The organism is Veillonella sp. CAG:933 (assembly GCF_000431435.1).
GTDB lineage: Bacteria > Bacillota > Negativicutes > Veillonellales > Veillonellaceae > Veillonella_A.
Map to the genome: position 1 here is coordinate 1 of NZ_HF986262.1, position 57,671 is coordinate 57,671.

General features: G+C 43.1%; 50 protein-coding genes and 1 tRNA gene. 5 read left to right on the top strand and 46 right to left on the bottom strand.

Annotated features, from left to right (window positions below; translation table 11 throughout):
- Positions 1 to 80: 80 nt before the first annotated feature.
- From QZL64_RS13600 to QZL64_RS13615, 4 genes are all read right to left on the bottom strand, one after another.
- Positions 81 to 497 carry a DoxX family protein gene (locus QZL64_RS13600; RefSeq protein WP_021842491.1) on the bottom strand — a complete coding sequence of 139 codons (417 nt, stop codon included), beginning with the start codon at positions 495 to 497 and terminating at the stop codon, positions 81 to 83.
- A gap of 607 nt (positions 498 to 1,104) precedes the next feature.
- On the bottom strand, positions 1,105 to 2,082 hold the full coding sequence (locus QZL64_RS13605; RefSeq protein WP_021842492.1) for an aldo/keto reductase: 978 nt from the start codon (positions 2,080 to 2,082) through the stop codon (positions 1,105 to 1,107).
- A gap of 243 nt (positions 2,083 to 2,325) precedes the next feature.
- The gene (locus QZL64_RS13610; RefSeq protein WP_021842493.1) at positions 2,326 to 3,492 is read right to left on the bottom strand and encodes an alpha/beta hydrolase; all 1,167 of its coding nucleotides are present in this window, start codon (positions 3,490 to 3,492) and stop codon (positions 2,326 to 2,328) included.
- A 306-nt stretch (positions 3,493 to 3,798) separates the two neighbouring features.
- On the bottom strand, positions 3,799 to 4,473 hold the full coding sequence (locus QZL64_RS13615; protein ID WP_021842494.1) for a YjbE family putative metal transport protein: 675 nt from the start codon (positions 4,471 to 4,473) through the stop codon (positions 3,799 to 3,801).
- 390 nt (positions 4,474 to 4,863) lie between these two features.
- Between QZL64_RS13615 and QZL64_RS13620 the strand changes: the two genes are divergently transcribed.
- Positions 4,864 to 6,225: an MATE family efflux transporter gene (locus QZL64_RS13620; protein WP_021842495.1), complete on the top strand. Its 1,362-nt coding sequence runs from the start codon at positions 4,864 to 4,866 to the stop codon at positions 6,223 to 6,225.
- Positions 6,226 to 6,395: 170 nt separating this feature from the next.
- Here QZL64_RS13620 and QZL64_RS13625 read toward each other — a convergent pair whose 3' ends face one another.
- Positions 6,396 to 7,040, bottom strand: a complete 645-nt coding sequence (locus QZL64_RS13625; RefSeq protein ID WP_021842496.1) for a hypothetical protein — start codon at positions 7,038 to 7,040, stop codon at positions 6,396 to 6,398.
- Between the two features lie 321 nt (positions 7,041 to 7,361).
- Here QZL64_RS13625 and QZL64_RS13630 point away from each other — a divergent pair.
- A tRNA-Leu gene (locus QZL64_RS13630) sits at positions 7,362 to 7,445 on the top strand.
- Positions 7,446 to 7,641: 196 nt separating this feature from the next.
- Positions 7,642 to 7,716, top strand: a complete 75-nt coding sequence (locus tag QZL64_RS14605; RefSeq protein ID WP_226974596.1) for a putative holin-like toxin — start codon at positions 7,642 to 7,644, stop codon at positions 7,714 to 7,716.
- A gap of 259 nt (positions 7,717 to 7,975) precedes the next feature.
- Here the strand turns inward: QZL64_RS14605 and QZL64_RS13635 are convergent, their stop codons facing one another.
- On the bottom strand, positions 7,976 to 8,503 hold the full coding sequence (locus QZL64_RS13635) for a flavin reductase (RefSeq protein ID WP_021842497.1): 528 nt from the start codon (positions 8,501 to 8,503) through the stop codon (positions 7,976 to 7,978).
- A gap of 461 nt (positions 8,504 to 8,964) precedes the next feature.
- On the opposite strand from QZL64_RS13635, the gene QZL64_RS14610 reads away from it, so the two are divergent.
- Complete coding sequence (locus tag QZL64_RS14610) at positions 8,965 to 9,033, top strand: putative holin-like toxin (RefSeq protein ID WP_226974403.1); 69 nt, start codon at positions 8,965 to 8,967, stop codon at positions 9,031 to 9,033.
- A 147-nt stretch (positions 9,034 to 9,180) separates the two neighbouring features.
- Here the strand turns inward: QZL64_RS14610 and surE are convergent, their stop codons facing one another.
- The 8 genes from surE to recG form a co-directional block, all read right to left on the bottom strand.
- On the bottom strand, positions 9,181 to 9,948 hold the full coding sequence (gene surE, locus QZL64_RS13640; protein ID WP_021842498.1) for a 5'/3'-nucleotidase SurE: 768 nt from the start codon (positions 9,946 to 9,948) through the stop codon (positions 9,181 to 9,183).
- Positions 9,949 to 10,183: 235 nt separating this feature from the next.
- Positions 10,184 to 11,449: a glycosyltransferase family 2 protein gene (locus tag QZL64_RS13645; protein WP_021842499.1), complete on the bottom strand. Its 1,266-nt coding sequence runs from the start codon at positions 11,447 to 11,449 to the stop codon at positions 10,184 to 10,186.
- A 14-nt stretch (positions 11,450 to 11,463) separates the two neighbouring features.
- On the bottom strand, positions 11,464 to 12,135 hold the full coding sequence (gene pssA / locus QZL64_RS13650; protein WP_021842500.1) for a CDP-diacylglycerol--serine O-phosphatidyltransferase: 672 nt from the start codon (positions 12,133 to 12,135) through the stop codon (positions 11,464 to 11,466).
- Positions 12,128 to 12,772, bottom strand: a complete 645-nt coding sequence (locus tag QZL64_RS13655; RefSeq protein WP_021842501.1) for a phosphatidylserine decarboxylase family protein — start codon at positions 12,770 to 12,772, stop codon at positions 12,128 to 12,130. The genes pssA and QZL64_RS13655 overlap by 8 nt, the downstream gene beginning before the upstream one ends.
- A gap of 14 nt (positions 12,773 to 12,786) precedes the next feature.
- The gene (locus QZL64_RS13660) at positions 12,787 to 13,512 is read right to left on the bottom strand and encodes a WecB/TagA/CpsF family glycosyltransferase (RefSeq protein ID WP_021842502.1); all 726 of its coding nucleotides are present in this window, start codon (positions 13,510 to 13,512) and stop codon (positions 12,787 to 12,789) included.
- 19 nt (positions 13,513 to 13,531) lie between these two features.
- Positions 13,532 to 14,986, bottom strand: coding sequence for an IMP dehydrogenase (gene guaB / locus QZL64_RS13665; protein ID WP_021842503.1), 1,455 nt, complete (start codon positions 14,984 to 14,986; stop codon positions 13,532 to 13,534).
- A 61-nt stretch (positions 14,987 to 15,047) separates the two neighbouring features.
- Positions 15,048 to 15,233, bottom strand: a complete 186-nt coding sequence (locus QZL64_RS13670; protein WP_021842504.1) for a 4-oxalocrotonate tautomerase — start codon at positions 15,231 to 15,233, stop codon at positions 15,048 to 15,050.
- A 185-nt stretch (positions 15,234 to 15,418) separates the two neighbouring features.
- Positions 15,419 to 17,536: an ATP-dependent DNA helicase RecG gene (gene recG, locus QZL64_RS13675; RefSeq protein WP_021842505.1), complete on the bottom strand. Its 2,118-nt coding sequence runs from the start codon at positions 17,534 to 17,536 to the stop codon at positions 15,419 to 15,421.
- 217 nt (positions 17,537 to 17,753) lie between these two features.
- On the opposite strand from recG, the gene rpmB reads away from it, so the two are divergent.
- Positions 17,754 to 17,942, top strand: a complete 189-nt coding sequence (gene rpmB, locus QZL64_RS13680) for a 50S ribosomal protein L28 (RefSeq protein WP_006556543.1) — start codon at positions 17,754 to 17,756, stop codon at positions 17,940 to 17,942.
- A gap of 500 nt (positions 17,943 to 18,442) precedes the next feature.
- Here the strand turns inward: rpmB and QZL64_RS13685 are convergent, their stop codons facing one another.
- The 32 genes from QZL64_RS13685 to QZL64_RS13840 all read right to left on the bottom strand — a co-directional run bounded on the left by QZL64_RS13685 (position 18,443) and on the right by QZL64_RS13840 (position 57,653).
- The gene (locus QZL64_RS13685) at positions 18,443 to 19,450 is read right to left on the bottom strand and encodes a deoxyguanosinetriphosphate triphosphohydrolase (RefSeq protein ID WP_226974137.1); all 1,008 of its coding nucleotides are present in this window, start codon (positions 19,448 to 19,450) and stop codon (positions 18,443 to 18,445) included.
- 152 nt (positions 19,451 to 19,602) lie between these two features.
- A complete protein-coding gene (locus tag QZL64_RS13690) occupies positions 19,603 to 20,430 on the bottom strand; it encodes a pyruvate, water dikinase regulatory protein (protein WP_021842507.1) in 828 nt (275 codons plus the stop codon).
- A gap of 76 nt (positions 20,431 to 20,506) precedes the next feature.
- Positions 20,507 to 21,136, bottom strand: a complete 630-nt coding sequence (locus tag QZL64_RS13695) for a CBS domain-containing protein (protein ID WP_021842508.1) — start codon at positions 21,134 to 21,136, stop codon at positions 20,507 to 20,509.
- A 75-nt stretch (positions 21,137 to 21,211) separates the two neighbouring features.
- Positions 21,212 to 23,596, bottom strand: coding sequence for a phosphoenolpyruvate synthase (ppsA, locus tag QZL64_RS13700; RefSeq protein WP_021842509.1), 2,385 nt, complete (start codon positions 23,594 to 23,596; stop codon positions 21,212 to 21,214).
- Between the two features lie 326 nt (positions 23,597 to 23,922).
- Positions 23,923 to 25,131 (bottom strand): tyrosine--tRNA ligase, encoded by a 1,209-nt coding sequence (gene tyrS / locus QZL64_RS13705; RefSeq protein ID WP_021842510.1) that lies wholly within the window; start codon positions 25,129 to 25,131, stop codon positions 23,923 to 23,925.
- Between the two features lie 54 nt (positions 25,132 to 25,185).
- Positions 25,186 to 27,315, bottom strand: coding sequence for a transglycosylase domain-containing protein (locus tag QZL64_RS13710; RefSeq protein ID WP_021842511.1), 2,130 nt, complete (start codon positions 27,313 to 27,315; stop codon positions 25,186 to 25,188).
- An 81-nt stretch (positions 27,316 to 27,396) separates the two neighbouring features.
- Entirely contained in the window at positions 27,397 to 29,772 is a 2,376-nt protein-coding gene (locus tag QZL64_RS13715; protein ID WP_021842512.1) for an endonuclease MutS2, read from the bottom strand.
- A 145-nt stretch (positions 29,773 to 29,917) separates the two neighbouring features.
- Positions 29,918 to 32,191 (bottom strand): DUF3656 domain-containing U32 family peptidase, encoded by a 2,274-nt coding sequence (locus QZL64_RS13720; RefSeq protein ID WP_021842513.1) that lies wholly within the window; start codon positions 32,189 to 32,191, stop codon positions 29,918 to 29,920.
- Positions 32,192 to 32,432: 241 nt separating this feature from the next.
- Positions 32,433 to 34,877 (bottom strand): phenylalanine--tRNA ligase subunit beta, encoded by a 2,445-nt coding sequence (pheT, locus tag QZL64_RS13725; RefSeq protein ID WP_021842514.1) that lies wholly within the window; start codon positions 34,875 to 34,877, stop codon positions 32,433 to 32,435.
- Between the two features lie 11 nt (positions 34,878 to 34,888).
- Positions 34,889 to 35,911, bottom strand: a complete 1,023-nt coding sequence (pheS, locus tag QZL64_RS13730; protein WP_021842515.1) for a phenylalanine--tRNA ligase subunit alpha — start codon at positions 35,909 to 35,911, stop codon at positions 34,889 to 34,891.
- Between the two features lie 449 nt (positions 35,912 to 36,360).
- Positions 36,361 to 36,813, bottom strand: coding sequence for a PaaI family thioesterase (locus QZL64_RS13735; RefSeq protein WP_021842516.1), 453 nt, complete (start codon positions 36,811 to 36,813; stop codon positions 36,361 to 36,363).
- Between the two features lie 100 nt (positions 36,814 to 36,913).
- Positions 36,914 to 38,128, bottom strand: coding sequence for an ABC transporter permease (locus tag QZL64_RS13740; RefSeq protein WP_021842517.1), 1,215 nt, complete (start codon positions 38,126 to 38,128; stop codon positions 36,914 to 36,916).
- Complete coding sequence (locus QZL64_RS13745; protein ID WP_021842518.1) at positions 38,121 to 38,963, bottom strand: ABC transporter ATP-binding protein; 843 nt, start codon at positions 38,961 to 38,963, stop codon at positions 38,121 to 38,123. The genes QZL64_RS13740 and QZL64_RS13745 overlap by 8 nt, the downstream gene beginning before the upstream one ends.
- 11 nt (positions 38,964 to 38,974) lie before the next feature.
- Positions 38,975 to 40,051: an efflux RND transporter periplasmic adaptor subunit gene (locus QZL64_RS13750; RefSeq protein WP_021842519.1), complete on the bottom strand. Its 1,077-nt coding sequence runs from the start codon at positions 40,049 to 40,051 to the stop codon at positions 38,975 to 38,977.
- 155 nt (positions 40,052 to 40,206) lie between these two features.
- Positions 40,207 to 41,166, bottom strand: a complete 960-nt coding sequence (pfkA, locus tag QZL64_RS13755; protein ID WP_021842520.1) for a 6-phosphofructokinase — start codon at positions 41,164 to 41,166, stop codon at positions 40,207 to 40,209.
- Positions 41,132 to 41,719 carry a shikimate kinase gene (locus QZL64_RS13760; protein WP_021842521.1) on the bottom strand — a complete coding sequence of 196 codons (588 nt, stop codon included), beginning with the start codon at positions 41,717 to 41,719 and terminating at the stop codon, positions 41,132 to 41,134. The genes pfkA and QZL64_RS13760 overlap by 35 nt, the downstream gene beginning before the upstream one ends.
- 221 nt (positions 41,720 to 41,940) lie before the next feature.
- Positions 41,941 to 42,351, bottom strand: a complete 411-nt coding sequence (locus QZL64_RS13765) for a hypothetical protein (RefSeq protein ID WP_156705368.1) — start codon at positions 42,349 to 42,351, stop codon at positions 41,941 to 41,943.
- 4 nt (positions 42,352 to 42,355) lie between these two features.
- Positions 42,356 to 42,826 (bottom strand): hypothetical protein, encoded by a 471-nt coding sequence (locus tag QZL64_RS13770; RefSeq protein WP_156705366.1) that lies wholly within the window; start codon positions 42,824 to 42,826, stop codon positions 42,356 to 42,358.
- 131 nt (positions 42,827 to 42,957) lie between these two features.
- Complete coding sequence (locus QZL64_RS13775; RefSeq protein ID WP_021842523.1) at positions 42,958 to 43,830, bottom strand: hypothetical protein; 873 nt, start codon at positions 43,828 to 43,830, stop codon at positions 42,958 to 42,960.
- 29 nt (positions 43,831 to 43,859) lie between these two features.
- Positions 43,860 to 44,237, bottom strand: a complete 378-nt coding sequence (locus tag QZL64_RS13780; protein ID WP_021842524.1) for a hypothetical protein — start codon at positions 44,235 to 44,237, stop codon at positions 43,860 to 43,862.
- Between the two features lie 103 nt (positions 44,238 to 44,340).
- Entirely contained in the window at positions 44,341 to 44,940 is a 600-nt protein-coding gene (locus QZL64_RS13785) for a hypothetical protein (protein ID WP_021842525.1), read from the bottom strand.
- Positions 44,867 to 45,196 (bottom strand): hypothetical protein, encoded by a 330-nt coding sequence (locus tag QZL64_RS13790; protein WP_156705364.1) that lies wholly within the window; start codon positions 45,194 to 45,196, stop codon positions 44,867 to 44,869. Before QZL64_RS13790 ends, QZL64_RS13785 begins: the two co-directional genes overlap by 74 nt.
- Before the next feature lie 34 nt (positions 45,197 to 45,230).
- Positions 45,231 to 45,752, bottom strand: a complete 522-nt coding sequence (locus tag QZL64_RS13795) for a hypothetical protein (RefSeq protein ID WP_156705362.1) — start codon at positions 45,750 to 45,752, stop codon at positions 45,231 to 45,233.
- Positions 45,737 to 46,354 (bottom strand): prepilin peptidase, encoded by a 618-nt coding sequence (locus tag QZL64_RS13800; RefSeq protein WP_021842527.1) that lies wholly within the window; start codon positions 46,352 to 46,354, stop codon positions 45,737 to 45,739. Before QZL64_RS13800 ends, QZL64_RS13795 begins: the two co-directional genes overlap by 16 nt.
- Before the next feature lie 136 nt (positions 46,355 to 46,490).
- Positions 46,491 to 46,919 carry a competence type IV pilus major pilin ComGC gene (locus tag QZL64_RS13805; protein ID WP_021842528.1) on the bottom strand — a complete coding sequence of 143 codons (429 nt, stop codon included), beginning with the start codon at positions 46,917 to 46,919 and terminating at the stop codon, positions 46,491 to 46,493.
- A gap of 28 nt (positions 46,920 to 46,947) precedes the next feature.
- On the bottom strand, positions 46,948 to 48,132 hold the full coding sequence (locus QZL64_RS13810) for a type II secretion system F family protein (protein WP_021842529.1): 1,185 nt from the start codon (positions 48,130 to 48,132) through the stop codon (positions 46,948 to 46,950).
- The gene (locus tag QZL64_RS13815; protein WP_021842530.1) at positions 48,119 to 49,228 is read right to left on the bottom strand and encodes a type IV pilus twitching motility protein PilT; all 1,110 of its coding nucleotides are present in this window, start codon (positions 49,226 to 49,228) and stop codon (positions 48,119 to 48,121) included. The genes QZL64_RS13810 and QZL64_RS13815 overlap by 14 nt, the downstream gene beginning before the upstream one ends.
- Positions 49,229 to 49,248: 20 nt before the next feature.
- Complete coding sequence (locus QZL64_RS13820; protein ID WP_021842531.1) at positions 49,249 to 50,274, bottom strand: GspE/PulE family protein; 1,026 nt, start codon at positions 50,272 to 50,274, stop codon at positions 49,249 to 49,251.
- A 290-nt stretch (positions 50,275 to 50,564) separates the two neighbouring features.
- The gene (hutI, locus tag QZL64_RS13825) at positions 50,565 to 51,809 is read right to left on the bottom strand and encodes an imidazolonepropionase (RefSeq protein WP_021842532.1); all 1,245 of its coding nucleotides are present in this window, start codon (positions 51,807 to 51,809) and stop codon (positions 50,565 to 50,567) included.
- A gap of 120 nt (positions 51,810 to 51,929) precedes the next feature.
- The gene (locus QZL64_RS13830; protein ID WP_021842533.1) at positions 51,930 to 53,978 is read right to left on the bottom strand and encodes a urocanate hydratase; all 2,049 of its coding nucleotides are present in this window, start codon (positions 53,976 to 53,978) and stop codon (positions 51,930 to 51,932) included.
- Positions 53,979 to 54,388: 410 nt separating this feature from the next.
- On the bottom strand, positions 54,389 to 56,671 hold the full coding sequence (locus QZL64_RS13835) for a bifunctional dihydroorotate dehydrogenase B NAD binding subunit/NADPH-dependent glutamate synthase (RefSeq protein ID WP_021842534.1): 2,283 nt from the start codon (positions 56,669 to 56,671) through the stop codon (positions 54,389 to 54,391).
- Between the two features lie 361 nt (positions 56,672 to 57,032).
- The gene (locus tag QZL64_RS13840) at positions 57,033 to 57,653 is read right to left on the bottom strand and encodes a cyclodeaminase/cyclohydrolase family protein (protein ID WP_021842535.1); all 621 of its coding nucleotides are present in this window, start codon (positions 57,651 to 57,653) and stop codon (positions 57,033 to 57,035) included.
- Between the last annotated feature and the right edge of the window lie 18 nt (positions 57,654 to 57,671).

Sequence of the window (57,671 nt, forward strand, 5' to 3'; positions counted from 1 at the left end):
TTTATGTGTTCAATTTCATTGTACAATTAACCTATTAATTACAATATTAAATTTCAAGGCTTAACACAATCGCTCAATTCTTATTTATGAGCAATTTTGTAGTCAAAGCTGAAACGGCCAGGACCGGCGATGAAAAGCATAATAGCGCCGAACATCATCTGAGACGGATAGTCCCATTTTAAGAAGCCATTACCCAATTCCAATACAGTAGCCACGAATAAAGTACCTACAATCAGTAAGGCACCTAAACGAGTACCAAGGCCTAATAAAACTAACAAGCCGCCGATTAATTCAGCACTGGCTGCCATGATACCTAACATGTAATAGCCACCGGTAATACCAAATACGCCTAACATGCTACCTACAGCAGTCAACACTTGTTCGCCGCCGGCAAATTTGAAATAGCCGTGTGCCATCATCGATAAACCAAAAACAATACGATAAAATAATAAGCCTTGATCTTGGTAACGGAATAAGTTTTTCAATAAAATGTCCATGTTTGTCACTCTCTTTCGTTTTGTTGAAACATTATCTAAACACATGTACCGCCCAAAAATCTAATACGGTACCTTTAACACAACAACACTAACCGCTTAATACCGCGATTAATACTGATTCGTTTTAACTAGTAATAACTATGATTACATGTACATTATATAGCGCTTTTCCGACCTTGTCAACAACTATATTTAAATTTCTCTATATTTCATTATAAGAACTAATTTCAATTAGATTGCCACCATAATCTCGCAAGTATACACTCTGCATAGCGCCTTAATTTTCATAATTATCCCCCGCCTTCGTTCTACACCAATTTTTCTACGTATTTTATAAACTGTTTCGTCACCGGTGATGCCTCGCTTCTATAAATCCTTCAATTAATAGAATTATAGGTGACATGCAACACGTTTTGTGCTAAACCTATGTCCATATTTTTATTCTCTATGTGAAAAGAGTAGTCATGTTGTACTGTACTTAGCCCTCCTCTCTCAAGAAAGGCCCGGTCAATCAACGTGACTACTCTTTTTTATAGGTTGTACCCGCTCAATAATACGAGGTTTGTCGCTCTAATACGAGCCTTTTCATGTCCTCACCTAAGAGTTTTTAACGGGCACCCATAACCTTATGAGGTACATACGGTTCTTCCAAATACGCCACATCTTCGTCGCTTAACTTGACGTCGATAGCGGCCACCGCATCATCAATATATTTTTCCTTAGTCGGCCCAATAATCGGTGCTACTACGCCCTTATGCCATTGCCAAGCCAAAGCAATGCCGGTACGCGTTGTACCGTAACGCTCAGCCAATTCACCGACACGATCAACGATAATTTTATCCGTATCCTTCGTGCTATCGTACTTGCCTTTAGCAAATTTATCGAGTTCCGCTCTCGTCGTAGTAGCCGTCCAGTCACGACTGAGGCGACCGGCTGCCAACGGGCTATATGGCGTTAAGCCAACGCCCATATCCTTACACAAAGGAATCATTTCACGTTCTTCTTCACGATATAACAAATTATAGTGATTCTGCATGGCTACAAACGGCACCCAACCATGACGCTCCGCCGTATATTGTGCCTTTTGGAACTGCCATGCATACATGGCACTGGCGCCCAAATAACGAACTTTGCCATCGGTCACCAAATCATTAAGAGCGCGCATCGTTTCTTCAATCGGCGTGTTATAGTCCCAACGATGAATGTACAAAATATCCACATAATCAAGGCCTAAACGGCGTAAACTTTGTTCTACTTCATACATAATTTCTTTGCGAGACAAACCACCGCCATTCGGACGGTTACGCATTTCCACAAATACTTTAGTCGAAATTACCACATCTTCGCGATGCATAAAATCCTTAACGGCACGGCCCAAAATCTCTTCACTCACGCCATTACTATAGCAATTCGCCGTATCAAAGAAGTTAATTCCCTGATTAACCGCATGTTTGATGACTTTACGGGCTTCCGGTTCTTCCAAAACCCAACAAAACTGTTCACTTACCGGTGCGCCATAACTCATACAACCCAATGCCAATTTAGAAACATCAAGACCGGTGCGGCCTAATTTTACGTATTCCATAGTATCTCCTTACCGGTACGGCCCCGATTAGTATACAACCATTAAGATTCCACTAATCAGCAATACCTTCATATTAACTACGAAAATTTATTTCCTGTTTTTATTATAGCAAGCAAAATAAGCGTTGCCTATAATTTTATAAAAAAGCCTGCAAAACTACAGGCCTTTTTATCAATTAACCATATTTATATAAATTTATTTGCCAAGACCTTTGGATTTCAGCCATTGTTCTGCCAAATCTGCTTATTTAACGTTCTTCTTAATCCATTTTTCCACGTGAGCCTCTACTTCATCACTGTTTTTATCTTGGAAAATGAAGTGTTCATTACCGTAAATACCTTCTTTTGGCAAGTCAATAACCGTTACATTACCACCGTTAGCATTCATTTCTTCAGCAAATTTCTTGGCATTATCACGACGACCTTGCCAAAAAGCTGTAGCAGAAATAGCAGGATCGCCATTGTCGATGTAATCACCATAGTAGAACACTACCGGAATTTTCTTTTCATCAATCGCTTTGTACGCATCACTGCCGGCTGCCGGAGGATTACCCGGTTCAATTGCAATAATACCGGCTATATTATTGGTATACGTTGCAGCGAGCCAGCCCGGACCGCCACCTTGAGAATGAGTCACTACAATTGGTTTTTCACCGGTTTTGGTGGTTACTTCATCCACCGTAGTAGCCAACGCTTTACCTACTACAACAGGATCAAAATCAAATCCCGTATCGGTTTTCATAAAGGTATCCGGCGTCATTTGTCTGAAGAATTGATCAACCGAAGCATCATCATTCGGGAATTGGGAACCTTCATACACGACGGATTTATTGTTTTCCCAGCGACCAATACGGAATTGTGTGTACCAGCGTTGATCCAATGTTTTATTCGTAATAATACCCGGTACCGAGGTAGTACCCGCTTCACCGCGACGAGGTTGGTCTACTAAGAATACGCTATGCCCTTCACGAAGGAAATAGTCGGACCAGCCCGGACGTCCATTCGGTGTTGTCATCCAGCCCATGCGGGACTGACCATAGCCGTGCAAGAAAATCATCGGTGCTTCATCGGCTTTTACCGGAATCTGATACATCACATTCGCATGGTCCGCATGTAATGTCTGACCTGCTCCCGTTGCTTCCCAAAGATCTTCCGGATTGAATGTGCCTTCACTTTGTAACACCACACCGCCTACCGAAAAAATACCTTGTTCCGCAATTTGTAATGGCTTACGCTGCTTCATAGCCTTATTGGTAATTAATGCCGATGATTGGGTATTCGCTGTAATAGTCGTTGGCGGATTGGCTGCCACTTCATCAGCTGCCGATACAACCATATTAACAGCCATCGTGGAAGAAAGAAGTGCAGATGCTACAAATAAACGAAGTGCTGTTTTTTTAATCGTATTCATGGATAGTCCTCCTAAGGTAAAAATTAATGGTAAAAAATATCAGTTTATTTAATTTTTCGATTACTTACTACCCTTTTAGTATATCGAAAATCTTCTCTAAAAGTACAATAGCACTTCTCAATACATGTATGCGTCTTGTTTATACTAAAGCGTTCCATTACTTAATATGCATTCTATGAACCTACATTAATTCTGTAATGATATAAAAAGAGGTCTTAATGAACGATTTCATTGCCGCAACTAAGCTACTAAGTCGTACATTAAGACCTTTAATTTTGTATTCTTTATTCAGTTATTAGCTTATTCTTAGTTATCAGCTTTTTTCGCTGTCAATTTACGTTGAATCAAAGCAGCACCAACGACTAAAATAATACAAGCGATTTTGAACGGTAAACTAATCGGGTCAATTAAATCGAATGTATACTGGTCAACGTGAATCATTTCACCGCCGATCCAGCCTAAAATACCGCCACCGAAGAAGAGAATAACAGGGTATTTTTCAATCAACTTGATGAACATCGTACTACCCCAGATAATAATCGGTACAGTGATTAAAATACCAACAAGTACAAGCATCATGTTGCCTTCGGCTGCACCAACAACGCCGATAACGTTATCGATACCCATGATACCGTCTGCAATTACAATGGTAATAATGGCATCGCGCAAATTGCTCTTTGCCTCAATATTATGAGACGATTCATTGGCGGCCATCAATTTATAGCCAATCCAAAGTAATAATACACCACCTACTAAGCGTAACCCCGGGATATTATTAATCGCTTCCACAAAAAGAAACGCCATAATTAAGCGTAAAGCAATCGCCCCGAATGTGCCCCAGAAAATAGCCAGCTTACGATGCTTCTCCTGTAAGTTTTTGGCGGCCATACCAATAACAATCGCATTGTCGCCGGCCAATAAAATGTCGATGACAATAATTTTTGCAATTGCCAATAATCCTGCAGCTGAAAACAGTTCCAAAATCATACCTCCGTCAAATTAATCAATGTATCGTAATATATCAATATACTATAGATATTATATCGAAATATCGTCACCTTGTCGATAGAAATCTGAAAATTTTTATAGCCTACTTTTTAATAAAAATCGCTTAACTCTAGCAATCCTTCCATATCACAATACATACACGGCTAACGATATTTCGACAATATCGCTTCCCGCCTAACAACTTTTCAATCTTCTGATGCTATGTTACAATAAAGTTATAATAATATTGACATGATGAACACATTTCGAGTAATATGTTGTGATTAATACATTGCGAATCAGATATTACGCTTTTCTTGTGATTATTTTAAAATCTCCGATGCTTAGTTGGAGACTTTTTTATTGTATAGATAAGGAGTTCGTATGCATCCTACCTTTAAAATTTTTGAAAAAATCCTGCTGTTTTTGCGGTTAGCGGGCCCTATCGTATTAACACAGTTCTCGCTAATTGCGGGCTCATTTGTAGCCATCTTACTATCCGGTCAATACAGCACCCTGCATCTCGCCGGGGTATCTGTAGGCTATAATATTTGGACGGCTTGCTTCTTCGGTGCCATGGGTATTTTACTTGGAATTTCACCTATTATTGCGCAACTCTTAGGTGCTGAAAAAAAGGATACTATCCCCACCATTATTACGCACGGTCTCTATTTGGCCATCATTCTGGGAAGTCTATTGATTATTGCCGGTGTCCTTGCCCTCAAACCGCTTTTGACACTCATTAATCTGGCGCCCGATGCCCAAGTTATAACCATCGATTACATGATAGCCATTGCCTTCGGGATTATTCCGCTCATGGGCAGTACAGTGTTGCGAAATTCGGTAGACGCTCACGGCTTTACCCACTATTCGATGATGATTATGGTATCCAGTTTTGTCCTCAATGTAATTCTGAACTATGCCTTGATTCTTGGCCATTTTGGCTTGCCCGCCTTTGGCGGCGTCGGTGCCGGCATTGCTACAGCCATCAGCTGTTGGTACAACTTTTTAGCCTATATTATTATTTTACTTTTTAATAAAAACTTCAAACACTATAAGGTCTTTAGGCAATGGCCCGCTTTTCAAAGTCCCTATGTAATTGAACAGTTAACCTTGGGCGTTCCTATCGGTATTGCCATATTCTGTGAAATGAGTATTTTCAGCTTAGCCGGACTCTTAATGGCTTACTATGGCACGGAAATCATTGCCGCCCATCAGGCAGCTATTAGCTTTACTAACTTATTCTACGGGTTTCCGCTCAGTATCAGTATTGCTTCTACCATTACCGTTGGCTATGAAGTGGGTGCCCAACGATTCCGCGACGCCAAACAATACGCCTATATCGCCCGTGGCATCGCCATTATCATCGCCATTCTAATCTGTATGTACAGCTTTACCCACTTGGAACAAATTGCCGGCTTCTATACGAATGATCCTCATATGACCGGTCTAATCAGCAGTTTCTTAGCCTATGCGGTCTTCTTTACTGTTATCGATGCCTTCGGCACACCGCTTCAAGGTATATTGCGCGGTTACAAAGACGTGCGAATTATCTCTATCATAGCCCTAAGTTGCTATTGGGGCGTGAGTACGCCGATAGCAGCGCTCTTTACTTTTGGGTTCGACTTTGGTCCTTACGGCATCTGGATGGGCCTCTTAGGCGGCCTTACCGCTGCGTCCATTGCCTATACAGTCCGCGTTTGGTATATTCAACATCGCCGCTACGCTAAAGAGCTGGAAGCATAAATTGCTTTTGATTGTACTGAAAAATATATTCGTAACTCATGAAAACTAGAAACACAGGGTTGCTTACTCAATGATAAGCGCCCTGTGTTTTTTGCTATCTATTAATTTTGAAAAACATCTTTCGGTTATCGCATCCTACAAGTCATTTACTTTTACTTTTACTTTTACTTTTACTTTAACTTAACTTGAAACGCTCGAACCGGCAAACGGTCTTTGCCACTAACGGTCCCAATAATAGGTAAACGATCGGCGAGCGGTGTCATGGCAATCGGTTTGGTTAGGCCCAGTAACTCATTAAAACGATCAATTAACACTTGTTTCTGAGCTATCAACTCTTTTTGGGCTTCACCGGTCATAGCCACGCCCTCTTCATAGACATAGTAAAGTTGAATCGACTCGCCCGTAAGTACGAAATACGTCGCTTTAAGAAAAACCGATTGCGTCAATATGGCCAATAAACGTTCTAATTCGGCAACACTCTGTACCGGCACGGTAATCGTCAATGCATGTAACACGCCACCATTGCGACCGGTCAAGTTTTGACCATAGTACGAAATCGGCGCCATAACGGCTTCGGAGTCCGGATCTAAATTCAGAATTTCATTCAATTCATCACTAATCGCCGAATGGCCTGTTGGCTTACCGGATGCGTCTTTAGTGACTAAAATACCATTTGGCTTACCTTCAGAGCCCCCCTCTTTTTCGAGTATGCCTTCAGGGAAGATTTTTCGATAAAATGTCTTAGCATCTATTTCCTGATAGTTCTCACTCTCTATATATTGCAGCAAAGCTTCATATAATTGACTCATATCCATATTATGTCTCCTTTATTAAGTTTAATTCTCAATATAATTGTCGTACTGGATTATTACCAAATAAAGGCTAACTTTAGCCGATTATATAACGTCAGTAAAATAAGACATTTAAACCCCTTCTTAATTATCATCAGAGTAATTATTCCGGAACATGTTCTATATGTAATTATACAAAATTATCATTACAATTTGAAGCTGAAACTATTTCACCGTTTGCCCAATTTCTCCAACGCTAAATTTACTAACTAAGCATAATGTGCTTTAACAGCGCGTTTATTTGACATGAAACATCAAAAGTAATACAATAAGTACATATTTCATGCGGTTGTGGCGGAATGGCAGACGCGCTGTCTTCAGGCGGCAGTGCCTTCGGGTGTGCGGGTTCGACTCCCGCCAACCGCACCACAAAAATGCTATTTCTATGATATTGGGTGATGATTGCCCGCTCATAGAAATAGCATTTTTTATTTATATAATCTTTCAACTTTTCCTCAAGAACATACTTTCGATTATATCTTTAATTATAGATATAAAAGGAGTATACTAATAATCAAGAGCCGTTATAGTGCGACTAGGTCATCTCTGTTAAGGAGGTGAGATCATGAGTGTATTCGAAGCATTATCCTTGATGATAGCTTTTGCTACTCTAGTGGTCTTAATTCTACATGAAAAATGACCTAATCGTTAAGTAACGACTAGGCCATTTCTCAATTTGTAATCTTACCCAGAGATGAGCCTAGCGCTACGAAACACTATGACGGCTCGTCTTATGTATATATCTTAACGCAATAATATATAAGCGTCAAGTAAACTAATACTCATCCTCAACAGTAAGGCATATAATAGTGCACATACTTTTAGGGATATATTCATTACAAACCCATTTATTGCAATATTTAGTACTAAATTAGCACATGATTTAATCAGGTAATAATTTATTTTATATCTGTTACAGAACCAATAATTTGGTAATGAGGTTGCCATCCGCCTTTAAAATCAGGATAAGTTTGTGGCAAAGATGCATAGTAATCCTGTACATCCTGCGACAAATCTTCTTTAGTAAACTGATGCAAATACAGTTTGCGACATAATAGTGTCAGTTCAGCTTCTTCAAAAGTTACGCCATCACCAGAAGCAACCGGAGTCAGCCCTGCGCCTTTAGCTTTATCGCCATCACGCCCCGAATGAGATCCCATATAGCCTAAAGCTTTACGAAATTTCGGGTCAAAAAAGCTAACCGTAAAAAAGTCATTCCGCTTTAAAAATTCACTGGTATAGCGGGCCGGATGAATATATACCGTTGCCACTTTATGACTCTGTCCGGGATTCCCCCAAATATTGCCCAAACTCCCCCAACTAACAGTACAACTATTATAGTCCTCTATAGAACCGGCCGTTACCAACGCCCAATTTTTTTCAAACAACTCCATTAACTTGTTTGTATCTTCTTTTAATACTGACATTTAAAACATCCTTTCATGCCATACATCAGCCATAGTCTAATAGCCTATGTATAGCCTTGTATCTACATTTCTAAATTTCTATATATGTTATTATATACTAATAAAATAGCATTGGCAAGTATGTACTTGTTAGATAGACACTACCTTTTCCTCTTTTCTTCCTGTCTTCTTAGCACCTTTTTAGCACATTTTAATACCTATTTTACTTTTATTATAGACTATCTTCCCATTCTTGACACCTTATAATAATTCACGTATAGTTAAAATATTAGGAGAAGTCAACCCATCATGTCGCCTTTGAGCGATTGGGGTTGGCTTCTTTTTTATTTAATATAATCTTTCAACTTTTCCTCAAGAACATATTTTCGACTTTTTCTTTAATTATAGAGATAAAAGGAGTATACTAATAATCAAGAGCCGTTATAGTGCGACTAGGTCATCTCTGTTAAGGAGGTGAGATCATGAGTGTATTCGAAGCTTTATCCTTGATGATAGCTTTCGCTACCTTAGTGGTCTTGATTCTTAAATGAAAAATGACCTAATACGTTTGTAACGACTAGGCCATTTCTCAATTTGCTAATTTCACTAGAGATGAGCCTAGCGTTACCACACACTATGACGGCTCGTCTTGTATATATCTTAACGCAATAATATATAAGCGTCAAGTAAAGCAATACTCACTTCTTAATCGTTCCCAAAATCTCACGCATTTGGGCTGTACCTTCGTCATCCTGTTGTTTCCAAGTAAGAGCCACCACCGTCACCTTACCTTCTTTGATAGAAGCTACGTCAGTCGGCGTTTCTTCCGGTTCAAAAGATAAGTTACCGCCAATCCAATAATATTTACGGCCTTTACGGTCTTCACGAGGATCGATAATATCGTAATACATCTGCATGCCTTGGTCGAGGATTTCACAATTATCCCAACCTACGGGACCTTCTTTGGCAAAATTCATATTCAACAGCCCCTTAAATTGCTGTTTTTCAAATACTTCACCTATGAATTCACGAATGAACGGCATAATTTCGGCACTCCGTTTTTTACTGTAGCGTTCAACGGATACGGCTAAGGCCGGCACCTTATAGAACATGGCTTCCATGGCTGCACTTACCGTGCCGGAATAAAGAGCATCGGATCCCAAGTTAAAACCGTTATTTACACCGGATACTACCATGTCCGGCATGTCATTTTTCAAAAAGTGAGACAACGCAAATTTCATGCAATCTGTCGGCGTTCCCGTTACGGCAAAGCGTCTCGGATTGTCTTCCTCGTCTGAAAAACGGCGCAACCGTACCGGCATCTGAATGGTAATGGCATGTGATTTGGCACTCTGTTCCACTTCCGGTGCAATCACCGTTACGCGGTGCTCTTTGGCAAGTTCCGCGCCTAAATCTAATATCCCGTTGGCCCATACGCCGTCATCATTTGTTAATAAAATGTGCATAGTCTTTTATAGATCCTTTCTTTTCACCATAAAACAGGCTACTCACTTCCTAAGATAATAGCCATCTATCTATTATTATATAGAGATTTTTAATACAAGTCCACCAAAAAGCATGAACATTGACAGCAACGAATGTATCTAACTTCTATATTGTAACAATATATCAGTAAATAATTTCTTCTATATATCCTATATGCAAAAAAGTGCCTACGCTACTAGGCACTTTTTAACAGTTTTATTTCTTTATCGATTTATCCGCATCACCCATGCGCGTCAATTTCACTTCACCAAGCGAAACGCCGCGTGTATGCTGGGTATGGGCCCACACTTTATCATGGCGATTCAAATAACCAAGGAAGGTTACCGGAACCCAACTGTACATGAAAAGCGGGTACACCAAATAATAGAGCCAAACTTTAGGCGGTACTTTAATGGTGGCCAATACGATGAGTGGGAACAAATACTGCCCGATACCGATGATGGTCCACACCGTAACCGGTAAAATCTGGTAAATAATATTCGTATAAATCGGCACGTACGCATTAATATAGGTCATAATCAGATAGAACGTAGATACCAATAAGAAATACGGCTGACTAATCTGAATAATACCGTCTAAAATACGTAAGTTCCCCTGCTTAATCCCTTCAACAAACAGTTTCGGAATATAGCGTTCGCCACAATCAAAATGCCCTTGTGCCCAACGCTTACGCTGCCGCCATGATTGCATAAAGGTCAACGGTTTTTCATCATACACGATAGCATCATGAGCCCACGTTGTTTTCACCCCATGAATCAAAAGCTTCATGGAAAATTCCATGTCTTCGGTCAAACAATTACAATCCCATCCATAGGTCTTAATAATGTCCGTACGGATACACATACCCGTACCACCGAGCGCGGTCGACAAGCCAAGGTTATATTTAGCTAAATGCCACATGTGATTCACTTGCCAGAAAGCAATCGCAAATGTGCCTGCCACCCACGTATCTGTTGGGTTCTTTGCATTTAAATAGCCTTGAATAACCGGCTCTCCCAATTCTAAGTGGTAATTCATTTCAGCTAAGAAATGAGGATGTACCAGATTATCAGCGTCAAAAATTACGAAGGCATCATACTCGCGGTCCATTTCGTAGATGCGGTTAAACATCCAGCCCATGGCATAGCCCTTACCTACCTCTTCTTTATTTTCACGCTCATGCACAATCGCACCGGCATTGCGAGCTATTTCAGCTGTCTTGTCGGTACAATTATCAGCTACTACAAAAATATCGTACAGCTCTTTCGGATAGTCAAGAATCTTCAAATTCTCTACCAATTGACCGACAACGGCCTCTTCATTATGAGCACATACAATAATGGCAAATGAGTTCTTAGGCGTATAATTCTTTTTTTCTTTCCTTCGCCACATGCCCGCTACGGCCAACACGAAATAATAAAGCGTATAGAATACGATTATTACCTGTAGCGGAATCATGAGAAGGTCAAGAATATAATCCATTTACGTCCTTCACCTCACCGTTTTACAAGATTAATAGTTGTGTTACAAATACCAAATACGGCGTACAGGGCAAAGATAAGAACCGGCCATGAATGCCAATCCCACACTAAAGCTAACACGCCAAGAATCGCAACAATAATTAAAGCCAATGTATTTACCGGATCGGCCCCCTTGCCTTTAAAATCCGGATGATGCACGCGACTTACCATTAAATAGCCGACTACCACCATTAAAACCATCAAAAGCCATTCCGGTAAACGAATGCCGGATAAAACATAGGTTGCGGCCATACAGCCGGCAGCCGGAATAGGCAAACCTAAGAAGTAACCATGTACTTCATCGGTCATAATGTTAAAACGAGCTAAACGGAAAGCACCGAATACGGAGAAAGCTAACAAAGGCACATAGCCAAGCCAGCCGGTATGACTCAATTGATACATGTATAACATGTAAGCCGGTGCAACCCCGAAACCAACCACATCCGCCAAGGAGTCTAATTCACGCCCCATTGGTCCGGATACGCCCAGCGCGCGAGCTACACGGCCGTCACAGCCGTCAGACAATAAGGATAATAACACACAAATTGCTGCTAACGTAAATTCACCTTGGGCCGCGAAAGTTATGCCTACGACGCCAAAGGATAGATTAGCAGCCGTAAACAAATTTGGAAATATAGACTTATCCATTTTTTTGCAGCCTCCCGATAATCGATTCTCCGCCACGTACATAATCGCCTTTTTTAACAGTAATCTCTACTGATTTAGGCACGAAAACTTCTGTACAAGATCCGAATTTAATCATCCCGTACAGTTCTCCTTTGGCCAGATTCTTACCTAAATCTGTCCACGATATAATACGTCGCGCTAATAATCCTGCGATTTGAGTAACTAAAATTTCAATTTTACCATTGTCAATGCCAATGGAGTGACGTTCGTTTTCAAAACCGACCGAATCTTTATAGGCCGGCAAAAATCCGCCACATGTATATTGTCGGAACGTAATTTTCCCTTCCATCGGCGCGCGATTTACATGCACATCAAACACAGAAAGAAAAATCGTTACCTTCTTACATTCAGTATTTAAGAATAAATCTTCATACACTTCACTTACTTCCATTACCTTACCGTCAGCCGGTGATACCAGCACGTCCGGATCATTTGGAATTACCCGTTTCGGATTTCTAAAAAAGAAGGTAAAAAAGCAAGCCAGTATAAATGGTATTATCGCCACATACGGGGAGATAAAATATCCCACCAGAAATGCTATAAGAAAAGTTACACCGATAAAAGGGTAACCATCTTTAACAATAAACCCTGTGGGCATCTTGCACCACCTCTCTATTTTTTTGATTGCTTCACCGCCCACATAAACTTAGGTAACGCCATCATTCGGCCGATGCGTTGCGGTTGATTGAGCAATCGATATAACCATTCTAAACGATTTCGTTGCATCCATTCGGGCGCTCTTTTTACATGGCCCGCCATAACATCAAAGGAACCGCCCAAGCCGATAGCGACTACTTTATCTAAATGAGACAGTTTGGAAGTAATCCATTTTTCCTGTTTGGGCACACCTAAGGCCACCAGGACAAGTTTAGCTCCACCATCTTCAATGGCTTTTATAATTTCAACTTCTTCTTGCTCATCAAAAAAGCCGGAGTGGATACCGACTACCTGTAAAGGACCAATGCGAGCCTCCATATTCTTTACAGCTTGCTCCGCTATACCGGGGGCTGCGCCGAAAAAATACACAGGCGTTTTATGTTGTGCTGCTTCTTGCAATAAGGCTACCGCCAAATCACAACCGGCCACACGTTCGGGAATGTGCTGCCCCAATTGCTCGGCAGCCCATAGCACGCCGGCCCCGTCGGGGACGGCCATATCTGCTTGTTTTAAAATTTGGTGCAATTCTTTATCGTGACGGGCGCGCATAACCATTTCAGCGTTAACCGTGACTACAGTATGTAGCCCCGGCTCAGAATATAAATTCTGTACACGCTGAACTGCTTCTTTCATGGTTATGACATCAACCGGCACATCGAGAATGCTCAATTGATTTCGCAAAACAAATACACCTCAATAATCAGCCGCTATAGTTAGGAGCTTCAACCGTGATGCTAACATCATGCGGATGGCTTTCTTTAAGACCTGCGGCAGTAATTTGGATAAACTGAGTATCATTAATCATTTCTTGGATATTATGACAACCACAATATCCCATGCTGGCACGTAAACCGCCTACCATTTGGAAAATAGTATCAGCTAACATACCTTTGTAAGGCACACGACCTTCAATGCCTTCCGGAACTAATTTCTTAGCTTCCGACTGGAAGTAACGGTCTTTACTACCCAATTTCATAGCACCTAAACTACCCATGCCGCGGTATACTTTATAGCTACGACCTTGATAAATAACCGTTTCGCCGGGACTTTCGTCCGTACCGGCCAAGATGTTACCCATCATAACAACATTGCCGCCCGCTGCAATGGCTTTGGCAATATCTCCGGAGTATTTAATCCCGCCATCGGCGATGATTGGAATATTGTAACGACGACCTACAGATGCACATTCGTAAACAGCTGTAATCTGTGGCACACCGATACCGGCAATAACACGAGTCGTACAAATAGAGCCCGGTCCGATACCTACTTTAACAGCGTCAGCACCGGCTTCAATTAATGCTTCCGTACCGGCTGCAGTTGCTACGTTACCGGCAATTACAGGCATAAACGGGAATGTTTTCTTTATTTCTTTAAGCGTACGCAATACGCCGGCAGAATGACCGTGAGCCGTATCAACAATGATTACGTCCGCTTTAGCAGCTACCAAAGCTTCCATGCGGTCATATAAATCCTTACTTACACCAACGGCTGCGCCTACGAGTAAACGACCGCTGCTGTCTTTAGCCGAATTAGGATATTTCGTTGCTTTTTCAATATCCTTAATGGTAATTAAACCTTTTAAATAGCCGTTGTCATCAACTAAAGGTAATTTTTCAATACGATGGCGACGCAAAATAGCTTTGGCTTCTTCCAAAGAAGTACCTACCGGTGCGGTTACCAAATTTTCCTTCGTCATAACTTCACCGATTGGTTTATTTAATTCATTTTCAAAACGCATATCACGGTTCGTAATGATACCGACTAATTTGCCGTCAACAGTCACAGGTACACCTGAAATTGCGTATTTACGCATTAATTCTTCCGCATCAGCTAATAAGTTCTGTGGGCTCAAGTAAATCGGATCAACGATGATACCATGTTCTGAGCGCTTTACTTTGTCCACCTCATGAGCTTGTTCCTCAATGGACATATTTTTGTGAATAACACCCATCCCGCCTTCACGCGCCATAGCAATAGCCATTCGGGATTCCGTAACTGTATCCATACCGGAACTAATCATTGGAATATTGAGCTTAATATCACGAGTCAGGTTTGTAGTGATGTCTACTTCATGCGGTAACACATCCGAAGCCGCCGGAACTAATAAAACGTCATCAAATGTTAATCCGCGTAAACCAAACTTATCTTCTCTCATGGTAACTTCCTTTCTCCTTAATTTCTGTTTCCTTAGCAAGACATATTTTTAAATACTTGTCTTATTTCTCAGAGCGCATAACGCCGGCTTCCATAAAGTTATCTTTTTTCATATCAGTGAAAATAACTTTAACAGCTTCTTTTGGTACGCCCACAATGTCTACCGTTGCGTTGGTAATAGCTTCGCCCAATTTTTTCTTCTGTTCAAAGGTACGACCTTCAACAAGCTCCACATGAATAATTGGCATTCTTCTCAACCTCCATCATCGTAAAACGAGTTTGTACAATATAGAAACGACTTTATCTATACTAGACTTTTCTATCATATTATTATACTTTAAAAGACCTATTCTGTACATGCTTAAATACAGCTTTTTCTCAAATTCAATCGTCTTATTGCTAATTGAAAAGCAAAATCAAATTTCACACTGAATCAGCTGTACAAAATTCGTTGGAAACTTTCCCCAAATCGTCGTAACAGCTCAGGTTTCATCAATTTTACCGCCTCATCAAAGCCTAGCTTCGCAAGCCAAGCTTTAGCGTCCTGACGTGCCGCTATCAGTAAATCAATATCTTTTAAAATATTGGCAATTCGTAAATCCGGCAGCCCCGATTGAGCGAGTCCGAATAATTGACCGGAACCGCGCAGCAATAAATCCTGCTCCGCCACTACAAAACCGTCTTGCGTACTCGTCATAACGGCCAACCGTTGTTTGCTGTCTTCACTGTGACTGTCGCTCACAAGGATGCAATAGGATTGCGTACTGCCACGGCCAACGCGTCCTCGGAGCTGATGAAGTTGCGACAGACCAAACCGTTCAGCCCCTTCTACGCACATAATCGTTGCATTAGGCACATTAACGCCCACCTCGATAACTGTGGTAGATACCAAGAGCTTTATGGTTCCCTTGTAATAAGCATCCATGATCGCTTCTTTATCGGCGGCGCTCATGCGACCGTGTACAAGGCCTACGCCAAACTTGCGATTATATTTTTCAGCCAACTCTTCATAGAGCTGCTCAGCCGCTACCAAGTCCAGTTTTTCAGACTCTTCCACAAGGGGACACACCACATACACCTGATGACCGGCGGTCATTTCTTTTTCAAAAAAACGATGCAATCGTTCTTTATAGGTTGAGTCCACCGCATAGGTCAAAACGGGCTTTCGACCCGGTGGCATTTCTTTAATGAGGCTTACTTCCAAGTCCCCATAAATAGATAGCGTCATGGTGCGCGGAATGGGCGTCGCCGTCATAACGAGCATATGCGGATGATGGCCTTTACGCTGCAACGTCGCTCGTTGTTCCACGCCAAAACGGTGCTGCTCATCAATAATAACGAGGGCCAATTTTTTAAACGTCACCGAATCCTGAATGAGCGCATGCGTGCCGATAACGATATCAATCGTGCCATCTGCGAGGCCTTCATAGATAACCTGACGCTCCGCCGGCTTCGTGGAACCCGTTAAGAGCGCCATTTTTACCTGTCCAAGACCGGCTGTTTGCCCCTGATCCGTACCTGCCGGTGCTGACGGATTCAGACCTGACGGGGCCACCGGATTCAGACCGGCCATCAACTCCGTCAGCCCTTCATAGTGCTGCTGTGCCAAGATTTCCGTCGGTGCCATTAACGCGCCTTGGTAGCCATTCTCTACTGCTTTTAATAAGGACAACGCCCCCACTACCGTTTTGCCGGAGCCTACATCACCTTGCAACAGCCGCCGCATCGGTCGTTCATCTTCCATATCGGCGGCAATCTCATTAAAAGCCTTTTGCTGATCACCGGTTAAAGCAAATGGCAAGGCTTTTAAAAAAGCCGGCACCAAATCACCGTCAGGCTGCATCTTAATGCCCAGTTCCGCCTGCTCCCGTTCCCGCAATAACAATAGCCCCGCCTGCATGATGAACAGCTCTTCATAAGCCAGTTGCTTGCGGGCTAAACCGTAACGCTCCACCGTGAGCGGATTGTGCATCTCTTTAAACGCTTCATAGCGCGTCATAAAATTATGTTCTTTCGTTATGTCCGTTGGCAATAACTCCGGCAAACTGTCATTGGCAGTAAACCAATTACTAATGGCATGACGTATAACAAACTGACTTACGCCGTCCACAAGGGGATACACCGGCACAATCCCGGCCTCCGCCACTTGCCCTTCCCGCAAAATCTCAATATGGGGCGTATTCATCTGCAACGAACCATACGCAAACTCAACCTTGCCGTATACATGCAATCGCTGGCCCACTTTGTAAAAATTCTTCTTGTAGCCCTGATTAAATAAAACAACCTTTAAACGGCCCGTCGCATCACCGATATAAATCTCCAAAATAGACAGACCGCGACGCGGCTTTTTCTCCTGAATATTTAAAACAGTTCCTTCCGTAGCACCTACGGCGCCTTGCTTCAACGCTCCAATAAGATAACTTACACTGCGATCTTCATAAGTCCTCGGGAAATAAGTCAATAATGACGACACATCCGTAATGCCGAGCTTATTTAACTGTTTCACGCGCCCCGGACCTACGCCTTTTATCGTCAATAATGATTCATCCATACCCATCTAATCCTTCCGACCATTTTTATAAAAACAAGTTTGCCCTACTGTGCTATAATATTATTATATCTTAAAACTAAGATATAGTGTAACATAAGAGTAGTAAAAACGAAGTAAAACAATGTTACTAGTATTAAAAATTGCTACTTGCTTTATTCTATCCCCTTGTGATAGAATACATATGTTATGTTGTAAATTATGCTTGGAGGTGGAAAATATGGCAAACCTTTGCGAAGTATGTGGCAAAACCACCGCTAGCGGTATGAACGTGAGTCACTCTCACATCCGCACGAAAAGGACCTGGAAGCCAAACATCCAGAGAGTACGAGCAATTGTAGACGGCGAAACCAAAAAGGTAAATGTATGCACTCGCTGCCTTCGTTCCGATAAAATTACACGCGCGTAAAAAATAAGAAGGTACATGTACTCTAAAAGAGGCGGCCCCTAACAAAGGGGTCGCCTCTTTTTATTACCAAAAACTTAACCTTTGCTGATTTCTATAGCTAATTCACAATCTACCAGCGACCGCCTCTGCAGCAACGCTGCAGACAGGGAGCCACACCACCCGCTCATCCCACTAAATCAGCCCACTTCTCACACGCGTTGCTCATTACTCTAGTCCTATCCCCATCCTTCTCGCCGGTTTACGAGGGGATATGTTTTTTACCCCCTCCTCCCCCCCGTGTTTAAGGAGACATATATTCCCCCCTTGCCCCCCAGGCCAAATTAGACTGCGCTGACACTGAAAAGGGTCCTGATCTCTAGGCTCTATGATAATTTTGAAAACAAAAACACTATATCCTCTAAGCAAACTTTTCGAGCTTGACTCGCCAGTTTGTGTGAGGATATAGTGTTTTGTTTCATTACCTATGAATAGAGAACAGGACCCTTTTTAAAGTCGCGCATCTAATTGGCCGGATCCCAAATCTTGGGAATATATATCTCCTTAAACAACTTAATCGCAAACTGATCCGTCAACCCCGCCACATAGTCCACGATATCCGTCAGCGTAATAATTCTATTCGGATCCACACCCTGTCTTACCACTTCATGGCGTAAAAGTTCCGGATTATCCAAATAATACAAAAACAAATATTTCACCACATGAGCTGCCCGATTGCGGTCCGGGATTAAAGAAGGAGCCCGATATACCGCCTCAAACATAAAACGGCGAAACTCATGCATTACGTATTCCACTTCCTTCGACATATGAATTTCCGGTTTATCCATGGATTCTCGTACCATATCCATAACCATAGTCGTAATCATCTGGGATGGCGTTGTGCCCAAAACAGAGCGCACCGATTCCGGCAAATCGTTAGAGGATAACATGCCCGCACGCTGGGCATCATCAAAATCATGACACAAGTAAGCTATTCTATCGCTAATCCGAATAATCTGACCTTCCAAAGTAAGCGGTATGTGCGTGCCCGTATGCCCCAAAATACCATCGCGCACTTCCTTTGTTAAATTGAGCCCGAGGCCATCTTTTTCAAGAACTTCCAAAGTCCTAAGACTCTGCTCATTATGGTTAAAATGCCCCACCATATCGCGCAGTGCATATTCCCCCACATGGCCAAACGGCGTATGACCCACATCATGGCCCATGGCAATGGCTTCAACCAAATCTTCGTTAAGACGCAGCGCCCGCGCAATGGTTCGGCCGATTTGACCAACTTCCAAGGTATGTGTCATCCGAGTGCGATAGTGATCCCCCGGTGCAATATACACCTGTGTCTTATGCTTCAAACGACGAAAACATTTGCTGTGAATAATTCTATCGCGGTCACGCTGAAATGCCGTACGCAAATAATCCGGTTTCTCTTCACGATCACGGACCGCAAACTTACTCTTTGCTGCATAAGGGGATAAAATTACTTCTTCTCTCGCTTCAATTTCTTCTCGGATTGTCATATAGCCTCCTGTTGCCATATTTACCCTCCACCGGGCTATGAGCCAACTACGCATCCATTATCGCAGTTCTTTTTAATATAGCTCACTTTTAATAAGTTTTACTTAATGCAATAATACGGCATAACGTAATCAAACGTCAATGCCGTATTGTTTTAGCGACTCGCTTCCTGTTGCTTATTGCGCTCAATAATCTGCATTACAAACGAAGCCGTTTCTTCGATAGATTTATTGGACACATCAAGGATAGGACAATGAACGCGGCGCATAACAGCCCTTGCATAGGCCAATTCTTCTTCAATACGAGCAATATTGGCATAATTGGCTTCACCGTCAAGGCCCATAGTGCGTAAACGTTCACTGCGAATATTATTTAATTTGTATGGATCGATGATAAGACCTACTACCTTTTTAGGCGGTATTTTGAATAATTCTTCCGGCAATGGCACTTCCGGCACCAACGGCAAGTTGGCGGCTTTGATTTTTTTATAAGCTAAGAACATAGATAACGGCGTTTTACTGGTACGGGAAACACCGATAATAACAATATCGGCCTTCTCAAACCCAGACGGATTTTTACCATCATCATATTTTACGGCAAATTCAATGGCCTCCACCTTTTTAAAATATTCTTGGTCCAACTTATGAATCATACCGGCCGTCAAACGAGGTTTTGTATCAGCAATGGTGCCCACTGCATCAAGAACAGGTCCCATAATATCAACGGCCTGAATCCCCATGTTTTCAGCTTCTTTATGCAAATATTGACGTAATGTAGGCGATACAATCGTGTGACAAATAATACTTTGTTCCTTCGCGGCCTCACTAATTACATCATCAATCTGGCTTTCCTGACTGATATAGGGAATGCGAATAATATCTATATTCTCCTTGTCGAATTGGCTCGCCGTCGCACGTGCTACGGACTCGGCCGTTTCGCCCAAAGAGTCGGAAATTGCAAAAATAACTTTATTGTTCTCCATGCCACACCTCAATTAAATCTATTAAGCGAACTCATTTCACTTTTTATTTTAATATGTCTAATCACAATGTGCAATATTACTTTACACCGCAATCTAAAAATAATTTAGTTACGGTCGTTTTAGAAATACGGCCCAACACTTTGTATCGACGACGGCCGTCATCTTCTCCCCGTTCCACAACGGGCAGACAGTCCACTTCATAATCAATCATACGCTGTGCCGCTTCTACCACACTGTCTTCGGCGGTGCAGGAAATCATCTTGCTCACGGGTGTCATAATCATGGAAATCGGCATCGTCTTCGGATCATTTTGACCGATGGCGGCTCGCAATAAGTCCTTACGAGATACAAGCCCCAATAAGTAGCCGTCATCACAAATAAGGACGGTCCCCACATCTTCGGTAAACATGGTAACAATCGTATCATACAGATTCGTATCCGCCGTTACAGCTACGGCCTGCGCCATCACCTGACCTACCGTAAATTGCCGAATTTCATTGGCAATAGGGCTCACACCTTGCTGACCGACATAATAATACCCTACCTTAGGCCGTGCATCTAAGAGGCCCATCATGGTCAAAACGGTCAAATCAGATCGCAAGGCAGAACGGGTTAAATCTAATTTAGCGGCAATGGCTTTCCCCGTAATCGGGCCTTCTTCTTTTACAATATGTACAATTTGGTCTTGCCGTTTAGTTAATTGCAAAACAGCCCCTCCTTTTATACTTTTTATAAAAAACAGGAGGCTACATGTAGCCTCCTGTCGCATTACACAGTAGTATTACCACTCTAATTCATTGCCAAGATTCCGGCCACGACCGGTCACAGCGTCAAGCATAATACGTTGTTCCAATTGAGCCACCATTTTTTTAGTTGCTTTTACCGCATCAGGATTTACCGAAATAGAATCGATACCGCTGCGCACCAAGAATTCACAGAATTCAGGGTATACGCTCGGAGCCTGACCACAGATGGATACTGTTTTGCCATCGCGGTGAGCTACTTCGATTAAGTGATGAATAGCACGGCGAACAGCCAAATTGCGTTCATCATAAATGTGTTGAACTGTTTCATTATCACGGTCACAACCGAGGATTAACATCGTCAAGTCGTTAGAACCGATGGAATAACCATCAACATATTGGTTAAATTGATCAGCCAAGATAATGTTGGAAGGAATTTCAGCCATGAGCCAGATTTTGAAGTCCGCACTGCGAGCTAAACCGTTTTCAGCCATAACACGGGTAACTTCAGCAGCTTCCTGTACCGTACGGCAGAATGGAATCATAACCTGCAAGTTTTTAAAACCATATTCTTCACGCACTTTTTTAATGGCCTGCAATTCCAATTGGAAAGCCGGTGCGTATTTAGGATCATAGTAGCGGGAAGCACCGCGCCAGCCGAGTAAAGCACTGGATTCATGCGGTTCATGTTTGTCGCCGCCCTTAAGGTCACGGTATTCGCTGGATTTGAAATCGCTGAGGCGAAGTACAACCTGACGAGGCGCCAAAGCCTGACAAACTTTGCGCATACCTTCAGCCAATGTATCAATGGCAAATTGACTGCGGCCGGTTTCAATTAAATGTAACGGATGTTCATGAATGAAGGTAGTCCAAATAAATTCTTCACGCATAAGACCAATGCCGTCGCATGGAAGTACGCCGTATTTTTCAGCTAAATCAGGATCACCCAAGTTCATGTATACTTTAGTGCCTGTTACCGGGATGTATTCGCTTACTACTTGTGCCGAAGCTTCTTCTTTCGGTTTAACCGCATCTTCAAGCATACCGTCATACACGATACCATTAGTGGCATCAACCGTAATTAACTGACCGTCACTGATACGGTGCGTTGCTTCTTCACTGCGACTCTTCGTGCCAACGATACAAGGAATGCCTAATTCACGACTTACGATAGAAGCATGACAAGTCATACCACCGGCGTCCGTAACGATAGCTTTTGCCTTTTTCATAGCCGGTACCCAGTCAGGAGCCGTCATAGTCGTTACGAGGATTTCCCCTTCTTTGAAGCTGTCGATATCGGCCGGATCAAGGATTACATGAGCTTTGCCGGCAGCTTTACCGGGACTGGCCGGTAAGCCTTTAACTACGATTTCACGAGTTGTGGTAGTCGGTGCATCTGTTGCTTTTTCAACCGGCTTCACTTCTTTATTCTTGCGGGACCATACAGTTTCCGGACGAGCTTGCAAAATCCAAATCTTGTTGTCCCGTTCGTCTACGCCCCATTCCATATCCATGTAGCAGCCATAATGTTTTTCGATGGCTTTGGCATAAGTTGCTAATTCTAAAACCTGTTCATCTGTAATAACCTGAGTTTTTGCTTTTTCTTCAGGAATTACAATTTCAGCACAATCGCCGTCCGGATTACGAACTAAGGCGATATTTTTATCATTAATCATACGGTTAACAATCTTCATATCTTTTTTGTTGACCGTAAAGTTATCCGGTGTAACCGTACCTTGTACTACATATTCGCCAAGACCCCAAGAGCCTTCAATCAAGATGCTTTCATCATTGCCTGTAACGAGGTCAACGGTAAACATAACGCCTGCCGCTTTGGAGAATACCATCATCTGAATGGCCGCACTCAAAGCAACCGTCATATGGTCAAAACCTTGTTTTACACGATAGTAAGTAGCACGGTCGGTAAACGTAGAGGCGTAGCATTCTTTAACTTTCTGAATGATAACGTCCGCACCGCGTACGTTTAAGTAGGTATCTTGTTGGCCAGCAAAGCTGGCATCCGGTAAGTCTTCGGCGGTAGCACTGGAACGAACCGCTACAAACGGATTTTCTTCTTTAACTTTTTCACCGAGTTCAGCGTAAGCTTTTTCAATAGCATCAGCCAACTCTTTAGGCATTTCCGCATCGCAAATTAATTTACGGATATTCGCACAAATTTCACGAAGTAATGCGGAGTTTTCCACATCATCTAATTTATCAAGTTCTGCTTTAATTTTATCTTCTAAACCGGTTTGCTCCATAAAGAACCGATAGCCATGAGCCGTGGTAGCAAAACCATACGGTACCGGCACATTGGTAGAGGACGTCATTTCCCCTAAGGACGATGATTTACCACCTACTAACGCCACATCTTCACGTTTTAATTCGTCAAACCAAAGTACATATGCATTTTCACGATTCATTATATGAAACCTCCTGAATAAAAGAAATACATCAACTACATAAATAGTATAACACATTTAATTGTGTGTCAATCATTTTTTCAAATTCTGATGCACTATATAGAATATACAGAAGCTAGTGTATCACATATAAACGATAGGCAAAAGAAAAGAGCAACCCTTTAGGAATGCACACATTCGCTAAGGATTGCTCTTTAACTTGACTATTTGTAATAGCTTGTTGACGTATTGACATAATTGCGCCAATTAGTGCAACACATTTAACTGCAGATACAATTAACTATAGGTACATTTAATAGTAAATGTAATAGCGGTTAACGGTACTATTAGTTAAATTTAATTTTGATAAATTTACGTTTACCCACCTGAAGAACCATATCTTCAGCGAGTTCGATATTTTCATCACTGCATTTTTCACCGTTGATTTTGAACGCACCGGCTTTAATGGAGCGACGGGCTTCACTGTTCGAGGCAGTAAGACCTGCATCGGTCAACAATTGTGGTACATATACAGGTTCGGTTGGTTTAGCCATAGCGTATTCAGGAATATCAGTCGGTAAATCGTGTTTTTGGAAAACGCGGATAAATTGTTCCTGTGCTTCATTAGCTGCTTCTTCACCATGATACAAGCGCACAATGGTATGTGCCAATTTCATCTTCGTATCGCGCGGATGAGCTGTGCCGTTTTCTAAGGCTTTTGCCAATTCTTCCTGATCTTCGATGGACATATCCGTAACGAGCATGAAGTAACGCATCATGAGCTCGTCAGGAATGGACATGGCTTTACCGTACATTTCCGTAGCCGGTTCGCTGATGCCGATGTAGTTGCCCAAGGATTTACTCATTTTCTGAACACCGTCAAGGCCTTCCAAAATAGGCATAGTAATGATAGTTTGAGGCTCCTGACCATATTCTTCCTGTAAATGGCGACCCATTAGCAAGTTGAAAGTTTGGTCCGTACCGCCAAATTCAATGTCTGCATGTAAAGCAACAGAGTCGTAACCCTGCATCAAGGGGTACATGAATTCATGAACACCGATAGCACGACCTTCGCTGTAACGTTTTTGGAAATCATCGCGTTCTAACATACGCGCTACTGTATATTTAGCAGCCAGTTTCAAAACATCTTCAAAGGATAATTTGCTGAGCCATTCACTGTTGTAAACCACTTTAGTTTTGGACTCATCCAATACTTTAAAGATTTGCTCTTTATAAGTAGCCGCATTATGAGCAACTGCCGCTTCATCCAATGGCGGACGGGTTGCACTTTTACCGGTAGGGTCACCGATGCGAGCCGTAAAATCACCAATTAAAATTACGATTTGATGACCTAAATCTTGGAAGGTTTTTAATTTGCGCAAAACAACCGTATGGCCCAAATGAATATCTGGTGCCGTTGGGTCAAGGCCCAGCTTAATCGTTAACGGTTTGTTTTCAGCAATGGATTTTGCCAATTTCTTCTTAAAATCTTCTTCAGGAAGTAAATTCTCCACGCCGTGTTTAATCAGACGCAACTGTTCTTCCAATGTCTTCATCAATCTTCCTCCTCGAATGCCCCAAACAGGCATGTATATGTACTTTAAAATTAATTATTCACTTTTACCGGACTTAGACGCACCGCCTCCGGAACTACGGGAACTGCCGGATCCGGATTTGCTGCTATCGGAGTCGGAACTGCTTTCTGCCGAATTGTCAGTACTTTCTACAGTAGCATCGTCCTTATCCTTAGCATCTTTTTTATCTTTGTCCTTATCTTTAGCTTTCGGATCTACCTTTGGAGCCACCGGCGCATAGCCCTGGTTAGCAATAGATGCTGCTCCCGGCGGAACTGTGAAATCACTGGCCGGAATTTCCATAGCATTTAAAGCTTGCGACATGAAATCACGCCAAATAACAGCCGGAACGGTACCACCGGTAATACCATCCAGTGTCTCAATACCATAGTCATCGCCCATCCAAACAGCGGCTACCAAATCAGGTGTATAACCTACAAACCAAGCATCTTTTGATTCATCGGTAGTCCCTGTTTTACCGGCTGCCGGGCGCCCGATAGATGCACCGCCACCGGTACCGCCGGACATTACGGATTCAAGCATATTCGTGATAACATAGGCATATTTAGGATCTACTACGCGCTGTTCTTCCGTACTGTTCTCTTCCACTACCTGGCCATTGCGGTCTACGATTTTAGTAATAGCCACCGGTTTAACTTTAACGCCGCCATTAGCCAAAGTACCATAGGCTACGGCCATATCAATCGGTTTAACACCATTTGTCAAACCACCTAACGCAGCGGCCAAGTTATTATCTTTAGAGTCATCTAAAGTAGTAATACCTAAGCTGCTTGCCAAATTAAGAACTTTACGCATTCCTACAGCATCGGCGAGCTGTACGGCAATGGTATTAACGGAATGCTGCAAGGCATAGCGCAAGGTCATTTGACCGGAATAGGTACCTTCATAGTTCTTAGGACTCCAACCGTTAAATTCAATTTTCTTATCGTCCATAACGGTGCCCGGCGTCATACCGTCCTGAATAGCTGCCAAGTAAACAAATGGTTTAAATGCAGAACCGGGTTGACGTTCAGCCAATACGGCACGGTTAAAGGAATCGTCACCACGACCACCAACCATGGCTACAATGTAACCATTATGCGGATTGATCGCAATTAACGCACCTTGCGGCTGTGTTAAGCCTTTGTCATCCGTATAGAAGTTCGGCAAATTATGCATAGCTTGAACCGCTGCATCCTGTGCCTTCATATCAATGGTTGTGTAAATCTTCAAACCGTCTTTATAGACAGCATCGTCGCCGTATTTTTCGGCGATTTCAGAAATAACATAGTCGATAAAGTACGACGCATTGTTATCGCTGTGAGCGGCTTCGGATTTTTCACGAAGACCCAAGTCTTCATCTTTCGCCTTATCCGCGGTAGCTTGGTCAATATAATCATATTTAACCATCTGCCCCAAAACAACAGCCTGACGCGCTTTACCCGCTTTGTAGTTGGTAAGCGGCGAATAATAGTTAGGACTTTGTGGCAAGCCGGCGAGCATAGCCGATTGTGCCAAATCCAAATCCTGAACATTTTTGCCAAAGTATACATGGGCTGCTGCCTGTACACCGTAAGCACCTTGACCGAAATATATTTGATTCAAATACATTTCGAGGATTTCTTGTTTCGTATAATACTGCTCAATACGAATGGCCAACATCGCTTCCATAATCTTACGTTTTAACGTACGATCCTGAGTTAAAAACGCATTACGAGCCAGCTGTTGCGTAATAGTACTACCGCCTTCGGCCACACCGTCATGGGCAATATTAACCCAAATAGCACGCATAATCCCGATAGGGTCTACGCCATGGTGACTATAGAAACGATTATCTTCAGTGGCAATAAATGCATTTTGTAAATCTTTCGGAACCTGTGATAACTTCACCGGTAACCGGTTTTCAGTAGCATGGACAGTTGTAATCAAATTGCCATGCACATCGTAGATCTGCGACGAAGCAGCCGGTTTAACATTGGCCACTTCCGGCAAATCGGACATGGTGGCACCAATGAAGCCGCAACCGGCTCCGGCTATTATAAGGAATACTAAAATACCCACAATCCAAAGGAATCGACGCATTGGCGATTTCTTCTTGGGCGGTTTAGTCGCCGTCGTTCTACGTCGTGTTTGTCGCCCATTTTGAGACGAACCTTGTAAACTCATACGACACCTCTCATTACGAATAATAAGTCATATAGCTTATTATAGCATAACTATGCTACATATGGTATCAGTAAGACTGTGCTACTTCAAATATACCAAAGTAGCACCGGCCCCGCCTTCATCATAGCCGGCAATTTCATAGCGACTGATGTGCGGCAATGTCTTCAAATACTGATGAATACCGGCTCTTAAAGCACCCGTGCCCTTGCCGTGAACGATGCGAACCGGCGAGATACCCGCCATCAATGCCTGGTCGATAAAGTGACTCACATTCTGATTGGCTTCATCCACTGTCTGTCCGATAACATTAAGCTCCGTAGTCGCATGTTTCTGACGTTCCACGGCTGAACCGCCGGCGCGTTTACGCGGTTTTGGTTGAACCGCCGTTTCCTTGCGGCGTAAATTATTGGTTTCTTCGCGGCTTGCTACGGCCAAATCGGTGGCTTTTACATTGGCTGTTAAGCCGTTAACACTTACTTGGATACGCTTACCCTGCACGGCTGCTACCGTACCGACTGCATTTAAGGATACCACGAATACAGTCTGTCCTTCTTTCAACTCTTTTACATTCACCGGCGTACGACGTTCCTGTTCCAATTCAGGCACATTAACACCGGATATATCTTTACGCGCTTTCGTAATGGCATCTTGCCGTTTGCCCTTATCCGTTTCTGAAAACTGAGATTTCAACTCTTTAATAATCTGTTCCCCTTCGACACGAATGGACTGTTTAAGCTGCTGCGCTTCATTTTGAGCTTTTGCCAAAATCTGTTTACGGCGATCATTAACCTGTTTCTTTTCACGCTCAGCCTGAGTGCGCATGCGCCGTGCTTCATCAAGTTCCTTCTTGAGTGCCCGTTCCCGCTCCTGATTGCGACGCAATTGTTCGTTCAAATCACTGAGTACCGCTTCCATATCGCGATTAGCGGAACCTTCGTGAGCCTGTTTGGCATAGTCGATAACTTCACGAGGCACCCCGAGACGAGCGGCAATACTCAAGGCATGACTGCTGCCGGCCACACCGATATGAAGTCGATAGGTCGGACGCAATGTGCGTTCGTCGAATTCCACATGTCCGTTTTCAATACCATCCGTATGGTACGCATAGCGTTTCAATTCATTATAGTGGGTACTCACCATCATGAGCGGTCCACGCTTACGGAAATATTCCAAGAGAGCCACCGCCAAGGCGCTCCCTTCTTCCGGATCCGTACCGGACCCCAATTCGTCAAGGAGCACCAAATCTTTGGCACCGGCTACTTTTAAAATTTTTACAACCTGCGTCATATGAGCGGAGAAGGTACTGAGGCTGGCTTCAATACTCTGCTCATCACCGATATCGGCATAAATATTGTTAAAAATCGGCAAAATAGAGCCTGTTTCGGCCGGAATAAATAAACCGGCCTGATTCATGAGGCTCAAAAGACCTAACGTCTTCATGGCTACAGTTTTACCACCTGTATTGGAGCCCGTAATGAGCAGAATTCGATAGGCCGTCCCCAACGTAATCGTCGTGGGCACTACCACATTGGCCGGAATCAACGGATGACGCGCATTTAAGAGTTTTACTTCCCGTGCCCCGCTAAGTTCGGCCGGAACCGCCTTCATCTTTATCGCCAGATTAGCTTTACCGTACACGAATTCCACATGGGACACGCGTTCACAGGCGTCCATCAAGGTATTGCTGTCTTTGCGAACGGCCTGCGACAATTCCCTATAAATACGGCGAACTTCTTCCTCTTCCGCCAATTCTGCTTCCTGCAAATCATTGTTCAAATTTACGAGGCGCATCGGTTCAATATAGAGTGTCGCACCGGTAGCCGAACGGTCGTGAATCAAACCTTCGAAGGCGTAGCGATATTCCTGTTTTACCGGAATTACATAGCGATTATTACGCTGCGTAACGATAGCCTCCTGAAAGTATTTCTGATTGTTCGGATCGTGCATAATCGCCTGCAAATCACTCTTGATGCGGTCTTTCGTACGCGCAATGGTAGTACGTAAATGCTGCAATTTAGGCGATGCGGAATCCATTAAATTACCTTTTTTGTCAAAAACACGCTCAAACTTGCGTTCTAAGCCGTCATGACGAGGCATATCCTGAATCCAAAATGATAAGAGCGGATAATTCATATATTTGCTGTGAAAAAATGCATACATACGCTTATACGCACTCAATGTGGTATATAAATCCCATAATTCTTCATGAGTCAAAATAATTTCTTTACGACTTTTGGCACAAGCTTCACGAATATCGCGGGTGCCGCCAATCGGTTGTTCGATTTCGGTATTTAGCGAATTGACCGCTTCTACCGTTTCATCGAGAGCCGTTTTAATGGCAATCGGATCCGTTAAGGGCTCCAACTCCATGGCCATTTCCTTCGCTACTTTAGAGCTGCATTCGGCGGCCAATCGTTCTCGAATCACATCAAAATCCAACAGTTTTTCACTGTTCATAGGTAATACAATCCCTCCTATGTAATCACATGGCCAAAGATTGACTACTTTGGCCCGATATATTGCCATAAAATCTTGCTACGCCACCGTATGCTTAAACGGCAGCTTTTTACCTGGCAATATTTAAATCTATGTTTAAAAATCTCTAAAAAATGCCTTTAAAATAGTGTCCCCGTGTAATCGGTAAGGACTCATTCTTAGGCGGTACCGGTAAGGTGTGTGCCAAAATACCGCGATAAGCGCCAATCGTATCACGCAGCCATTCTTTAGACTGCTGACGACCGTCAATGCGAAGAATAGCAATACCTCGTTTTACCAAATCCGGAATGTACGCGCGCATATCGAGCATGCGACTGTTCATGATATGCATGCGGCAATAGGGATCCGTACGAAGTGGGAATTCCTCGCCCAGGCGGTCACGCAAGCGATAAGAGTCCTTCAAACAAGGGGCCGGACAATTGGCTTTACAACCGGTACCGGCAAAACTGCTGATAACACAGTATTCGGAAATCATGAGCTCCGTAAGCCCGTGAACAACACATTCTATAGGCAAAGAGCTATGACGAATGATGGCCGCAATTTGACGTAAAGTGGCTTCTTGGGAAAGAACAACGCTTGAAAGGCCTAATTCGGCTGCTTCACGTACCGCTTCTTTATTAAACAGCTGCAAGCTGCTGTCACCTTCCACCTCCCCTTCATAGCCCATCATTTGGAGCCATTCCAAGGCACCTAAGAAGTGAATGCTGATGGCATTCGGCTTAGCCGTGATAATTGCCTCTAAGGTTGGACGATACGCCTCGATTTCACTTTCCCGAACGATACGCGGCGTCGCCAATACACAACGAATCTGATGCTCACGACAAATAGTCACCACGCGATTATATACATCTAAATTGTACGGCTTACGCTGTAAGCGGTCACCGCCGAAAATAATCTTCTGCGCCCCCGCTTCAATGGCCGGTTTTAATTGCCATTCTTCATCAAGCTGCACCGAAACAATCGGCAAGGAACCGGCCTTAACGCTATGAGTAGCTTTACCGGCTCGTACCATCATACTCTTATAACTTGGTCTGTCCTTAAATTCAGCTGCAATGGCACCTTCGATGCGTGTTAACACCTCAGCCATGGCCTTAGTATGTTTTGCCAATAATATATCTTCCAACCGGGCAACCGCATCACGGCGCATCTGGTTGAGCACACTGGATGGCCACATAAACGGCTCTTCCGGCATATATAAAGAAGCCAACCGGAACACCGTCGTACCTAAACGGCCAATCTGTTCCGACACTTTTTCATGACTGGTCGGCGTCTTATGAGCCCGTTGCACCACATAGTCACCGCTAACCGTAACAGACGTGCCGTCATCCATCAAGAGTGTCAAAGTCGACTCAGAGCCTTCCTGTCCGTCCAAATACGCATGCACATCGTACTTACGGCCAAATTCCTGTAAATTCTGCCAAACTGTTTTCTTTGGACCTTCATCGGATGGACCGATACGCTTCCCCCGATTGCCGGGAGCCACGGCGGTAATCATTTCACGGCCGGAACGATTTTCCAAGTAAGCTGTGGAGAACCCGCGGTTAAAGCCCGCCGTCAAATGTTCTTGGTCTTCAGCCAAGGTTTGACCCGCTCTATCGATAATCTGACGATACGTGCCGATAACCTCTTTCACGTAGGACGCTTTTTTCATACGCCCTTCTACCTTGAAAGAAGCCACACCGGCTTCCAAAAGTTCCGCCATATGCTCACTGTAATTAAGGTCCTTCGGACTCATGATATAGGCTTCGTTTTCAGTATTTATGACCTTGCCCTCGCCATTGATAAGTTCATAGGGCAAACGGCACGGTTGTGCACAGGCACCGCGGTTACCACTGCGGCCGCCGATGAAGCTACTCATGAGGCACTGACCGGAATAACATACGCAAAGGGCACCGTGAACAAACACTTCAATTTCCGCTTTCGCTTCGCGGCAAATCGTTTTAATTTCTTCGAGACTCATTTCACGAGCCAACACAACACGGGTAAACCCCATGCGTTCCAAGAAACGTACCGTCCCCATGTTAGTGGCCGTCAACTGCGTGCTGGCGTGCAAATGAAGCTTCGGTGCTACTCGTTTCGCCAGTTCGGCTAACGCCAAATCCTGCACAATAATGGCGTTTACATTGATGCGTTCCAACTCGCGCAAATATTCTTTTAAATCGTTTAACTCGGCATCGCCGATTAATATATTCACCGTAACAAATACGGACACATCCAACAAATGGGCCAAGCGAACCGCTTCAGCCAACTCTTCTATCTCAAAATTGGCTGCATTCGCTCTCGCATTAAAAGCCTTGCCGCCTAAATAAATTGCATCAGCTCCGGCTTCTAAAGCTGCTAAAAAATTTTCCGACGTGCCTGCCGGTGCCAATAATTCCATACGCCCTCCTTAAGGACTCAATTCGCCATATTTCTATATAGAATTATATCACATTCTTTAAAAAATATGGCAAAATAAGCCGTTATACTGTGCCATCGCACAATATAGCGGCTTATTAATTATTTAATCAGTTAATGTATTTTACTACTAATTGAAACAAATTGCAACTGTTGGCGCCATTTGACGCTCTAATAGCCAATTGAGACCTGCATTGGCACAATAGTCAAATAGATCTCTCCTATTAGCGCAATTTACAACCCAATTCAGCTAACGCAGCCAAAATGTCGTCAATTGCCGGCTGAATATCTTCATCCGTCAAAGTACCTTCATTGCTGCGGAAGGATAAATTGTAAGCTAAGCTGCGATGGCCTTCTTCAATGTGAGCCCCTTCGTACACGTCGAATACGAACGCCCGTTCCAAATACTGACCGCCTTTTTCATAAATGACTTGGCTGATAGCTTCGGAAGATACAGTCTTAGGTGCCACGATGGCAAGGTCGCGAGCGGTGCCCGGGAACTTACTGATACCCTGGTAACGAAGCTGTCCGCGGGTCAAGCCCAAGATAGCCGTCACATCGATATCAAAGAGATATGCTTTGCCCGGTAAATCGTAAGCTTTCATTACTTGCGGATGCACTTCACCCAAAGTAGCAATAACAGTACCATCCACAACATACTGAGCACTTACGCCCGGATGGAGATAGGTTTCTTTGGAGCGTTCAATCGTAGCTTCAATACGAAGTTCTTTAAGAACCGCTTCAAGCACACCTTTTACATCATAGAAGTCGGTGTCACGCTGTGGCTGAGCCCATTGCAAATCTGTCGTTTTGCCCATCATAAAACCACTTACATGGTATTTTTCAACAGGAAGTTCAGTAATCGGCAAGGCTTTCGGTTCGTAAACCGCACCGGCTTCGAACAACCACAAATCATGGTTTTTCTGTGCCAAGTTGCGCGCCGCCGTATCAAGCATGCTTGGAATCAAGGTCGTACGCATTACCGGGAATTCTTCCGTAATCGGGTTCAAAATAGGTACCGCCTGATAACGGCTGTCCGTTTCCGGAATGAGTAATTTCTTGAGGCTGTCCGTATGCATGAAGCTGAACGTAATAATTTCGCTGAGACCCTGGGTTACCAAGGTCTGACGAATTGCTTTCGTAAGCAATTTCTTATCGCTCATGGTGCCACTGTTAAGGTTGGCCCATGGGGTTGTATTCGGAATGAAATCATAACCGTAAATACGAGCTACTTCTTCCGCAATATCCGGCATAACCGTTACGTCGCCGCGCCAGGACGGAACACCAACGGTAATTACATCACCATCTTGTGTCCAAGTGAAGGACAAGGTAGTCAAAATTTCCTGCATCCGTTCGGCGGAAATATCGGTACCTAAGTAGCTGTTAACCGCTGCCACCGTGAAAGATACAGTACGAGCTTCAGCCGGAGCCGGATATACATCCACCACACCTTTAGCTACGGTAATATCTTCCATTAACTCCTGCAACAACTGAGCCGCACGGTCAAGGGCCACCGGTGAGTATTCCGCATTGACACCGCGTTCGAAACGGCCGGATGCTTCACTGCGCATACCCAGCGCACGAGCGGTGCGACGAATGGAGGACCCTTTAAATACAGCCGATTCCAAAATAATCGTCGTCGTTGCTTCGGTTACTTCACTATCGAGACCACCCATAACACCGGCAACCCCTACAGGGCCGTTCGCATCGGCAATAACGAGCATATCCGTGGTCAACTCACGATCCGTACCGTCCAACGTTTTTAAGGCTTCACCGGCTTTAGCGGCGCGGGCCGTCAACTGATGACCGGCTACTTTATCATAATCATATGCATGCATTGGTTGACCGTATTCGAGCATAACATAGTTCGTTACGTCTACCACATTATTGATTGGGCGAATACCGCCGTTACGCAAACGGTTCTGGAGCCACAATGGGGACGGTCCCACTTTAACATTGCCGATAACACGCGCCAAGAAGCGACTGCATAATTCGGCATCATCAATGCCGATTTTTACCATATCGTTGACATCCGTACCATTTTCATTCACTTTAACGGTCGGTTCCGTATTCTGCGCGTTTGTCAAAACCGCAAATTCACGGCTCAAACCGATCATGGAGAAGCAGTCTGCACGATTCGGTGTCAATTCGAATTCATAGACAGTATCGTTGAGCATCACCGCATCACGAATATCCATGCCGATTGGCGTACCTTCCGGCAAAATGTAGATACCTTCCCCTTCGCCCGGCATAACCATATCTTTAGGAATACCCAATTCCGCTACGGAACAGAACATACCGTCAGATACTTCACCACGAAGTTTACCCTTTTTAATTTCCGTGCCGTCAGCCAAACGGGATTTATGGTACGCCACCGGTACCACCTGACCAACAGCCACATTCGTTGCTGCCGTTACGATTTGTTTCGTAATTTCTTCACCCGTTTTGTCATCAAGACAAGCAACCTGGCAAACCTGTAATTTATCGGCATCCGGATGTTTTGTAATTTCTGTAATTTTACCGGTAAAAATCTTTTTCAACCCGGGATCCATCGAGATAACGTCTTCTACCGGAATTCCAGCCTGCGTCAATACATCGGCCAGTTCCTGAGCCGGTTTCGTTGTGTCTACAGGAACATAGTCCTTCATCCATGTTAAACTAGCTTTCATCGTCGTACCTCCTAGAACTGCTTCAAGAAACGCATATCATTATCATAGAATAAACGTAAATCGCCGATGCCGTACAAGAGCATAGCAATACGTTCAACACCCATACCGAAGGCAAACCCCTGCACTTCGTTCGGGTCATAGCCGTTCATGGTCAACACATTCGGATGAACCATGCCGCAGCCGAGGATTTCGAGCCAGCCCGTATGGGAGCAAACGCGGCAGCCTTCACCGCCGCACATGCAGCAGGAGATATCAACTTCCGCACTCGGTTCCGTGAACGGGAAGAAGCTGGTACGGAAACGAACTTTCGTTTCTTCGCCGAACATGTGGCGCAAGAATAATTCCAAGGTACCTTTCAAATCGGCAAAGGTAATGCCTTTATCCACTACGAGACCTTCCACCTGATGGAATACCGGGGAGTGAGTGGCATCATAGTCCCAACGATATACTTTGCCCGGTGCAATCATGCGTACAGGGCTGTTCGGTTCCTGACTCTGAAGCGTACGAGCCTGTACCGGTGAAGTGTGGGTACGAAGTAATACGGAGTCCGTAATGTAGAAGGAGTCCTGCATATCGCGCGCCGGATGATCGGCCGGTAAATTCAAACATTCAAAGTTGAAGTAATCACTTTCAATTTCAGGCCCTTCCGCAACGGTGTAGCCCATTTTCATGAAAAAGCGTTCAATTTCATCGTTAACAGCTGTGAGCGGATGTACATGACCTTGGCGAGTAGCACGGCCCGGCAAAGTAATGTCGATCTCTTCGGCGCCCAATTTAGCAGCCAACACTTCTGCTTCCAGTTTGGCCTGCACATCATCAATCATAGCTTCCAATTCCTGACGCACCGTATTTACCAAGGCGCCCATGCGTGGTCGTTCTTCGGCCGATAATTTGCCGAGACCTTTTAACAATGCAGTTACTTCGCCCTTTTTACCTAAATATTTAACGCGGGCATCTTGTAAAGCTTGCAAATCGGTAGCTTTTTGAATAAGCTCCGCCGCTTGCGCTTTCAGGGATTTTAATAATTCTTCCATCCGTCACAACCTCCTAAAACAAAAAAACCTCCGCCCCGGCAAGGGGCGAAGGTATAACATTCGCGGTACCACCCTAATTAGTACTCAATAACCTTAACGCGGTCTCACGATGAATCTACTCGTTGTTCAATCCATGGCTCCAAAAGGAAAGGCTCTTTGCATCGCATTTATGAAGCTCCCACCAATGCTTCACTCTCTGAAAAACACCTATGCAATGCCGATTTTGTCATCGCCGTAATGTCTACTCGTCATGCCAATGCATCCGTCAAACCTAAAAAGCAACTTTGAAAAACGCCAGTACGACTGAGTTTTTTATTAATCTATGTGTAAGTATATCAACTCTTACGCATTCTGTCAAAGCTATTTACGCCTTAACAATTAAGTGGCCTCATTACATGGTCATATCGTCATGACCACATTCAGCCCTGATAACCAAGTAAACTTACGCCTTATACCCGCCAAGGAAGTTCCGGCAGGTCAAACTTGTCTATTACATAGAATGTGCCGGTACTCATATACACAAGGTCGCCCACCGTATTATATAAACGGCCGGTTGTGACCATGGTATGATTGCCGTTGTGTTCCACATTGCCTACGGCGCGCAGTTTTTCACCGGCTTTAACAGCTTTGATGAAATTCCCCTTCATTTCAAGTGTTACCACTCGTTTACCCAAGGTAAAACAGGATACACCCATAACCGTATCGGCGAGGCTCATATAGACACCACCGTGCACATTGCCGATAAAATTACCATGTCTCACTGCATCGGTGTCAAACAGTATTTCCAAATGACCGGGATCACCACCGGTTACACGAGTATACTTTGACCAATCAAAGGTATGTTCATGACACATTTTGTCAAAAAAATCAACTAACGTACGCATTCCTTGTTTTTTACTCACGACTACACTCCCTTCCGTGATTTATTCTACAGCGCAATGCATCAAATAAACAGTATGCAAATCAGTACATTGTCTTTTGAGGGACAATTTACTGTACCTATTACTCATAATGTAAGGCATCAATCGGATTCAACTTAGCCGCCTTACGGGCCGGATAGAGACCGAATACGAGGCCGATAGCCATGGAGAAACCGAAGGACAAGAGAATCGGTCCCATGGAGATAACTGTCTTCATGCTCGTCAAAGCACCGATCAACTTAGACGCCCCGATGCCCACCAGGATTCCGATGGCACCACCCACCAGACTGATTACCACCGCTTCAATGAGGAACTGCATAACGATAACGCGATACGTAGCCCCCAAGGCCTTACGCACACCAATCTCACGGGTACGTTCCGTAACGGATACGAGCATAATGTTCATGATGCCGATACCGCCGACAACCAGCGAAATGGCAGCTACGGCACCTAAGAACAAGGTCATAGTCGCCGTTGTTTCTTCCACGGTCGCCATAATGGTGGCCATATTACGAACGTTAAAATCATCGAGTTCCGGATTTTTAATATTATGGCGTACACGCAAAATATTTTCCACGTCCGTCTGTAAACGATCAAGATCTACGCCGTCTTTCGCTTTGATATAAATCATGCGCAAATAATCGACGCCCTGTAAACGTTCCATCCCTGTAGTGTACGGAATGTAGATAACATCGTCCTGGTCATTACCGAAACTGCCGGAACCTTTACTTTCAAGCACGCCGATTACCTTGTAAGGATTATTTTTAATACGAATATCCTTACCCACCGGGTCTTCCGTGCCGAATAAATTCGTCGCTACCGTAGCCCCGATAACGGCCACACGTTCGCGCCGTTCCACCTGAGACGCCGTAATGAAACGACCGGATTTAACCGTCCAGTTATTAATATATTGGAAATCACTGTTTACACCGTTAACACTGGTCGTCCAGTTCTTATTCGTATAAATAACCACATACGAACTGCCCGCCGATACCGGCGACGCCATATCGATATCCTGCAAATGAGAAATGGTCGTATAATCTTCAAGCTTAAGCGTTTTCTGCGAATCCGCCGTAGGCCGAACGCCCGGCGTCCGCGGCGCGCCCGGATACACCATGAGCAAATTACTGCCCAAGCTGGAGATGGAGTCCTGAATTTGACTGCGCACCCCGTAACCGATAGATACGAGGGCAATAACCGCAGCTACGCCGATAATAATCCCCAACATGGTAAGGAGCGAACGCATCTTGTTGGCCACCAAGGACGCCCAGGCCATCAAAAAGCCCTCTTTATACATGAGACGTCCCCCCTTCATTCGTTTGTTCCGTATTTACTTTTTCCGTGACAGTTTTCGGTATCACCGACTTAACCGCCTTTTGTGCCGTTGCCGGCGACACGGCTACAGATTCAGTAGGAGCCTGTACCGTTTGAAGACCGGCCATATTCGGATTTTGCTTATCTTCTACGATATAACCGTCGCGCAGCACAATATTACGGCTTGCAAAGGTAGCAATATCCGGTTCATGGGTAACCAAAATAATGGTACGCCCTTCATTATATAAATTGGTAAAAATATTCATTACATCCACACTGGACTTGGAATCCAAGTTACCGGTCGGTTCGTCGGCCATAATAATGGACGGGTCGTTGGCCAAAGCGCGGGCGATAGCCACACGCTGGCGCTGACCACCGGATAGTTCCGCCGGTAAATGGTCGAGCCGTTCACCGAGCCCCAACGAATCCAAAAGATAGGCGGCCCGCTCTTTGCGTTCCTTTTTGGGAACACCGGCATAGACCATAGGCAACGCCACATTATCTTGAGCCGTTAACTTCGGCAACAAGTTAAAACTTTGGAAAACGAAGCCGATTCGTTTATTGCGCACAAAGGCGAGCTCATCATCACTCAACGTGGCCACTTCTTCGCCGTCCAATTTATAGGAACCTGAAGTCGGTCTGTCTAAACAACCCAAAATATTCATAAACGTGGATTTCCCCGATCCGGATGGACCCATGATGGAGGTAAACTCGCCCTCATAAATATTGAGGTCAATCCCGTGTAGTACGGGCACTACCAGTTTACCGTTAACATACGTCTTGGTGATTCCTTCCAGTGAAATGACTGCTTGTTTCATCTGCATTCCTCCTAGAACATAGGCCCGCCGGAGTTACTCTGTTTGGACGACGAAGAACCTACATCACCACTGACAACAATTTCATCGCCTTCATTTAGACCTTTAGCAATTTCAATCGTCGTTTCACCGGTAAGACCGGTTGTTACACTGGTTCGTTCCGGTTTACCGTTTTTAATTACATACACGTATTCGCCCACTTTATCCGTACGCACAGCGGCCAACGGCACAACCAATACGTTAGTGCGTTCATCGCCGTAAATCGTAGCACGAGCCGTCATTGTCGGGAAGAAGTTCGACGCATCGCTTGGCGAAATAGCTACCTTAACCGTATAGTACACTACACTGCTGCTCGTCGTACCCATGTTACCTTTGGTACCCAAAGCAATGTCACTTACATAGCCGGTAAAGGTTTTACCCGGATGAGCATCCACCGTAAAATCTACGCGAGCGCCTTTTTTCACACTGCCGATATCTGTTTCATCAACGGTCAAATAAATCTCAAGATTACTCAAATCAGCAACCGTTGCGATAATCATCTGCGTGGAAATACCGGTACTGATAGTCTGGCCCGCTTTTAACGGTGTACCGATAACCGTGCCGTCCATCGGCGAAGTAATGGTCGTATCGGATAAATTAGCTACTGCCCGATCATACGCAGCCTGCGCCTTCTGGTAATTCATAAGGGCTGTATCATAGGTCTGTTGCGGAATAGCCCCTTGCGCAACCAAGGTGCTGTAACGATCTAAATCATTTTTGGCATTTTCGAGCGTAGCTCGTGCATCATCCGCCGTTGCCTGTAATTGACGGGCATCGATGGTGGCAATCACCTGACCGGCCGTTACATGGTCATTTTCTTTAACCAAAACCTGCTCCAACATACCGGCTACGTTAGTGGAAATATCTACATAATTTGTCGGGTTGATAGTCCCCGTGGACGTAATAACCGAGGCAATATTCCCCCGCTCTACTTTCCCCGTCGTATACGAGGTCGCTTGTGTGTTATCTTTTGTTTTGAAATAATAAAAAGCGCCACCCAAGACCAGTAATATGAGGATGAGGATCCCCCAAAATTTCTTTGTCCGCCACATGTGCTTAACTCCTTTACTTAAAGACAAAATAATCAGGTCTCTCAATTTTCATATAATTAAAAAGCCCTTCTCGACTATACGGCAAAGAAGGGCTTTTCAGCTCATATATATAATCGATAATAATTATAGGTTTCACTAATGAGTGCTTAATGAACCTATCGAGCCAATACCGAAATCAGCTCATATTCCGATTCACTGATAGGATAACAACGTGTGCACGCTTCTTCATACGGCACCATTTCAATCTTGCCGTTTAAAACAGCGGTCAAACAATTACTCTTACCTTCGAGGAGAGCATCAATCGCTTTTTCACTCATGAGTGCCGCCATGGCCGCATCACGAGCGGATGGCGAGCCACCACGTTGCAAATAGCCAAGAACAGTAACACTCGGGGAAATATTGAGGTGCTTATTAATATAGCCGCACACTTCAAAACTGTGGTATGCCCCTTCCGCCACCATGATGATGCTGTTCGTTTTACCTGCATTATGGGAAATGCGAAGCTGATCGCACACTTCATCAAGACTCATAGGCTTTTCGGGAATAAGCACCATTTCGGCGCCGCACGCAAGACCGGCACGCACCGCCAAATGACCGGCACTGCGCCCCATAACTTCGACGATGGCTACCCGATCATGAGCCGTCGTGGTATCACGAATCTTGCTGACCGCATCAACGACCGTATTAAGGGCCGTGTCAAAACCAATGGTATATTCCGTGCCGCACATATCGTTATCGATAGTGCCGGGAATCGTAATTGTGGGAATCCCCTGTTTGGCAAGCGCCATGGCACCCGCCATAGAGCCGTCACCGCCGATAACAACGAGAGCATCAATTTCGCGGTCCCGAAGAATCTGGGCCGCTTTTTCCTGGTTCTCCAGCTCCTTAAACTTTGTGCAACGAGCCGTCTTGAGCATCGTGCCGCCACGGTTGACGATAGCCCCTACATCACGTCGATTCAAAGATTCAAAATCATTTTTTAAAAGCCCTTCAAAACCGCGGCTAATGCCATATACGTGTAACCCTTCGTAAATCCCTTTACGAACCAAGGCACGCACCGCCGCATTCATGCCCGGCGCATCACCGCCGCTCGTTAGAATCGCAATATTTTTCATGTTGCTCTACCCCCATAGGACGTCGTTTTTTGAACTCCACACCTTCACGTGCTAACGTTTCGTGGATTGAATCAATTAAATTTTCAGTGCGACCATACGTCGTATCTATGACACAATCACACTTCTTATACACCGGTTTCCAGCGTTGCATCATCGTTTCTACAAAGCCCGCCACATCATCATAATCCATGGTCGGCCGTTTACCAATACGACGATTCACCCGCTTCACGATGCGATACTCGGAAGCCCGAATACCGATAATATACGCATACCGCTGTAAATATCGTACCGTCCGTACATCAAGGGGAAAATTACCACCTACGGAAATAATACACTCATGATACATGCAAACTTTCTTTAAAATTTCACGTTCCGCCGAACGAAAGAGCTTCTCGCCCAGCTTCTCATACACTTCGGCTATGGGCAAATTATAGCGCCGTTCCAAAAGTCGATCCGTATCAACGAACTGCCAACCTTTGGCTTCCGCTAAATTGCGTCCCAAATGACTTTTGCCGCTCCCCATAGTACCGATTAAAATTATATTTCGTTTCATTACTTAATCCCGCCTATTACAGATTGTGTCATACATAATCACAACGAACAATTACCTGTTACTCCGTTCTCATTATGTACGATACCCATTTGATTCTATTCTACTACATCACAGCATTTAGTAAAAGTATAAAACGAATAGGATTTAAGGAATTAAGAAAATGTTTAGGTTTGGGGTGAGAGACATAATAAAAAAGCCATGACAAAAGTCACGGCTTTAGGTTAAGAAATAATATCAAACTGAATGTGAAGTTGATTGTTTTGTTTATTCAGTTGTTTAGGCTCTATTTGCAGTTCGGGACTATCTCCATTCAATTCTTCAACCAATGTGAAATAATCTCGTAAATTTCCTGTTACTTCTACAGATAAGCTCTTACCCTTCTTATTCTCCGTTTCTTCCATCGCTGTAATTGTTAATGCTTTACCGGACAAATATTTCATCAGTTTATCCTTTAAGGCTTCTTCAGTTATTTCTTTCTTGTCGGTCGCCATAATCATCTCGTAAGCCTGACTGCTCACAACAACTTGATCTGCTTCATTTTGTAAAGTCTGTTGTTCTTGTATCGCTAATAAGTCACTTCTCTCCTGATGGAACCAGAGAACTATACCAGCTCCCAAAACTGTAAGTACCATGTAGCTACCGACTATTTGGTGTATCCTTTTTGGGTTGAGGTTTAGCCTTTTCAAACTTTCCAGATAATTGAAATGTATGGATTTTACGATTAGCATCAATTCCTTGTTTTGCATTAACAATAACTCCTTTCAAACTCCCCTTGAGCCGTTGACTATACGCCAATACGACCTCCGGTTTTGTACATATACCAGTTACGTTAAAACCATCATCAGTAAAATTAACGGTATCCAAAACTATCTGTGAATTTGCACAATCAACAGTGTGCAATAATATACTTTGACCGGTACTATGTTTTAAATCTTTTGTCAGTCGTTGCTGAATAACCTTTTCATACTTTTGAACTGCCTCGTGATTCGCGCTGCCTACCGCTTGCATTTCGTATATATCTTCATGCAGTTTCTGACTTGCATAGTATAAGTAAAACCCAAATCCCCATAGGAATATTACTAAGAACAAGGCTAAGATTCCAATCATTATGATTGCTGTTTTATGATGTCTATAGTACCGTTCACACCGAAACGGCCAAGTCAAAAAATTCACATCATTTCACCTGCCAACTATATTTTTAGCTATTAATGATTCAAATATCATTCAACGCGTGGTTGTTAATTTCTCATTTTTTGTATGCCTCGATATGCCAGACCAGTCGCCATATCCCACAAAAAAGGATCTGATTTTTCAAACATCACCTTTTCCATTTTCGCTACTTCTTTTGTTTCTTCAAAAGGAATAGCAGTAAGCTTACCATACTTCTCATAAGCAGCTTCACAATCATCGTCCGATAGATTGCCATGTATATCCCCGTATAAATAAAATCCGGAAATTCCACTTATACCATAACTGAATAAATCTACCTCTAAATCTTCCAATTCTTTCATTATATCAACCGAATCAAGCGGAATTTTATGATTACAAATACATACAAAGTTATACCAAGCTGTTAATTCCAATATATCCTCATGTATAATGCCGATTACAGCGCCTTCTTTTTCAACAAATCTATGTGCTATCGGTCCCGGTGCATAATCTATAATTTTTAGGTTTCCACCACTCTTTAAAACACCGGTTGCCAATTCATTAATATGCTCTTTTTTTAATGCTACTACGTATACTAATTTATCATTCCCGGAAGACCTAACTTGATTTGGTAAATTTATAGCTACAAAATCAAAATAATAACTATCTTCCGGCCATGTGACAAATTCAGGAACCGACCAATGTAGCATCTGATTAATCTCCAGACGTGATAATGGTGGAATAATCATAACTTTATCCTGACGTTCACCAAGAGCGGTTATACCTATAGGTTTATCTTCCAGGGAATATTTGCTTACCAAGTGCTTACAATCATTCATTAACGAATCTTGGCGTTTTTCAACAATTGCATCTTGAATTATTATCCCCTTCTTAGTCTTCGCCATACTAATAGCAATTGTTTGCGCCTCTCCCATCGCAACCCCTATAAATTCTGATTTCATTCGCTAACCATCCCTTCATTAACAGCCTGTTAAAAAAATCTTACTAAATCTACATTAATATTTTTTGGCCACGGCCCTGGGTCTTCCCTAAAAACTACTAAATATTGTACGATTTGCCCTGTAATACGATTACGATATCGAACCTTAAATTCATTATTACTTGCCTGTCTGTTTAATATATATGACGCTGTATAATTATCGTCATTTTCATATATTGTTTCCTGAAGTGTAGGCATCAAATCACCTTTCTCACTGTATTCTCGTAACAAGCAACCAATGATACCCTCTGCTTTATAATTCATAGCAGTTAATGCTACTTCATCATGAGTAATCCCTACGATAATATTCATTTCATCACTCAATGCCGACCAAAATAAGAGTAATATTGTCCCTATAATAAGTGCCATATATGTGAAAAAACCACCTATATTGTTAGACTTAGCGCATTTGTTCTTTCTTCGCCCATAGTACCAGGGCTTGTTTTTAAACTTAAAAGGACACTTCAATATATCAACTCCTTGTCGGCGAATATTGAAAATAGTCTAAATTAGGAAGTACCGTAATATCCGTCCCTATCTTATATTGATTAGCATTCATTGTATTAGGTGTTCCCTTTACTTCGACTTGCCAATTCATGTGTATAGGACTTTTTGGTAAAAATTGTTCAAATGATTTTCCCCCTATAAGGGGTGTCACTATGAGCCTCCCCCAAGACGGACTAATGGTAGGTGAGGATAATGCTTGTTTTTGACCATCACTTAAGACACGCCTAGCTTCTGTGCCCTCAATACCGAACCAACGTACACCATCATATAGAATATATTGGCCTGTACGACCAACCGTAACAGTCTTATCTGCACGTTTAGTAAAGTTAACTATTGTTAATCGTATCGTCATACTTTCTAATAAAACCTCATTTTCTATTTGCCATCGTTGTGCCCATTGCAAAGAGACTAACATTAAGCTTAATAAGGCCCCCATGGCAATACAAATAACAGTAGTACTAATTAACAATTCACCCAATAAAAATCCGGAATTACCTCTCTTTATTAGTAGCCGGTATTCCCTGCCAAATATACGTTGAGAAATGAAGTATTTCTTGATTTCCATAATATCCTGCTACCTCTAACTCCTTAACATCCATATTATGCACATGCTTAGAATTTATTGCCCTAACTAATCTATATGGCTCCTTTACCTTAGGAAGTTCGCCCGGTTCTCCAAATTGTTGATAATTATATTTACTCTGTTCCATTGCTGTAATAGCAATGGGCACTATTACTTGTGATATTTTAGCGCTTCGCCATTGAATAATTAATGTCCCCATCATCGCCGTAACAGTCAGGATAAATAAGGCAACAATCATTGTACCGCCTAAAGTTTCAGCATATAAATATCCTTTAGAATGTTCCTTCAATCCAACGAATTCTCGGTGTTTGTTGTGAAAAAATATACTTTCGATATTTTCGCAATACATAATCATAGATTTCAAAACTATATAAATCACTCTGCCCATCATATTTACCTAAATATGCCGATTGTTTTGTTCTCGAATTATTTACCAACTTCATAGTATTAGGCACAAAAATTTCTTGATATCCCCATAAGGTAGCATATAAATTCACCTCATATGACGAATCACTTACGTATATTGTATTAAGTGGCCTTCCCTGTGTTCCGGATCCACCATTAAAAGAAAGTAATTGAGTTCGCTTAATTGTGTAATAAAATAGTCTACTCACTCGATCAAATTGCCAGTTTTCGCTCATGGTTTTTGATATAGCAAGCTGTGCCATCCCCAATAATAAAATTAATAATGTACTATAAATCAAAACTTCTATTAATAAAAATCCACCCTTACAATGATTTTTGCCATAATATATGTTCAAATTATTTATATAATGTTTCATAATATTGACCATAAATTTTCCCAAATATACATAATAGCTGCTGCACTACATAAAAAAGGACCAAATGGCAGTATACGTAGTACCTTACCTGAATACAGATAGTACAAAAGTACCCAACCGGTTCCACCGATAAGCGCCAATAAAATAGCTTGCCACAAAGCCAATGGTGATAACCATAATGTAAATACACTACACCATTTCACATCACCAAGACCCAAACCGTCGTTTGTTAATTTACTAAATAGATATCCTCCCACTAATACAATTCCTGCCATTTCAACAGTTTGAAAAAAAGAAATCCCCAATAACCATATCCGACTTATTCCAACTATGAGCAAAAAAACAGCACCCTCATCAGGCATAATCAGGTAATACTTATCGATGGTAGCGCCCATAAAAAGAGTGAAACCGAAGATAATCATTAAAAGACTTTCTTTTATATTTACCGTCAAATGGCTACAAATTAATCCGCCGAGCATTCCTATAAGAATGTAAATTAACATCAAAATTATAGAACGCCGTTCTCGTTCTATAACAATTTCTTTTAAGAGATAGAAACCGGTTAATCCGGCCAATGCACCACTTATACCACCTACACTGTATTGTAACCACATATACTAACCACTACGTTCCTTTTTATACATCAGAGCTTACATGCTACTTAACTTATAAAGTTTAATCGATTAATTTAACCGATTTACTATTTTAGACGTTCTAAAACTATCCCCATAATTAAATTCTGATTCTCGTCTAATTTGCATTCGTATTATCAGTAGCCGTTACAACAATATGAGTACCTGTACCACCTGCATTGCTTTCAGATGTTACCGCATAATCTCCACCCTTTGGTGTTTTAACGGCTTCAGATAAATAGCCTGCTTTGTATAAATCTTCAACTGAAGGAACTTCATCAGTCCCTCTATCTACCATATAAAGTTGAGCCGCATTAGCAATTGTCTGTGTGTCTGCTTTGATTTTAGCATCACGAGCTTTGTCCCCGGCCGATAAAAATTGTGGCATTGCCACCGCAGCTAAAATAGCAATAATCGCTACTACCACCATTAACTCGACTAAGGTGAAACCACCTTCTTTTTTACGTTTATCACGTAAGGTTTTATGATACGATGCTAACCACTGTTTAACGCGTTCTCTAAGTGAAATATTTGTTACATTATCCATAAAAAAACTCCTCCTAACACTCTAATTACTAAACATGTTGCATTGCCGTCACTGCATTAAACATAGGCAACATAACAGCAATAACTAAGATAGCTACCCCTATCCCCATAAGAGATACCATAATAGGCTCCATTAATTGTTGTAATTTTGCCATATAACGGGAAGTTAATCGATCATAATAGGAAGCCCCATGATTCAGCATGGCTACCATATCCCCAGTCTCTTCACCTATAGTAATTAACTCCCAAAGAAATTCATTTCCCAATTTGGCCTTTTTTAAAGCGTCTCCAAATGTAGTTCCTTTAGCTAATAAATTATTTACTTGTGTTTGCAATAAAGTAGCATAGGGATTTCCCCATAATGATTTTGTTAATGTCAGCATATCTGTAATTGTTAAGCCACTGTCCAATAAAATCGCCCAAACCTTTGTAATTCTGGCCAAATAAAAGCAATCAAACCATTCATGCCCACTACCGCGTTGCCATATATATCTCAACACAACTAAACGAATATCAGCTTGTTGCCAGATACACCAAATCCCAAATATGAATAAGCCTAATAAACCTATGCATAAAGTTACGTGAGTTGTAACAAAATCTCCGAAACTAAATAATATTTTTGTAATGAATGGCAAAGGTACTTGCATAGACATAAATACTTTTTTAAAAGCCGGTAATATAAACACTACCGTCACGCCTATAAATATCATCATGAGTAACAATAAGAATGCCGGATACGCCGCTGCTCCGCTTAATTGTCGTTGCCACGCCCATTGTTTCTCATAGTATTCTTTAATTTGAGAAAAACTGTGCGCTAAGGTACCTGCAGCCTCACCGGCTTGCAGTAATGCGCAACCGATATTAGGGAACCCCACCTCTGTTAATACCTTTGAAAGGGGATTACCTCGCTGTATAGCTTCATTAATTACTGCATAAGGAATATGCTTTATCGGCTTAGCGCTCAGAAATTGCATAACACGACGTATAGAAATACCTGCTTCTAATAATAAAGACATACGATATGAAAACTCTATAATATCTTTATACCGCCACTTAACACTATTTACTTCAGAAGATTTTATTACTGCAACTTCAATAATATGCCATCCTTTATATTGCAATTTTTGAACTATTTCTTCACTTGATTCAGCCCATATGGTATCTTCTTGTATCACCCCCTTTGCGTCAAAGGCCCTATAGTTATACTGTTTCATAAGCCTGTTCCAAAACCTCCTTAAATTCACTACGTTCTCCCCATTCAGCTTTAAGAGCTGCCACTGCCATTTCCATTGTCTGCATTGGCGGTTGTGTTTCTTGAATTGATACAATTTGTGGTTCTTTACGTTGTCGAATCAAATTTGCTACAGCCGGTGTATTTAATAAAATATCTCTAACTACCACAAATTGTTTATCAAATCTTAATAACCGCTGACATAATACAGCTCTTAATACTTGAGATAGTTGAGCTCTCACTTCTTCTTGTTGAGAAGCCGGAAAAACCGAAATCATCCTATTAATAGCCATTACGGCCCTTTGTGTGTGTAAAGTAGCAAATACTAAATGTCCCGTTTCAGCCGCATGTAATGCAGCTTCCAAGGTTTCACGGTCACGCAATTCACCAATCATAATTACATCCGGATCTTCTCGTAACGCATCGCGAACGCCCGCAGCCATTGATTCCATATCTTGTCCCAATTGACGCTGATGAATCAAACTTTGATTATTTTCGAATGTAAATTCAATAGGGTCTTCCAAGGTAATAATATGCTTATGACACTCATCATTAATGCATTGTAAACAGGTAGCCAAAGTATAACTTTTGCCTGAACCGGTAGGGCCGGTAACAAGGACTAAGCCCTCTTGTAAATGAACAATACGATGCAATAACTTTCCTGCTTCCCCATTCGGCATCATCAGTGACTGATTATATAAAATGCGCAATGTACCACAACGTTGTTGTTTAGCTTGATATAAATGAACCCTTACTCTAATCTTTTTAAATGAAAAAGCGCTGTCTTTCGAAAATGCCGCATATAATTTACGTGCATCGGCCACTTTTTCTAATGAATCGCTAACTTTATTTTCCAAAGTTGTAACTACATTCAAATGACTATTATCCCTATTTTCATTATTTAGTTTGCCGCATTCACTTGCTTTTAAAATTTCTGTAAACAAAGCATCTGATACCTTAATCCCATTACACTTAACAATATCATTACCTAAGCGGAAATAAGGCTCCTGATGCAGTTCAAGATGAACATCTGTTGCCCCTTCAGCAATGGCCCGCTGCAACAATTCACTTAAACTCATAGTAATTCACCTTCAATATATTAAACTCCCCGAATTTCAATGCCGTTACGCCTTACTTCATCAACTGTAGTTAGCCCCATTCTTACAGCAAGCGTTCCTGATTCCAATAAAGTAGGTCTTACATATTGTTCACAATGTGTCCAATCTACCGAATTATCCGGTAAAGCTAATAATTCATACAGTGCCAATCGTCCACAAAAGCCACAACTCGTTTTTCTTCGTACCAAGCGCTGTGCTATAGCACCCAATAAAGTTGCTCGTACCAAATAATCTTCAATTCCCATATCCAATAACCGTTCTCGTACACCTAATGCTGTATTAGTATGTATTGTCGCCAACACTCGATGACCTGTTAATGCTGCTTGAACCGCTAATTCTGCGGTTTCTCTATCACGAATTTCACCAACCATAATCGTATCAGGATCTTGTCGCAAAACAGCACGTAATGCTTTAGGAAAAGTTAATCCTGCTTTTGGATTTATTTGCACTTGTATAGCACCCGGAATATCTGCTTCTACAGGATTTTCCAGTGAAATTACATTGTCTGTAACCGTATTTAATAACCTAAGTAACGCATATAATGTACTGGTTTTACCGGAGCCTGTCGGTCCTGAAATTAAAAGCAAACCATACGGCCTTTGCAATAAATTAATTACGATTTGTCGTACTTCTTCCGTCATCCCTAATTGCTCTAAACTTTTATAACAGTTTTCGCTACCTACAATACGACATACTATTGTCTCCCCATAAACTGAAGGCAATGACGAAACACGAAGCATAACATCTTTTTTATCTTTGCCTTGCCAACACCAACGCCCGTCTTGCGGCAACCGTTTTTCACTAATGTCCATACCACTCAAAATTTTAATTCTGTTTATTAACTTATCCGCTGCATCTTGCTCTATCTTTTCATGTATATCGAGAACTCCATCAATTCTAAAGCGTATTAATAAACCATCCTTGGTGGCATCAAAATGGATATCACTGGCATTTTCCGTTACCGCTTGACTAATCAACTTATCCAATTCTAATTCAACCTGAAACATAATCGCCCCCTTTATACCCGGCTACAAAAGAGAATTTCTTTATTTATTTTTTTATTCCTGCTTAATTCCACCAATGGTGCGCATTGGCACTGACAGTATGAGTCAACACAGAAAAAATCACAAAAAAACACCCTTCAGCCATTTTTATTGTAGCCAACCTGACATATTAGCTATCCAAAACGACCAAAGAGTGTTTTAAACGAGGTATAAAGAAGTTTGAAGTTTTATTTGAAGTTTAGGTACTAAGTCTAAAGCTCGGAGCTTTACACTTAATTAAGGCTTTGTCGTTCTCACGCCTGATGAACGACTTTGCCTTTTTTAATGACCGTTTCTACAATATTCACGCCCGTATGATACGGCAAAAATTTGTAGGATGGGTATTGGAGAATGACGATGTCGGCTTGTTTACCTTCTTCAATGGAGCCGATTGTATCCGCACGCCCAACAGCGGCAGCTCCATTCAAGGTAAGAGCCGTAATGGCTTCTTCCGCCGTCATTCCCATATAGATAACACCGAGAGCAATCATAAGAGGTACAGAGTTGGTAAAACCGCTGCCCGGGTTGAAGTCGGTAGCGAGTGCTACGGCACAACCGGCATCAATCATTTTACGAGCCGGTGCAAACGGTTCTTTGAGACAAAAGGCGGTGGTCGGTAACAAGGTCGCTACCGTATCGCTATTTGCCAACGCTTTAATACCTTCGTCTGAAGCATGTAATAAGTGATCCGCCGAGGTGCAACCCAGTTCGGCGCCCAATTCGGCACCGCCCAAGGTTACGATTTCATCGGCATGGATTTTTAAGTCAAAGCCCATGTCTTTGGCTTGCTGCAAGTACTGGCGACTTTCTTCGATGGAGAAAACGCCTTTTTCACAGAAGATATCACAGAACTGAGCGAGGTCTGCTTTTTTAACGTCCGGCATCACTTCCTTAACAAGGAATTTCAAGAATTCTTCGTTACGACCTTTGTATTCCGGCGGAATGGAGTGCGCCCCCATGAAGGTGCGCACAATTTCTACGGGCTGGCGCTGTTCCAATTCTTTCATGACTTCCAGCTGTTTGAGCTCCGTATCGTGGTCCATACCGTAACCACTCTTACCTTCCACCGTGGTAATACCGAAAGCGAGCATCTTCTCTAAAATATCCATGCTGTGTTCAATCAACTCTTCCGCTGAGGCATTGCGAGTGGCCTTCATGGTATTGTTGATGCCGCCGCCCCGTTCCATAATTTCCATGTACGTCATGCCTTCCATGCGCCACAGGAACTCATCAGCACGGTAGCCGCCGAACACAAAGTGTGTATGCGAATCTACGAAACCGGGCAGTACCGTTTTGCCGGTAGCGTCAATCTGTTTGTCGACCGGTACGGTTTTCGCCCATTCCGCCCCATCGCCGACGGCCACAATGTGACCGTCTTCGATGAGAACAGAGGCATTTTCATAGATTTTAACATCTTTCATGGATGCCCCCTTAATCGCCGTATGACCTTGCGGTGTTACGACTTGGGCGGCATTTTTTATTAATAATTGGTCTCCCATATTCAGCTCCTTTCGTTCTTCATACAGTCTTTCATTTGTGTTTGTTACTAAGCTCTAGGGAGCTTCTATTCGACTGCTATTCGACTGCTATTCGACTGCCAATCGCCTGCTGATAGGCTATCAGTCTTTGATTACTTTAGCTGTCGGATACACTTTAGCAACAGCGGCTTTTACTTTCGCATCGTCCGCTACGAACGGAATCGTAATATGACCTACGCCGGCACGGGTTTTGTTAAATTCAACAGCCGTTTCCATAGCATGTTCGTTGCGAGCCCAGGAACGACGAGCTACACCGCCGATAACGTCCCAGGATAAAGCGGAGCGGATGATTTCATCCACGCGATGGCTGCCGTCAAGCACGAGACCAAAACCGCCGTTGATGGCTTTACCGATACCGGTACCACCGCCGTTATGAAGGGCGATTAAGCTCATGCCGCGCGCTGCGTTACCGGCATAGGTTTGAATCGCCATGTCGGCCATAACGTTAGAACCGTCTTTAATATTGGATGTTTCACGGAATGGCGAGTCGGTGCCGGATACGTCATGATGGTCACGACCGAGCATAACCGGTCCGATTTCACCTAAGCGAACGAGTTCGTTGAAGCGAAGGGCAATGCGTACACGGCCTACTTCGTCCTGATAGAGGATACGTGCCTGTGTGCCCACTACCATCTGGTTCTTTTCAGCATCGCGAATCCAGTTATAGTTGTCGCGGTCCTGATAACGACGATCCACTTCGATGCATTCCATAGCGGCTTGGTCAGTCTTATGTAAGTCTTCCGGTTTACCGCTGAGGCATACCCAACGGAATGGACCGTAGCCGTAATCAAAGAGATGAGGTCCCATGATATCTTCTACATAGCTTGGCCAAATGAAACCATCTTTTTCATCAACGCCATTTTTCGAAATTTCTTTAACGCCCGCATCATATACGGCCTTCATGAAAGAGTTGCCGTAATCAAAGAAGTAAATGCCTTTAGCCGTTAATTTTTTAAGCGCGGCGAAGTGAGCTTTCAACGTTTCATTTACGAGGCCATGGAATTTAGCCGGATCTTCAGCCAACATTTGAGTACGTTCTTCGAAGGTGATGCCTTTTGGACAATAACCGCCGTCATATACATTATGACAGGAAGTCTGGTCGGAAATCAAATCAACGTGCACGTCGTGTTCAGCGATGTATTCAAGTAAATCAACGATGTTGCCATGGTACGCATAGGCTTTACCTTCTTTAGCCGCCATGGAGTCCTGCGCCATTTTAATTACTTCAGGAATGGAATCGGACACGCCGGAAATCCAGCCCTGATCCAAACGAGTTTTGATGCGGGAGTAATCCACTTCGGCAATAATGGCTACGCAGTTCGCGATTTCAGCTGCCTTACCTTGAGCACCACTCATGCCGCCGAGGCCGGAGGTAACGAATAATTTACCGCTTAAGTCGCCGTCTACCGGAATACCGAGTTTCATACGACCGGCGTTCAAAATCGTATTAAATGTACCGTGTACGATACCTTGCGGTCCGATATACATCCAACCGCCGGCCGTCATTTGACCATAGTTGGCAACGCCCATTTCTTCGGCGATTTCCCAGTCTTTTAAGTTATCGAATAAGCCCACCATCATACCGTTCGTGATGATTACGCGCGGCGCTTCCGGTTTGGAGCGGAATAAACCTACCGGATGACCGGATGCCACTACAAGAGTCTGGTCCTGTGTCAATTCTTCCAAATAGCGTTTAATAAGGAGATACTGCATCCAGTCATGACATACGCTACCGGTTTCACCATAGGTAACGAGTTCATACGGATAGAGGGCTACGGCGAAGTCCAAGTTATTGTCAATCATAACCTGGAAGGCTTTACCTTCTACACATTTGCCTTTATATTCATCAATTGGTTTGCCGTACAAATTACCTTCAGGGCGGAAGCGGTAACCGTAAATACGACCGCGTGTCGTTAATTCTTCTAAAAATTCAGGAATCAATTCATCATGATATTCTTCCGGAATGTAACGTAACGCATTTTTAAGAGCGACTTCGGTTTGTTCCGGTGTCAAACGAAAACCGCGATCAGGTGCCCGACGAATGCCTTCCTGGAAGGTTTTCTTCGCCGGTAAGCCCTTGGAGAAGTCAAGTTTGATTGTCATTGCAGATTGAACAGTTGCGTTATTCATAGATCCACCCCTTTTGCAAAATTACGACCGACAAATTATTTTGTCATACATCAATTGGTACTTACATTACACTAATGCGTATATTTACTACCTTCTTACCTGTATTTTAAATAATTCTAATCTGAAAAACGTCCAAGAAAATCCAACCCAACTTGAATTATAATTTTGATTGTTTTCAGACTTTTTTAGCTAATTATCCGTAAATCACCAAAAATTTGACAAAATAACTATGAATCAACTTGAAAATAATATAGCAGTTCCTAAATCTCGCCCCACACAAAATAAACAAAACTTTTAGGTAAGCGCAAGAATTTAGAAACTGCTTATTATACGACTTTTATTATTTTTTTAATGGCTATTTATTCGCCACATCTTTTGACTTATATTATCAAGCTATATTTGCCATTTACTTATTTAGATAAATACTCATCAATGGCACTGGCTGCCTGTTTGCCGGCCCCCATAGCCAAGATAACGGTGGCGGCCCCGGTTACCGCATCACCGCCGGCAAATACGCCTTCTCTGGTGGTAGCCCCTTTTTCATCGGCAATAATACCGCCCCAAGATTCCGTATCAAGACCTTTAGTGGTAGAACGAATCAATGGATTTGGATTGGTGCCAAGGGACATGATTACGGTATCACAAGGGATAACGAATTCGGAACCTTCAATTTCCTTCGGACGACGACGGCCGGATGCATCCGGTTCGCCCAATTCCATTTTGACACATTTAACACCGGTTACCCAGCCTTTATCATCGTGAAGAATTTCAACCGGATTGGTTAAGAGATTGAACTCAACCCCTTCTTCCTTAGCGTGATGAACTTCTTCGGCACGAGCCGGGATTTCATCTTCACTGCGGCGATATACAATCTTGGATTCCGAGCCTAAACGAAGGGCGGTACGAGCGGCGTCCATAGCCACGTTGCCGGCCCCGACGGTTACACACACTTTGCCGATGGCAATCGGTGTGTCGTAGCTGTCATCATACGATTTCATAAGGTTCGCACGGGTCAAGAATTCGTTGGCCGATAATACGCCGTTCGAAGATTCGCCCGGAATATGCATGAATTTAGGAAGGCCTGCGCCGGAACCGATGAATACGGCTTTGAAATCTTCTTTATCCATCAAATCATCGATGGTTACGGTACGCCCGATAATAACGTCCGTTTCAAACTTAACGCCTAAATTCTTAATGTTTTCCACTTCTTTATTTACAATGCGATCTTTAGGGAGACGGAATTCAGGAATACCGTAGGCCAAAACGCCGCCCAATTTATGTAAGGATTCGAATACCGTTACGTCGTAGCCTTTTTTGGCCAAATCGCCGGCACAACTGAGACCGGCAGGCCCCGAACCGATAACAGCCACTTTAATGCCCTTAGGCGCTTCTTTTTCACCAAAAACAACACCGTTGGCAAGGTTAGTATCGGCTACAAAGCGTTCCAATTTACCGATGGCCACCGCTTCGTTACGAATCCCCATAACGCAGGCGCCTTCACATTGTTCTTCTTGCGGACAAACGCGGCCGCAAATAGCCGGCAAGGCACTTTGCTGCGCAATAATGCGCCCTGCTTCTTCAATATCCCCTGCTTTTAAAGCTTGGATAAAGCCCGGAATATTGATGTGAACCGGACAAGCGTCAACGCAACGAGGCACTTTACAGTTCAAGCAGCGCTGTGCTTCCAGCATGGCTTCCGTCTGGCTGTAGCCATAGCAAACTTCTTCAAAGTTAGTAGCACGCACGGCCGGATCCTGTTCACGCACCGGAATGCGTTTAGCCTTATCCGTAAGTTCTGTAGTTTCAGAGCCTTCTTCCGCTTTGCACGTGCAATCAGGATTTGGATTGGCTTTATCCATTTCACGGATTAACTTACGACCTTCTTCCGTCTTGTACATGGTTTGACGTTGCATAGCATTGTCAAAATCTACCAAGTAACCGTCAAATTCAGGGCCATCTACGCAGGTAAATTTAACTTCATTGCCGATAGTAACGCGACAAGCACCGCACATGCCGGTACCGTCAACCATGATGGAGTTCAAGGACACTACGATTGGAATGTTCAATTCTTTAGCCGCAATGGTAGCGAATTTCATCATAATCATCGGCCCGATGGCAACGATGTGATTATATTCTTTGCCTTTTTCAATTAAATCTTTCATGCAGGCTACTACATTGCCGTGGAAGCCTGTAGAGCCGTCATCGGTGGCAAGATACAAATTCCCCGCTACGGAACGCATTTGTTCTTCATAGATAATTAAATCTTTGTTGCGGGCCCCGATAATAACATCGGCGGAACAGCCGCGGGATTTTAAATATTTAACTTGCGGGTATACCGGCGCCGTGCCGACACCGCCGCACAAGAATAAAATCTTTTTCTCTTTCAATTCTTCGTCGGACATTTCCGCCAAATCGGTCGGATTCCCTAATGGCCCTACGAAGTCTGTCAAAAAGTCGCCTTCTTCCAATTTGGCGAGTTTTTGCGTGGAGTCACCCAATGTTTGGAAAACGATGCTCACGGTACCTTCTTCGCGATCATAATCGGTAATAGTGAGCGGTACACGTTCACCGTATTCGCCGTGCTTTACGATTACAAACTGCCCCGGTAATGCCGACTCCGCTAAACGTGGTGCCAAAATATCATATTGATACATATTAGCATGTAAAACGATTTTTCTTACGATTTTAAACAAGAGAACTCACTCCTTTATGGACCTAAATACCTGTGATCGGTTTTACTATACGGCTGCGACCTCTTAGTCAAGCCTCAACTCCCTACACCGATCCTGTTACCTAACACCTTTAATACTACCAATCTTACATGATTATTGTGCTTATCATAATACTTATTTTACACTCTACAGAGTAATATTTAAAATTACATTTTCGCATATTTAGTCCGGACATTGTTAAAAATATCTAAAAAAACAGAGCGGTTTACTAAAAAACCGCTCTGTTCGTTTACTTTTTAAAGTTTATCATCACTTTGAAATGGCAATAAATCCCATGCCATCAAGTTTCAAGTAAAACTATAGGCTATGATTGCTTCACGGCTTATAAATTTACTTTTTGTAATAAACTTTGTTCTTTGGTATCAATAGCTTCTTCGATAGCTGCCATTTTTTGATTTAAATCGGCAACGAAAGCTCCGTCTTTGATGCTGCCTAAATTAATTTTTACGTTTAAGAACGCACTATGTACGGCTGTTCTGGCATTCATCGTAGCTACGGCACCGTCAGTAACCGCATTTTGATTGCCTTTTACGATAACAGCTTCAGCGAGTGGCAATAATTCATTAGCCAATTCACCGATATGATACGGAACCAAAGCAGCCCCTTTGGTAGCCTCCTGAATAGCCGCGGAACGAGCTTTTTTGTCTTCGTCCGTTTCTTTCGGCAATTTGAACGCCGCCATAATTTTATTGAAGGCTGCACTGTCTTCATCAATGTATGCCAAGAAACGCGCTTTCATTTCATGAGCTTTTACCTGAATGTCTTTCATTTCGGCTTCTACAGCGGCATATTTTTCTTTACCGATGGTAAGCGCTGCCACCATTTCGATTAAAGCTGCACCGGTTGCGCCGTTAAGGGCCGCAATACTGCCACCACCAGGAGCCGGCGAATCGGAACCTGTTTCATTGATAAATGCTTCTACGGATAAAGCTTTTAATTCCATGTGTTTCCTCCCAATTAA

Bases quoted from the DNA above. Each gene is read 5' to 3' on its own strand.
- QZL64_RS13600 (WP_021842491.1), bottom strand. From the start codon at position 497: ATGGACATTTTATTGAAAAACTTATTCCGTTACCAAGATCAAGGCTTA.
- QZL64_RS13605 (WP_021842492.1), bottom strand. From the start codon at position 2,082: ATGGAATACGTAAAATTAGGCCGCACCGGTCTTGATGTTTCTAAATTG.
- QZL64_RS13610 (WP_021842493.1), bottom strand. From the start codon at position 3,492: ATGAATACGATTAAAAAAACAGCACTTCGTTTATTTGTAGCATCTGCA.
- QZL64_RS13620 (WP_021842495.1), top strand. From the start codon at position 4,864: ATGCATCCTACCTTTAAAATTTTTGAAAAAATCCTGCTGTTTTTGCGG.
- QZL64_RS13625 (WP_021842496.1), bottom strand. From the start codon at position 7,040: ATGGATATGAGTCAATTATATGAAGCTTTGCTGCAATATATAGAGAGT.
- QZL64_RS13635 (WP_021842497.1), bottom strand. From the start codon at position 8,503: ATGTCAGTATTAAAAGAAGATACAAACAAGTTAATGGAGTTGTTTGAA.
- surE (WP_021842498.1), bottom strand. From the start codon at position 9,948: ATGCACATTTTATTAACAAATGATGACGGCGTATGGGCCAACGGGATA.
- QZL64_RS13645 (WP_021842499.1), bottom strand. From the start codon at position 11,449: ATGGATTATATTCTTGACCTTCTCATGATTCCGCTACAGGTAATAATC.
- pssA (WP_021842500.1), bottom strand. From the start codon at position 12,135: ATGGATAAGTCTATATTTCCAAATTTGTTTACGGCTGCTAATCTATCC.
- QZL64_RS13655 (WP_021842501.1), bottom strand. From the start codon at position 12,772: ATGCCCACAGGGTTTATTGTTAAAGATGGTTACCCTTTTATCGGTGTA.
- guaB (WP_021842503.1), bottom strand. From the start codon at position 14,986: ATGAGAGAAGATAAGTTTGGTTTACGCGGATTAACATTTGATGACGTT.
- QZL64_RS13670 (WP_021842504.1), bottom strand. From the start codon at position 15,233: ATGCCAATTATTCATGTGGAGCTTGTTGAAGGTCGTACCTTTGAACAG.
- recG (WP_021842505.1), bottom strand. From the start codon at position 17,536: ATGGATGAATCATTATTGACGATAAAAGGCGTAGGTCCGGGGCGCGTG.
- rpmB (WP_006556543.1), top strand. From the start codon at position 17,754: ATGGCAAACCTTTGCGAAGTATGTGGCAAAACCACCGCTAGCGGTATG.
- QZL64_RS13685 (WP_226974137.1), bottom strand. From the start codon at position 19,450: ATGACAATCCGAGAAGAAATTGAAGCGAGAGAAGAAGTAATTTTATCC.
- QZL64_RS13690 (WP_021842507.1), bottom strand. From the start codon at position 20,430: ATGGAGAACAATAAAGTTATTTTTGCAATTTCCGACTCTTTGGGCGAA.
- ppsA (WP_021842509.1), bottom strand. From the start codon at position 23,596: ATGAATCGTGAAAATGCATATGTACTTTGGTTTGACGAATTAAAACGT.
- tyrS (WP_021842510.1), bottom strand. From the start codon at position 25,131: ATGAAGACATTGGAAGAACAGTTGCGTCTGATTAAACACGGCGTGGAG.
- QZL64_RS13710 (WP_021842511.1), bottom strand. From the start codon at position 27,315: ATGAGTTTACAAGGTTCGTCTCAAAATGGGCGACAAACACGACGTAGA.
- QZL64_RS13715 (WP_021842512.1), bottom strand. From the start codon at position 29,772: ATGAACAGTGAAAAACTGTTGGATTTTGATGTGATTCGAGAACGATTG.
- QZL64_RS13720 (WP_021842513.1), bottom strand. From the start codon at position 32,191: ATGGAATTATTGGCACCGGCAGGCACGTCGGAAAATTTTTTAGCAGCT.
- pheT (WP_021842514.1), bottom strand. From the start codon at position 34,877: ATGAAAGCTAGTTTAACATGGATGAAGGACTATGTTCCTGTAGACACA.
- pheS (WP_021842515.1), bottom strand. From the start codon at position 35,911: ATGGAAGAATTATTAAAATCCCTGAAAGCGCAAGCGGCGGAGCTTATT.
- QZL64_RS13740 (WP_021842517.1), bottom strand. From the start codon at position 38,128: ATGTATAAAGAGGGCTTTTTGATGGCCTGGGCGTCCTTGGTGGCCAAC.
- QZL64_RS13745 (WP_021842518.1), bottom strand. From the start codon at position 38,963: ATGAAACAAGCAGTCATTTCACTGGAAGGAATCACCAAGACGTATGTT.
- QZL64_RS13750 (WP_021842519.1), bottom strand. From the start codon at position 40,051: ATGTGGCGGACAAAGAAATTTTGGGGGATCCTCATCCTCATATTACTG.
- pfkA (WP_021842520.1), bottom strand. From the start codon at position 41,166: ATGAAAAATATTGCGATTCTAACGAGCGGCGGTGATGCGCCGGGCATG.
- QZL64_RS13760 (WP_021842521.1), bottom strand. From the start codon at position 41,719: ATGAAACGAAATATAATTTTAATCGGTACTATGGGGAGCGGCAAAAGT.
- QZL64_RS13765 (WP_156705368.1), bottom strand. From the start codon at position 42,351: ATGGTACTTACAGTTTTGGGAGCTGGTATAGTTCTCTGGTTCCATCAG.
- QZL64_RS13770 (WP_156705366.1), bottom strand. From the start codon at position 42,826: ATGATTGGAATCTTAGCCTTGTTCTTAGTAATATTCCTATGGGGATTT.
- QZL64_RS13775 (WP_021842523.1), bottom strand. From the start codon at position 43,830: ATGAAATCAGAATTTATAGGGGTTGCGATGGGAGAGGCGCAAACAATT.
- QZL64_RS13780 (WP_021842524.1), bottom strand. From the start codon at position 44,237: ATGGCACTTATTATAGGGACAATATTACTCTTATTTTGGTCGGCATTG.
- QZL64_RS13785 (WP_021842525.1), bottom strand. From the start codon at position 44,940: ATGGAAATCAAGAAATACTTCATTTCTCAACGTATATTTGGCAGGGAA.
- QZL64_RS13790 (WP_156705364.1), bottom strand. From the start codon at position 45,196: ATGATTGTTGCCTTATTTATCCTGACTGTTACGGCGATGATGGGGACA.
- QZL64_RS13795 (WP_156705362.1), bottom strand. From the start codon at position 45,752: ATGGTCAATATTATGAAACATTATATAAATAATTTGAACATATATTAT.
- QZL64_RS13800 (WP_021842527.1), bottom strand. From the start codon at position 46,354: ATGTGGTTACAATACAGTGTAGGTGGTATAAGTGGTGCATTGGCCGGA.
- QZL64_RS13805 (WP_021842528.1), bottom strand. From the start codon at position 46,919: ATGGATAATGTAACAAATATTTCACTTAGAGAACGCGTTAAACAGTGG.
- QZL64_RS13810 (WP_021842529.1), bottom strand. From the start codon at position 48,132: ATGAAACAGTATAACTATAGGGCCTTTGACGCAAAGGGGGTGATACAA.
- QZL64_RS13815 (WP_021842530.1), bottom strand. From the start codon at position 49,228: ATGAGTTTAAGTGAATTGTTGCAGCGGGCCATTGCTGAAGGGGCAACA.
- QZL64_RS13820 (WP_021842531.1), bottom strand. From the start codon at position 50,274: ATGTTTCAGGTTGAATTAGAATTGGATAAGTTGATTAGTCAAGCGGTA.
- hutI (WP_021842532.1), bottom strand. From the start codon at position 51,809: ATGGGAGACCAATTATTAATAAAAAATGCCGCCCAAGTCGTAACACCG.
- QZL64_RS13830 (WP_021842533.1), bottom strand. From the start codon at position 53,978: ATGAATAACGCAACTGTTCAATCTGCAATGACAATCAAACTTGACTTC.
- QZL64_RS13840 (WP_021842535.1), bottom strand. From the start codon at position 57,653: ATGGAATTAAAAGCTTTATCCGTAGAAGCATTTATCAATGAAACAGGT.